The sequence below is a fragment of the Bacillus paranthracis genome (genome assembly GCF_001883995.1).
GTDB lineage: Bacteria > Bacillota > Bacilli > Bacillales > Bacillaceae_G > Bacillus_A > Bacillus_A paranthracis.
The window spans coordinates 1-57,671 of sequence record NZ_MACE01000013.1 but is presented as its reverse complement, the minus strand read 5'-3'; the positions used below and the strand labels follow the sequence as shown (position 1 = coordinate 57,671).

The 57,671-nt window shown below is 32.3% G+C and carries 64 protein-coding genes and 3 pseudogenes (1 of these 67 running past the window's edge); 28 read left to right on the top strand and 39 right to left on the bottom strand.

Annotated elements, in window-relative coordinates:
• On the bottom strand, nt 1-1,223 hold the 5' portion of the coding sequence (norG, locus tag BAQ46_RS04185; RefSeq protein WP_444551291.1) for an efflux pump transcription regulator NorG. Its footprint begins 214 nt before the window's first position; 1,223 of the gene's 1,437 nt are visible here — the first part of the coding sequence; its start codon is at nt 1,221-1,223; the stop codon falls past the left edge of the window.
• 145 nt (nt 1,224-1,368) lie between these two features.
• Between norG and BAQ46_RS04180 the strand changes: the two genes are divergently transcribed.
• From BAQ46_RS04180 to BAQ46_RS04115, 14 genes are all read left to right on the top strand, one after another.
• On the top strand, nt 1,369-2,280 hold the full coding sequence (locus BAQ46_RS04180; RefSeq protein ID WP_071741660.1) for a DMT family transporter: 912 nt from the start codon (nt 1,369-1,371) through the stop codon (nt 2,278-2,280).
• Between the two features lie 106 nt (nt 2,281-2,386).
• On the top strand, nt 2,387-2,845 hold the full coding sequence (locus BAQ46_RS04175) for a GNAT family N-acetyltransferase (protein ID WP_071741659.1): 459 nt from the start codon (nt 2,387-2,389) through the stop codon (nt 2,843-2,845).
• 30 nt (nt 2,846-2,875) lie between these two features.
• Entirely contained in the window at nt 2,876-3,214 is a 339-nt protein-coding gene (cutA, locus tag BAQ46_RS04170) for a divalent cation tolerance protein CutA (RefSeq protein WP_001160783.1), read from the top strand.
• 25 nt (nt 3,215-3,239) lie between these two features.
• Entirely contained in the window at nt 3,240-3,686 is a 447-nt protein-coding gene (locus BAQ46_RS04165; protein WP_000790756.1) for an NUDIX domain-containing protein, read from the top strand.
• A gap of 203 nt (nt 3,687-3,889) precedes the next feature.
• Nucleotides 3,890-4,156, top strand: a complete 267-nt coding sequence (locus BAQ46_RS04160) for a heterocycloanthracin/sonorensin family bacteriocin (protein ID WP_001071388.1) — start codon at nt 3,890-3,892, stop codon at nt 4,154-4,156.
• Between the two features lie 101 nt (nt 4,157-4,257).
• Nucleotides 4,258-5,274 carry a serine hydrolase domain-containing protein gene (locus BAQ46_RS04155; RefSeq protein ID WP_071741658.1) on the top strand — a complete coding sequence of 339 codons (1,017 nt, stop codon included), beginning with the start codon at nt 4,258-4,260 and terminating at the stop codon, nt 5,272-5,274.
• Nucleotides 5,275-5,305: 31 nt separating this feature from the next.
• Nucleotides 5,306-5,449, top strand: a complete 144-nt coding sequence (locus BAQ46_RS30575; protein WP_000653680.1) for a hypothetical protein — start codon at nt 5,306-5,308, stop codon at nt 5,447-5,449.
• Between the two features lie 284 nt (nt 5,450-5,733).
• The gene (locus tag BAQ46_RS04145; RefSeq protein WP_071741657.1) at nt 5,734-6,942 is read left to right on the top strand and encodes an L-lactate MFS transporter; all 1,209 of its coding nucleotides are present in this window, start codon (nt 5,734-5,736) and stop codon (nt 6,940-6,942) included.
• 270 nt (nt 6,943-7,212) lie between these two features.
• A complete protein-coding gene (locus tag BAQ46_RS04140; protein ID WP_000258891.1) occupies nt 7,213-7,839 on the top strand; it encodes a cadmium resistance transporter in 627 nt (208 codons plus the stop codon).
• Nucleotides 7,840-8,028: 189 nt separating this feature from the next.
• Nucleotides 8,029-8,454: a GNAT family N-acetyltransferase gene (locus BAQ46_RS04135; RefSeq protein ID WP_000706717.1), complete on the top strand. Its 426-nt coding sequence runs from the start codon at nt 8,029-8,031 to the stop codon at nt 8,452-8,454.
• A gap of 214 nt (nt 8,455-8,668) precedes the next feature.
• Nucleotides 8,669-9,112, top strand: coding sequence for an NUDIX hydrolase (locus BAQ46_RS04130; RefSeq protein ID WP_000757640.1), 444 nt, complete (start codon nt 8,669-8,671; stop codon nt 9,110-9,112).
• Nucleotides 9,113-9,142: 30 nt separating this feature from the next.
• Nucleotides 9,143-10,273, top strand: coding sequence for a DNA polymerase III subunit beta (gene dnaN, locus BAQ46_RS04125; protein ID WP_071741656.1), 1,131 nt, complete (start codon nt 9,143-9,145; stop codon nt 10,271-10,273).
• A 22-nt stretch (nt 10,274-10,295) separates the two neighbouring features.
• A complete protein-coding gene (locus tag BAQ46_RS04120) occupies nt 10,296-10,817 on the top strand; it encodes an NUDIX hydrolase (protein ID WP_071741655.1) in 522 nt (173 codons plus the stop codon).
• A gap of 45 nt (nt 10,818-10,862) precedes the next feature.
• Nucleotides 10,863-11,696, top strand: coding sequence for an alpha/beta fold hydrolase (locus BAQ46_RS04115; RefSeq protein WP_071741654.1), 834 nt, complete (start codon nt 10,863-10,865; stop codon nt 11,694-11,696).
• Nucleotides 11,697-11,749: 53 nt separating this feature from the next.
• Here BAQ46_RS04115 and BAQ46_RS04110 read toward each other — a convergent pair.
• A pseudogene (locus BAQ46_RS04110) lies at nt 11,750-12,151 on the bottom strand (MBL fold metallo-hydrolase); the annotation flags it as partial.
• A gap of 378 nt (nt 12,152-12,529) precedes the next feature.
• On the opposite strand from BAQ46_RS04110, the pseudogene BAQ46_RS04105 reads away from it, so the two are divergent.
• The 3 genes and pseudogenes from BAQ46_RS04105 (at nt 12,530) to BAQ46_RS04095 (ending at nt 15,104) form a co-directional block, all read left to right on the top strand.
• Nucleotides 12,530-13,378 (top strand): annotated as a pseudogene (locus tag BAQ46_RS04105) (LAGLIDADG family homing endonuclease).
• 135 nt (nt 13,379-13,513) lie between these two features.
• Nucleotides 13,514-14,599, top strand: a complete 1,086-nt coding sequence (locus BAQ46_RS04100; protein WP_071741652.1) for a hypothetical protein — start codon at nt 13,514-13,516, stop codon at nt 14,597-14,599.
• Nucleotides 14,600-14,708: 109 nt separating this feature from the next.
• Nucleotides 14,709-15,104 carry a RidA family protein gene (locus BAQ46_RS04095; protein ID WP_001169703.1) on the top strand — a complete coding sequence of 132 codons (396 nt, stop codon included), beginning with the start codon at nt 14,709-14,711 and terminating at the stop codon, nt 15,102-15,104.
• 723 nt (nt 15,105-15,827) lie between these two features.
• On the opposite strand, the gene BAQ46_RS04090 is transcribed toward BAQ46_RS04095, so the two are convergent.
• The 5 genes from BAQ46_RS04090 to BAQ46_RS04070 form a co-directional block, all read right to left on the bottom strand.
• On the bottom strand, nt 15,828-16,643 hold the full coding sequence (locus tag BAQ46_RS04090; RefSeq protein WP_000799819.1) for a YwqG family protein: 816 nt from the start codon (nt 16,641-16,643) through the stop codon (nt 15,828-15,830).
• Between the two features lie 78 nt (nt 16,644-16,721).
• The gene (locus BAQ46_RS04085) at nt 16,722-18,347 is read right to left on the bottom strand and encodes a DnaJ family domain-containing protein (RefSeq protein ID WP_071741651.1); all 1,626 of its coding nucleotides are present in this window, start codon (nt 18,345-18,347) and stop codon (nt 16,722-16,724) included.
• An 87-nt stretch (nt 18,348-18,434) separates the two neighbouring features.
• Nucleotides 18,435-18,800 carry a hypothetical protein gene (locus BAQ46_RS04080; RefSeq protein WP_000428034.1) on the bottom strand — a complete coding sequence of 122 codons (366 nt, stop codon included), beginning with the start codon at nt 18,798-18,800 and terminating at the stop codon, nt 18,435-18,437.
• A 253-nt stretch (nt 18,801-19,053) separates the two neighbouring features.
• A complete protein-coding gene (locus BAQ46_RS04075; protein ID WP_046199133.1) occupies nt 19,054-19,425 on the bottom strand; it encodes a YxiJ-like family protein in 372 nt (123 codons plus the stop codon).
• Nucleotides 19,426-19,437: 12 nt separating this feature from the next.
• Complete coding sequence (locus tag BAQ46_RS04070) at nt 19,438-20,289, bottom strand: patatin-like phospholipase family protein (protein ID WP_000789269.1); 852 nt, start codon at nt 20,287-20,289, stop codon at nt 19,438-19,440.
• 179 nt (nt 20,290-20,468) lie between these two features.
• Between BAQ46_RS04070 and BAQ46_RS04065 the strand changes: the two genes are divergently transcribed.
• Nucleotides 20,469-20,846 carry a PH domain-containing protein gene (locus BAQ46_RS04065; RefSeq protein WP_000522480.1) on the top strand — a complete coding sequence of 126 codons (378 nt, stop codon included), beginning with the start codon at nt 20,469-20,471 and terminating at the stop codon, nt 20,844-20,846.
• A 121-nt stretch (nt 20,847-20,967) separates the two neighbouring features.
• Here the strand turns inward: BAQ46_RS04065 and BAQ46_RS04060 are convergent.
• The 5 genes and pseudogenes from BAQ46_RS04060 to BAQ46_RS04040 all read right to left on the bottom strand — a co-directional run.
• Nucleotides 20,968-21,441 (bottom strand): annotated as a pseudogene (locus tag BAQ46_RS04060) (GNAT family N-acetyltransferase); the annotation flags it as partial.
• A complete protein-coding gene (locus tag BAQ46_RS04055; protein WP_000999076.1) occupies nt 21,442-21,963 on the bottom strand; it encodes a YfiT family bacillithiol transferase in 522 nt (173 codons plus the stop codon).
• Nucleotides 21,964-21,979: 16 nt separating this feature from the next.
• Complete coding sequence (locus BAQ46_RS04050) at nt 21,980-22,507, bottom strand: GNAT family N-acetyltransferase (protein ID WP_000708333.1); 528 nt, start codon at nt 22,505-22,507, stop codon at nt 21,980-21,982.
• 63 nt (nt 22,508-22,570) lie between these two features.
• The gene (locus BAQ46_RS04045; protein WP_071741650.1) at nt 22,571-23,893 is read right to left on the bottom strand and encodes an NAD(P)-binding protein; all 1,323 of its coding nucleotides are present in this window, start codon (nt 23,891-23,893) and stop codon (nt 22,571-22,573) included.
• Nucleotides 23,894-23,975: 82 nt separating this feature from the next.
• The gene (locus BAQ46_RS04040) at nt 23,976-24,755 is read right to left on the bottom strand and encodes an undecaprenyl-diphosphate phosphatase (protein ID WP_001104267.1); all 780 of its coding nucleotides are present in this window, start codon (nt 24,753-24,755) and stop codon (nt 23,976-23,978) included.
• A gap of 132 nt (nt 24,756-24,887) precedes the next feature.
• Here BAQ46_RS04040 and BAQ46_RS04035 point away from each other — a divergent pair, with 132 nt between their 5' ends.
• On the top strand, nt 24,888-25,094 hold the full coding sequence (locus tag BAQ46_RS04035) for a hypothetical protein (RefSeq protein ID WP_001225592.1): 207 nt from the start codon (nt 24,888-24,890) through the stop codon (nt 25,092-25,094).
• Between the two features lie 53 nt (nt 25,095-25,147).
• Here the strand turns inward: BAQ46_RS04035 and BAQ46_RS04030 are convergent, their stop codons facing one another.
• The 4 genes from BAQ46_RS04030 to BAQ46_RS04015 all read right to left on the bottom strand — a co-directional run bounded on the left by BAQ46_RS04030 (nt 25,148) and on the right by BAQ46_RS04015 (nt 28,381).
• Nucleotides 25,148-25,528, bottom strand: coding sequence for a nucleotide excision repair endonuclease (locus BAQ46_RS04030; protein WP_001048949.1), 381 nt, complete (start codon nt 25,526-25,528; stop codon nt 25,148-25,150).
• 77 nt (nt 25,529-25,605) lie between these two features.
• Nucleotides 25,606-26,169, bottom strand: a complete 564-nt coding sequence (locus tag BAQ46_RS04025; RefSeq protein WP_071741649.1) for a GNAT family N-acetyltransferase — start codon at nt 26,167-26,169, stop codon at nt 25,606-25,608.
• 27 nt (nt 26,170-26,196) lie between these two features.
• A complete protein-coding gene (locus BAQ46_RS04020; protein WP_001079219.1) occupies nt 26,197-26,769 on the bottom strand; it encodes a YybS family protein in 573 nt (190 codons plus the stop codon).
• Between the two features lie 181 nt (nt 26,770-26,950).
• Nucleotides 26,951-28,381: a PQQ-dependent sugar dehydrogenase gene (locus tag BAQ46_RS04015; protein WP_000169972.1), complete on the bottom strand. Its 1,431-nt coding sequence runs from the start codon at nt 28,379-28,381 to the stop codon at nt 26,951-26,953.
• A gap of 136 nt (nt 28,382-28,517) precedes the next feature.
• Between BAQ46_RS04015 and BAQ46_RS04010 the strand changes: the two genes are divergently transcribed.
• Together BAQ46_RS04010 and BAQ46_RS04005 are read left to right on the top strand one after the other, a co-directional pair.
• Nucleotides 28,518-28,775, top strand: a complete 258-nt coding sequence (locus BAQ46_RS04010; protein ID WP_071741648.1) for a hypothetical protein — start codon at nt 28,518-28,520, stop codon at nt 28,773-28,775.
• A gap of 49 nt (nt 28,776-28,824) precedes the next feature.
• On the top strand, nt 28,825-29,004 hold the full coding sequence (locus BAQ46_RS04005) for a hypothetical protein (protein ID WP_000026321.1): 180 nt from the start codon (nt 28,825-28,827) through the stop codon (nt 29,002-29,004).
• A gap of 102 nt (nt 29,005-29,106) precedes the next feature.
• Here BAQ46_RS04005 and BAQ46_RS04000 read toward each other — a convergent pair whose 3' ends face one another.
• From BAQ46_RS04000 to BAQ46_RS03960, 8 genes are all read right to left on the bottom strand, one after another.
• On the bottom strand, nt 29,107-29,769 hold the full coding sequence (locus BAQ46_RS04000; RefSeq protein WP_116777221.1) for a protein kinase family protein: 663 nt from the start codon (nt 29,767-29,769) through the stop codon (nt 29,107-29,109).
• Between the two features lie 486 nt (nt 29,770-30,255).
• On the bottom strand, nt 30,256-30,696 hold the full coding sequence (locus tag BAQ46_RS03990; RefSeq protein WP_001202608.1) for an NUDIX hydrolase: 441 nt from the start codon (nt 30,694-30,696) through the stop codon (nt 30,256-30,258).
• Nucleotides 30,697-30,898: 202 nt separating this feature from the next.
• Complete coding sequence (locus BAQ46_RS03985; RefSeq protein WP_071741725.1) at nt 30,899-32,014, bottom strand: NAD(P)/FAD-dependent oxidoreductase; 1,116 nt, start codon at nt 32,012-32,014, stop codon at nt 30,899-30,901.
• Nucleotides 32,015-32,139: 125 nt separating this feature from the next.
• Nucleotides 32,140-32,793: a YdeI/OmpD-associated family protein gene (locus tag BAQ46_RS03980; protein ID WP_000022240.1), complete on the bottom strand. Its 654-nt coding sequence runs from the start codon at nt 32,791-32,793 to the stop codon at nt 32,140-32,142.
• A gap of 156 nt (nt 32,794-32,949) precedes the next feature.
• Entirely contained in the window at nt 32,950-33,717 is a 768-nt protein-coding gene (locus BAQ46_RS03975; RefSeq protein WP_071741646.1) for an arylamine N-acetyltransferase family protein, read from the bottom strand.
• 138 nt (nt 33,718-33,855) lie between these two features.
• Nucleotides 33,856-34,359, bottom strand: coding sequence for a MepB family protein (locus BAQ46_RS03970; RefSeq protein ID WP_071741645.1), 504 nt, complete (start codon nt 34,357-34,359; stop codon nt 33,856-33,858).
• 108 nt (nt 34,360-34,467) lie between these two features.
• Nucleotides 34,468-34,836: a DUF4180 domain-containing protein gene (locus BAQ46_RS03965; RefSeq protein ID WP_071741644.1), complete on the bottom strand. Its 369-nt coding sequence runs from the start codon at nt 34,834-34,836 to the stop codon at nt 34,468-34,470.
• Between the two features lie 136 nt (nt 34,837-34,972).
• Nucleotides 34,973-35,665: an HAD family hydrolase gene (locus BAQ46_RS03960; protein WP_061130431.1), complete on the bottom strand. Its 693-nt coding sequence runs from the start codon at nt 35,663-35,665 to the stop codon at nt 34,973-34,975.
• 263 nt (nt 35,666-35,928) lie between these two features.
• Between BAQ46_RS03960 and BAQ46_RS03955 the strand changes: the two genes are divergently transcribed.
• A complete protein-coding gene (locus tag BAQ46_RS03955) occupies nt 35,929-36,465 on the top strand; it encodes a DinB family protein (RefSeq protein WP_071741643.1) in 537 nt (178 codons plus the stop codon).
• Between the two features lie 147 nt (nt 36,466-36,612).
• Entirely contained in the window at nt 36,613-36,795 is a 183-nt protein-coding gene (locus BAQ46_RS03950; RefSeq protein ID WP_000273226.1) for a hypothetical protein, read from the top strand.
• A gap of 169 nt (nt 36,796-36,964) precedes the next feature.
• On the opposite strand, the gene BAQ46_RS03945 is transcribed toward BAQ46_RS03950, so the two are convergent.
• The 4 genes from BAQ46_RS03945 to BAQ46_RS03930 form a co-directional block, all read right to left on the bottom strand.
• Nucleotides 36,965-37,564 (bottom strand): undecaprenyl-diphosphatase, encoded by a 600-nt coding sequence (locus tag BAQ46_RS03945; RefSeq protein WP_071741642.1) that lies wholly within the window; start codon nt 37,562-37,564, stop codon nt 36,965-36,967.
• Between the two features lie 371 nt (nt 37,565-37,935).
• The gene (pulA, locus tag BAQ46_RS03940; RefSeq protein WP_071741641.1) at nt 37,936-40,482 is read right to left on the bottom strand and encodes a type I pullulanase; all 2,547 of its coding nucleotides are present in this window, start codon (nt 40,480-40,482) and stop codon (nt 37,936-37,938) included.
• Between the two features lie 482 nt (nt 40,483-40,964).
• Nucleotides 40,965-42,668 (bottom strand): M4 family metallopeptidase, encoded by a 1,704-nt coding sequence (locus tag BAQ46_RS03935; protein WP_002193837.1) that lies wholly within the window; start codon nt 42,666-42,668, stop codon nt 40,965-40,967.
• Nucleotides 42,669-43,050: 382 nt separating this feature from the next.
• Nucleotides 43,051-43,551, bottom strand: a complete 501-nt coding sequence (locus tag BAQ46_RS03930) for an AraC family transcriptional regulator (RefSeq protein WP_000869972.1) — start codon at nt 43,549-43,551, stop codon at nt 43,051-43,053.
• Nucleotides 43,552-43,770: 219 nt separating this feature from the next.
• On the opposite strand from BAQ46_RS03930, the gene BAQ46_RS03925 reads away from it, so the two are divergent.
• A complete protein-coding gene (locus BAQ46_RS03925) occupies nt 43,771-44,238 on the top strand; it encodes a VOC family protein (protein WP_000589645.1) in 468 nt (155 codons plus the stop codon).
• 353 nt (nt 44,239-44,591) lie between these two features.
• Complete coding sequence (gene secY / locus BAQ46_RS03920) at nt 44,592-45,896, top strand: preprotein translocase subunit SecY (RefSeq protein ID WP_061130374.1); 1,305 nt, start codon at nt 44,592-44,594, stop codon at nt 45,894-45,896.
• Between the two features lie 19 nt (nt 45,897-45,915).
• Here secY and BAQ46_RS03915 read toward each other — a convergent pair whose 3' ends face one another.
• Nucleotides 45,916-46,947 (bottom strand): DnaA N-terminal domain-containing protein, encoded by a 1,032-nt coding sequence (locus BAQ46_RS03915; protein WP_071741640.1) that lies wholly within the window; start codon nt 46,945-46,947, stop codon nt 45,916-45,918.
• A 421-nt stretch (nt 46,948-47,368) separates the two neighbouring features.
• On the opposite strand from BAQ46_RS03915, the gene mleBCA reads away from it, so the two are divergent.
• Nucleotides 47,369-48,232: a BCA family alpha/beta fold macrolide esterase gene (gene mleBCA, locus BAQ46_RS03910; RefSeq protein WP_000136574.1), complete on the top strand. Its 864-nt coding sequence runs from the start codon at nt 47,369-47,371 to the stop codon at nt 48,230-48,232.
• A gap of 110 nt (nt 48,233-48,342) precedes the next feature.
• On the opposite strand, the gene BAQ46_RS03905 is transcribed toward mleBCA, so the two are convergent.
• The gene (locus BAQ46_RS03905; protein ID WP_001257755.1) at nt 48,343-48,678 is read right to left on the bottom strand and encodes a hypothetical protein; all 336 of its coding nucleotides are present in this window, start codon (nt 48,676-48,678) and stop codon (nt 48,343-48,345) included.
• An 11-nt stretch (nt 48,679-48,689) separates the two neighbouring features.
• On the bottom strand, nt 48,690-49,859 hold the full coding sequence (locus tag BAQ46_RS03900; protein ID WP_000025611.1) for a ParM/StbA family protein: 1,170 nt from the start codon (nt 49,857-49,859) through the stop codon (nt 48,690-48,692).
• Nucleotides 49,860-50,068: 209 nt separating this feature from the next.
• Here BAQ46_RS03900 and BAQ46_RS03895 point away from each other — a divergent pair, with 209 nt between their 5' ends.
• Entirely contained in the window at nt 50,069-50,473 is a 405-nt protein-coding gene (locus BAQ46_RS03895) for a DUF2178 domain-containing protein (RefSeq protein WP_071741639.1), read from the top strand.
• A gap of 44 nt (nt 50,474-50,517) precedes the next feature.
• Here BAQ46_RS03895 and BAQ46_RS03890 read toward each other — a convergent pair whose 3' ends face one another.
• From BAQ46_RS03890 to sleB, 7 genes are all read right to left on the bottom strand, one after another.
• Entirely contained in the window at nt 50,518-51,054 is a 537-nt protein-coding gene (locus BAQ46_RS03890; protein ID WP_048557909.1) for a DUF1697 domain-containing protein, read from the bottom strand.
• Nucleotides 51,055-51,070: 16 nt separating this feature from the next.
• Nucleotides 51,071-52,138 (bottom strand): aromatic acid exporter family protein, encoded by a 1,068-nt coding sequence (locus tag BAQ46_RS03885; protein ID WP_061130378.1) that lies wholly within the window; start codon nt 52,136-52,138, stop codon nt 51,071-51,073.
• Between the two features lie 108 nt (nt 52,139-52,246).
• A complete protein-coding gene (locus BAQ46_RS03880; RefSeq protein ID WP_001020868.1) occupies nt 52,247-52,744 on the bottom strand; it encodes a GNAT family N-acetyltransferase in 498 nt (165 codons plus the stop codon).
• 25 nt (nt 52,745-52,769) lie between these two features.
• Nucleotides 52,770-53,126, bottom strand: coding sequence for a hypothetical protein (locus BAQ46_RS03875; protein WP_071741638.1), 357 nt, complete (start codon nt 53,124-53,126; stop codon nt 52,770-52,772).
• 112 nt (nt 53,127-53,238) lie between these two features.
• Nucleotides 53,239-53,835 (bottom strand): YhcN/YlaJ family sporulation lipoprotein, encoded by a 597-nt coding sequence (locus BAQ46_RS03870; RefSeq protein WP_000698002.1) that lies wholly within the window; start codon nt 53,833-53,835, stop codon nt 53,239-53,241.
• Between the two features lie 26 nt (nt 53,836-53,861).
• Nucleotides 53,862-55,202 carry a germination protein YpeB gene (ypeB, locus tag BAQ46_RS03865; RefSeq protein WP_000943712.1) on the bottom strand — a complete coding sequence of 447 codons (1,341 nt, stop codon included), beginning with the start codon at nt 55,200-55,202 and terminating at the stop codon, nt 53,862-53,864.
• A gap of 15 nt (nt 55,203-55,217) precedes the next feature.
• Nucleotides 55,218-55,997, bottom strand: a complete 780-nt coding sequence (gene sleB, locus BAQ46_RS03860) for a spore cortex-lytic enzyme (RefSeq protein WP_001249248.1) — start codon at nt 55,995-55,997, stop codon at nt 55,218-55,220.
• A gap of 144 nt (nt 55,998-56,141) precedes the next feature.
• Here sleB and BAQ46_RS03855 point away from each other — a divergent pair, with 144 nt between their 5' ends.
• On the top strand, nt 56,142-56,474 hold the full coding sequence (locus BAQ46_RS03855) for a DUF3889 domain-containing protein (protein WP_000734897.1): 333 nt from the start codon (nt 56,142-56,144) through the stop codon (nt 56,472-56,474).
• Between the two features lie 112 nt (nt 56,475-56,586).
• On the opposite strand, the gene BAQ46_RS03850 is transcribed toward BAQ46_RS03855, so the two are convergent.
• Nucleotides 56,587-57,504, bottom strand: coding sequence for a serine hydrolase domain-containing protein (locus BAQ46_RS03850; protein WP_071741724.1), 918 nt, complete (start codon nt 57,502-57,504; stop codon nt 56,587-56,589).
• Nucleotides 57,505-57,671: the final 167 nt, after the last annotated feature.

Below are 57,671 nucleotides of genomic sequence, written 5' to 3'. Positions count from 1 at the left end.
CCAATAGGTATATCCCAGGTGGCAATATCTGCACAATGCTTATGTAAAGCTCGTATCATTATTTGTCTTCGTTCTTTTAGTTGAATTCTTACGTTTGCAACATGTTCCTCATAAAATCCTTTATTTATCCATTCAGCAGCAACTCTTTGGGATAAGGAGCTTGATCCATAATCTGTTTGCATTTTTATATCTGATAATCTATCAATAACCGGTTCTGGACCGATAATCCATCCAATTCTAAGTCCTGGGGTAAGTGTCTTAGAGAGACTACCAATATATAATACATGTCCATGTTTATCCCTTGATTTTAAAGGCACTGGTGGTGGTTCATCAATCCATAACTCGCGATAGATATCATCTTCAATAATAGGTAACTGTTCCTTTTCGCATATTTTTAATATTTCTTTTCTTCGCTCTTTAGACATTAATACCCCTGTTGGATTTTGAAAACAAGGGATTGAGTATAAAATATTTTTCTTCTGACTGTATTTAATTCGTTTTAATAACTCGTTAGGTAATATACCGTGAGGATCCATAGATATACCAGATAGATTTATATTTGCTGATTGAAATACATGAAGTGAATATAAGTAAGAAGGTTGTTCAAGTAAAACGGTAGACTCTCTATGTAAAAGACCAATTGATATTAATTGCAATGCTTGTAATGCACCCGAGACGATTAATATGGAACCCGGTGATGCATGTATTCCAAATGATTTTACGTATTTACTTATTGCTTCACGTAACGGATAAAACCCTTTTTGTTCCTCATATCCAAAATAATCTAATTCCTCACTTACTTTTTTCATAATGGACTGCATCGTTTCTAACGGAAAAAGATGAGGAGCAAGTTCGCCCTTACTAAGATGGATAAGCTTGTTATTTGCTTCTGCTTCATTTATTTCTCGTACCATTAACTTGCTTGGTTTATGAATACCGGCCTTTACATATTGACTCCAATCAGGTGGTGGATTTGTTGCTAATAATGACCATGTATTATTCGTTACAATTGTTCCTGCTCCAATTTTCCCTTGAATCAATCCATCAGCCATAAGTTCATCTAGTGCAGTTATTACAGTGCTACGATTTACTTGAAATAATTTTGCTAACTGCCTTTGACTAGGGATCTTACTTCCAATTGGCCATTCTCCATTTTCAATTTTTTCTTTCATATAATCTACTATCTGCCGATACTTAGGCAGTTTTTTACTAGTTGTCATCAAAAAACTCCTTCGTTCACTTGAAAAATACCAAGTGGTTGGTTTTTACGATAAAAAACTGGTTGAAGACATTGTATCAACTATTAAATATGATGGGAAGAAATAATTGGTAATTATAAAGTGGTTGGTTTGAAGGGGGAGAGAAAACATGAATTATAAAAAATGGGATTATCGAATTATATGTGCTCATTCTTTTACAATTTTAATTTGGGGAACGGCCTTTCCGGCAATTCGTATGGGTCTTGAATCTTACACACCTGAACATCTTACTTTACTTCGTTTGTTAATCGCTTCATTCATACTTCTTTTGTTTTCGTTTTTATACAAACTACGATTACCTGATCTAAAAGATATTCCAGCGATTTTTTTATTTGGTGCTTTAGGATTTACTTTTTATCACATCGCATTAAACTATGGTGAAAAAACAGTAAATGCTGGATCGGCAAGTTTAATCGTTTCCGTCACACCTATAGTAACGGCAGTTCTTGCTTTTGTTTTTTTTAATGAAAAAATGAAAGCAAATGGATGGATCGGTGGTGTAATTAGCTTTATAGGAATTGCTTTCATATCATTTAGTCAAGGGGGGTCTATTCAATTTAATAGCGGGGGATTATTTATATTATTAGCAGCCGTTTCAGAAAGTCTATTTTTCGTTTTTCAAACATCGTACTTAAAAAAGTACGGCTTCTTGCCATTTACCATATATACAATTTTATCTAGTACGGTATGTATGCTTATTTTCTTACCGGGAATGTATCAAGAAATACTGGTGGCTCCTCTTGAAGTGAATTTGAGCGTTATATATTTAGGTTTATTTCCAACAGTACTCCCGTATATTGCATTGGCCTATATTATATCTCATACTGGTGCTTCCGAGGCAACAAGCTCTCTATATTTAACGCCAGTAATTGCTTGTTTTATAGCTTGGGTATGGTTAGGTGAAGTACCTACTTTTATTTCGGTAGTTGGTGGAGTAATTACTATACTTGGAGTTTTAATAGCGCATGTATCATTAAAGAAAGATACTCGAAGTGAAAAGTACAGCGATATAACTGGATAGATTTTTTAGAAGTGATAATTCCCTGTTTCTTAAAATTAAGAAACAGGGAATTATTTTATTGCGTTGAATATATAAATACATTCTTTTTATAAAGGAGCTTACCATATTGAATATCCAGTTAAAGGTTGTTACGAGAGAGAATTGGGAAGATGCATTAAAGTTACAAGTTAAAGAAAATCAAAGAAAATTTGTTCCGGCTGTAGCAGTTTCACTTGCTAAAGTATATATAAAACCAGATGGGGACGCTGTAGAATACCAACCATTTGCGATATACAATGGCGATCTAATGGTTGGTTTTGTTATGCATGCTGTTGTAAAAGAAACAACTGATATGTATTGGATAAACGGATTTATTATCGATCAAAAGCAGCAAGGTAACGGTTATGGAAAAGCAGCATTACAAGAAAGTATATATTTAATAAAAAATACGTTTAAGGCGTGTAAAGAAATTAGATTAACAGTACATAAAGATAATATCTCTGCAAAGAAACTATATAAAAGTTACGGTTTTCAACCATTGGGACATGATTATGATGGTGAGGAAGTTTATCGTTTATTCGTTTAATTATTATGTAGCAAAGGTGTGAAATGAATTATGCAATTTACTGAAGTCAAAATTGAAGTATTTATCCCTGAAGAATACATTGAAATGTTGAGGAATGAGTTAAATAAAATTGGTGCTTGTAAAACGGGAGAATATGATCATTGTCTGTCCTATAGTTCTGTGAAAGGATACTGGAGACCGTTAAAAGGCGCATCACCTTTTAACGGGGAAATTGGTCAGATTTGTGAAGGGCAAGAATGTAAAATTGAAATAAAGTGCAAACGGGATCTTGTAAAGGATGCACTTGAAGTTATTAACGAAATTCATCCGTATGAAACACCTATGATTTATATTATCCCGATATTAAATGACTATTTTAATCAAATATAAAATAAATGAATGGGAGGAATAACAATTGAAAAATAAATTTCATCATATTGTACGAGCTGTTATGATTAAGGATAAAAAATTGTTAGTGGCTGAATATATTGGCCATCATTATTTTTTACCAGGTGGTCATGTTGAAGTTGGCGAATCAGCTGAGAATGCATTAATAAGAGAACTAAGGGAAGAGCTCGGAGTAAATTGTAGTATAAAACAATTTTTAGGAGTCATAGAAAACCGATGGCAAGATCGAGAAGTTCTTCACCATGAAATCAATCATATTTTTGAGATAGATTCACAAGAGCTACATATTGATTTCATACCAAAATCTAAAGAATCTCATTTGGCATTTCACTGGATAGATTATAATCAAGAAGCTTTACATACTTATAAAATCATGCCAGAACCTTTAGTTAAAGAGTTACTAGAAAGAAAATTAAGTGATGAACTACTAAACTGTTGGATTAGTAATTTTTAAAAACCTCTATTAATAATAAATTCGTCCAGCAAAAAGTGATTAAGAAAATAGGCTGAAAAACAAGGTACATCACCTAGTGTAAGTTCATATTTTGTTGATGTACGTATTCAAGTATATAGCCATTTGTTTCTACTTTGTTTATTAACATTTATTAACTTCAATATGTGGACGGAATTTATATTTATAAATGGAGGGGTTTCATAATGAATCAGTTTCAACAAGAACTACAATCATTAAACCTTAATGATTATCAAACTGGTAATGTTGTGTATTGGGATCAACAACAAAGTCAATATCCATACTACTACATTCAAGACGATGCACGTCGTTGCGGCGGATGCGGAGGTTGTGGTGGACGCTGTGGCGGATGTGGCGGCAGATGTGGTGGTTGTGCAGGTCGTTGCGGCGGATGCATAGGATGCGCTGGATGTTTCGGTTGCTTTAATTGCTGGAACTGGTGGATCATTTAAGTATAGAACATCAAAGATATTTTGCTTGAAGGAAAGGTGTGAAAACTATTTTGCACTTTTCTTTCAAGCTGTAATTTTTATGTGTATTAAGGGGGATTTATTTGTATACATATGATAAGTTGATTTCTTGGGTAGAAAATATAAAAGAACAAAACCATAGCTCTGCAGCAGCGCTTTGCATAATGAAAGATAACAAAATTGTACTGGAGCATTATAGTGGCTATCACTCAAATACATCTACAAGCAAGAAAGTAACAGCATCTTCACAATTTAACGTTGCTTCTGCTAGAAAAAGTTATTTAGGATTAATGATAGCGTATGCGCTTTACGAGGGGAAAATAAACTCTATTGATGATGAAGCGATAAAATATTTTAAAGACTTTGATCCTGTATTGCTTAGTAAAACGACGATAAGACATTTAGTAACACATTCGCACGGATTAGAAGAAACGAATGGCGGGATAATTTTTCGTGAATTTGAACCGGGGCAAGGATGGGCGTATAGAGATATTAATGTAAGAATGATGACACGTCTTATTTATCAGCTATATAACAAAAGTTTTCCTGAATTGTTAAAAGAGCGTGTGTTTAAACCTGCTAATTTCCAAGAAACAGGATGGAGAATACAGCAAGATGATAATTTAGTTGCAGTTGTTGATGATCCAAATAAAGACGCAATTAGTGAAATTGGTACAGTAGATGACGGTACTGAAAAAAATCTGTTTGTCTCCGCTAGAGAATTTGCACAGTGGGGCAACCTTCATTTAAATCAAGGTATGATAGATGATAAACAAATTGTTCCAAAAGAAGTTATAAAAATCGCTACGAGTTTGCAGAGTCCAATATATGCAAATAAAGAGCTACCACAAAATGGCTTGTTTTGGTTCGTTCAAAATGAACCTGCACAATTAAATGAACTTGGTGAACGCGTACCAAAAGGAGCGTATCAAATATTAGGAATTACGGGACCAACTATATTAGTAATACCTGAATATAATGTAGTTGTTGCGAAAATGTATAATAAAAGATACAACTACGGCGGTGATAATTATTTATATTATTTACGTGAATTTAGTAATTTAGTCGTTGATACATTTCGTAACAGTAATAGGGCATAATTACTCCTATAACAAAAAGGAGTGATTGAAAGTGAAAGATAAAGTGAACAAAAATAAAAAGCAAAATATAAAAGATGTAAATACAGAGCAAAATGCGATCTATAGCGATCCAAAAGATGCAGCTAATATGCAAACGGTACCGCAGCCGAAAGATTTTGATGAAATTGAATATTAATTTTTCGTTTATCCGACTATATGATGAATGAAAAATACATCTTAAGTCCCATCTCATGACAGAAATCTTTTGGTATTCTATATACATAAGCATTTGAAAATGTCTTATCTTAACAAAGCTTTCTTTAAGTAAATCTAATATAACCTGCAGAAAGACACTTCATAATGGAGTGTCTTTTTGTGTACATGAATTCAATTTCCATTTTTCATGCAGTATCTTGCTTTTTATGATGGTTATACTAACTGTGAAAATTCATGTCACGATAAAAGAAGGGGACAGTTAGTATGAAACAAACTTCTATAAATCCGTTACTAATTGTTCTAGGTACAATCATTGTTCAAATTGGCCTTGGAACAATTTATACATGGAGTTTATTTAATCAGCCCCTTGTAAGTAAGTTTGGATGGAACCTTAATTCAGTTGCTATAACTTTCTCCATTACAAGCTTCTCTTTATCATTTTCAACATTATTTGCAGGAAAGTTACAGCAAAAATTAGGGCTTCGAAAACTCATTGCTACTGCAGGGATTGTGCTGGGACTCGGTTTAATACTAAGTTCACAAGTTTCCTCCTTACCATTACTATATTTATTAGCTGGTGTAGTAGTTGGTTATGCCGATGGAACTGCTTATATCACATCATTATCTAATTTAATTAAATGGTTTCCGAATCGGAAAGGGCTTATTTCAGGTATATCTGTATCAGCATATGGAATGGGCAGCTTAATCTTTAGATATATAAACGGAAATCTGATCGACAGCCTTGGTGTATCACAAGCCTTTTTATATTGGGGGATTATCGTCTTACTTTTAGTATTAATCGGATCGTTCTTCTTACGTGAAGCAATAGTAAGTAACACTGTAGCTGAGACTTTACACAATGATTATACACCTCGTGAAATGATGCGAACGAAACAAGTATACCTTTTGTTTTTTATGCTATTCACATCGTGTATGGGCGGTCTATATTTAATCGGTATGGTCAAAGATATCGGAGTGCAGCTCGTTGAACTTAGCGCAGCAACTGCCGCTAACGCCGTTGCAATGATTGCAATTTTTAATACAGTAGGTCGTATTGTTCTTGGAACGTTATCAGATAAAATAGGTCGAATGAAAATCGTTTCTGCAACGTTTATTATCATTGGATTGTCAGTCTTTACATTAAGTTTCATTCCGCTAAATTACGGCATATATTTCGCATGTGTAGCAAGTGTTGCCTTTTGCTTTGGCGGTAATATCACTATATTCCCAGCTATTGTTGGAGATTTCTTCGGATTAAAAAACCATAGTACAAATTATGGGATTGTATACCAAGGTTTCGGATTTGGTGCACTTGCAGGATCATTCATCGGGGCGCTTCTTGGAGGATTTGAACCAACCTTTATTATAATCGGCGTTCTTTCTGTTATCTCTTTCATTATATCTATTTTAATTCGTCCACCAAAAGCAGAAAAGAAAAAAGAAACACAACATTTATATCGAAAAGTAGCTTAAGTTTAAAAAGAGTCCTCATAAAGGGCTCTTTTTATATTACACAACATTTAATTTTCCCTTTTTAGCCATTGTGTAGGAAGAATACACTTACTTAATTTAAAATGAAATGATTTGAGAAGCAATAAAGTGGTTTATTTATTAACGAATCAAGTAGCAGATAAGTAAAATATTCATATTGTTTTATAAAAGAATCAAAATATTGATAAAAAACTACAGTTAATCCGCTTCGCTAGTAGGCATACATTTCATTATAAAGGTAGTTGGCTTATTTTGGTTACAACTATAATTTCTTCTTTTATTGCATTTACTTCAACAAATATTGATGATATTTTTATACTCCTTGTTTTATTTTCACAAGTAAAGACAGGAGTATGTAAGGAAGAAGATAGAACTTTCCAGGGGAAAACTAAGATAAAAGAACTTTATATTGTTATTGGACAATATTTGGGGTTTAGTGTAATTATTTTTCTAAGTATTATTGGTTTCTTAAGCTCTTTTTTCATTCCTATATCGTGGATCGGATTATTAGGATTCGTGCCAATTTATATGGGGATTAAAGGACTATTCTCGCTTCGTTCTAACAAAAGTAATGAAGTCATTGATAACACTTCTGGCTCATTATTTAAAGTAGCTGCGATTACATTAGCTAATGGAGCTGATAATATCTCAATTTATATACCAATGTTCACTAGTCAATCCTTGGAAGCAAATTTCGTTACATTAATTATCTTTTTTTGCATGATAGCAATATGGTGTTTTATTAGCTACACATTGTTAAGAGCTCCTATTTTAGCTAAAGTACTTGAGAGAAATTGTCATATTATCGTTCCAATTGTTCTAATTGGTTTAGGAATGTTCATTCTTTTTCGCAGTAATACAATTGAATTATTGTACTAATACGTTCAAACTAACGGAAGTTTTAAGTAAAAAGAATCAAACGCGGTAAAAAGCTGTACTACAAATAAAATGTAGTACGGCTTTTTTAAATTTTAGTGAAATGAAACATTGCACTACGACAATTAAGTTAGACAGGATATTACGATTATTAAATTGAATAGATACTTTAAAAGGAGCGTGATAATTAAAATGAAAATAGTAAAACAATGGGTCCAAGAAGATAGTGATTACATAAGAGAAAAAGTAATTGAATATAATCAAAAACATATTTCAGATGAAGAGAAAAAGCCTTCAGAAAAAATTAGTTTTATAGTGAAAAATGAAAATGAAGAAATAGTAGGCGGAATAACTGGAATTACATTTTGGCACCACGTACATGTTGATTTCTTATGGGTTTCTGAAGAATATAGACACGAAGGTTATGGAACCAAGTTAATAAAACTTATTGAAGAATTTGCAATTGAAAAAGAGTGTAGCCTAATCAATTTAGATACTTTTAGCTTTCAGGCACCTGCTTTTTATAAAAAACATGGATATAAAGTAATTGGAGTAAGTGAAGATCACCCTAAAGGACATAATCGATACTATTTGGAAAAAAGGTTAGAAAATATATAGAATCCCAAAATGAATCAATCAAATCATAAAGAGCGTACGTTGAATAATTACTTTCAAAATACGTTCTTTTTATTTAGAAATGAAGGGGGATCAATTATTACCTTTACTAAGGATAGATAAATGAAATACTCTATTAATTTTTTTATATTTTAAAACGATTAAATGGTAGAATGTAACAAAGACAGAAAATTCTCGTTATTGAAGGTGGACTTAGATGAAAAAAGTAAATGTTACATATGCGCTTTTATACGATAAAACAAATGAAAAGATCTTAATGGTAAAAAACAAAGGGAAGAATGGTTCTTATTACACACTACCAGGTGGTGCAGTTAAATTAGGAGAAACGTTAGAGGAGGCAGTCATTCGAGAAGTGAAAGAAGAAACCGGTCTACATATAACTGTAAATGGTATTTGTTACATTAGCGAAGCTTTTTTTGAAGAGAGAGGACATCATGCAATATTCTTTAATTTTTTAGGTGAAATAATTGGAGGGGAAACAAATATAACAAGGCCAAAAGAAATTGAAGAGATTACTTGGATGGAATTACATAGAGCAGAACCGCATTTACGTATACCAGAACACTTATTAAATATATTACAAAGGAAAGAAACAGTACCTTACTTTTTTAACGGAACAATCATTCATCAATCTTCATAAAACTATCATTTCATGTAAGGCGGGGAAAAAATGGAGTTTATCGTTAATCATAAACATTTCACTCAAGCACTTTCAGAAGTAAGTAAAGCAATATCTACCAAAGCTATAATTCCTATACTATCCGGTATAAAAATAACTGCAGATCAATCTGGAATTACTTTAATCGCAAGTAATTCAAATATTTTCATCGAAAAATTCATCCCTAGTTCCATGGATGACGAACAAATTACGACTACCTTAAAAGCAGGAACAATTGTTGTACCTGCAAAATACTTCATTGAAATTATAAAGAAAATGCCAAGTGATATAGTAATAAAAAGTAAGAATGAGCAAACAATTACCATACAATCAGAAGAAATCACATTAAACTTAAATGGCTTTCCAGCGAATGAATTTCCTAACGTACCACAAATAGACGATCATGCAGAAATACAAATAGAAACAAAACAATTGATTGATGCGTTTAAACAAACAGTCTTTGCAGTAGCGAAAAATGAATCTAGACCCGTTCTTACTGGAGTACATATCAAGTTAGACCACAACAAATTAATATGCGCTGCAACTGACTCTCATAGACTAGCTATACGTGAAACATTAATTTCTACTAATGTGAAAGCGAATTGTATTGTACCAAGTGCAACCATTAATGAACTTTTAAAATTAATGAACAGCAATTTAGAATTCGTTTCTATTTATCTATCAGAAAGCCACATTATTTTTACATTCGGCACAACTACATTATATTCAAGATTAATTGAAGGGAAATATCCTAATATATCTAGTTTAATTCCAAATGAATTTCAAACAGTCATTAACATAGATAGACAAAGAATGTTACAAGGGGTAGATCGATCAAGCTTATTAGCAAGTGAATGGGCAAATAACAATGTTAACTTAGAAATTGTAAATGAATCTACAATTAAAGTTTCTTCTAATGCTTCTCAGATTGGAAAAATATCTGAGACACAACAGATAGATGCAATTCAAGGTGAAAAACAATTCAATATATCTTTCGATGGACGATTTATGTTGGATGCTTTAAGGGCAATAAAAGAAGAAACGGTTACTTTAAGTTTCAGCGGTTCTATGAGACCGATATTAGTTGAAGCAGGGACACACTCTGCAGCAATCCATCTTATATCTCCAGTAAGAGCTTATTAAAAACGGAGGAAGGAATCACGTTATGTACAAGCACACTTTATGTTTTATAAAAAGAAATGAAGAGATACTTATGTTAAATAGAGAATATGATTCGGTAAAAGGATTATGGAATGGTGTAGGAGGAAAGATAGAAAAGGGCGAAACACCTTTAGAAAATGCGATTCGTGAAATAAAAGAAGAGACTAATATAAAAGTTACGCATGATCAAATTCAATTTAAAGGCATTATTAAATGGGAGGATTCTTCATATTCTGGCGGAATGTATGTTTATCTAGTAGAGTTACTTCATGAATTTATATATCACACTCCAAAAAAAGTCTCAGAAGGAATTCTAGATTGGAAAGAGATTTCTTGGATTCTTAGTGATTATAATTACGGCGTAGGAGAGATGATACCTAAATTTTTAGTTGAAGTGCTCCACAATGAATTCATATTAGAGCATAATTTTATTTTATCTAATCATAAATTAATAAATTATAGGAATCAGAAATTGGTTAAGCAGGATAGGTTACTTACTTCTTTATATAATACTATTCGCTTATAAATAACAAACTAAGAGAAAATGAAAATTTCGGATAGGAGATTCGATATGTGGACAACAAATATTATCAAAACTCCAAGAGGAAAATTTGAATATTTTCAAAAGGGAGAAGGACCTCCACTTTGCGTTACTCATTTGTATAGTGAGTATAATGATAATGGAAATACTTTTGCAAACCCATTTACTGACCATTATAGCGTATATTTAGTTAACTTAAAGGGATGTGGCAATTCAGATTTGGCTAAAACTGATTCTGAATATAGTATGACCGAAACGATTAAAGATTTAGAAGCGATTCGAGAAGCTTTATATATTAATAAGTGGGGGTTTGCTGGTCATTCGACGGGAGGGATGTTAGCTCTTGTATATGCGACTGAAGCACAAGAAAGTTTAACGAAAATAATTGTTGGTGGCGCAGCGGCGAGCAAGGAATATGCATCTCATAAAGATAGTATATATTGTAGTGAAAATGTAAAATTTAATAGAATCGTATCAATTATGAATGCATTAAATGATGATAGTACAGTACAAGAAGAAAGAAAAGCATTAAGTAGAGAGTGGGCACTTATGTCTTTTTATTCTGAAGAAAAGCTTGAAGAGGCATTAAAATTGCCGAATAGCGGAAAGACAGTTGGCAATCGGTTAAATTATTTTAGACAAGTTGAATATAAAGATTATGATGTTCGTCAGAAACTTAAATTCGTAAAAATCCCAAGTTTTATATACTGTGGTAAGCATGATGCACAATGTCCCTACATATTTTCTCGTGAAATAGCAAATTTAATCCCGAACGCAACATTAACTAAATTTGAAGAAAGTAATCATAATCCATTCGTTGAAGAAATAGACAAGTTTAATCAGTTTGTCAACGATACATTATAATCAATAAGTAAAAAGCGAATCTTTTATATAAGACGATTCGCTTTTTATTATAATTAGACTTTTTGCCACCAAGCATACCTAGGATAGTCTGTAGATTTTAACGTAATAGATTCGCCAATTTGAGGCGTTGTAATTTTAACTCCTAAACGGTTAACTTCTTTCGTAACACGTTCTATCGGGTCACTCCATTCGTGTAATGCTAATGTAAAAGCACCCCAATGAATCGGAAGAAGTAATTCTCCTTGTACATCAATATGAGCTTGTACTGTTTCTTCAGGCAACATATGAATTGCAGACCACCTTGGATCATATTGCCCGCATTCCATTAACGTAAGATCGAATGGACCGTATTTTGCATCAATCTCTTGAAGATCTTCATGCTCTAAAGAAAAAGCACCACTATAACGTTTACTATTAAACAGAGGAAACGGGGAAGAGGCATCTCCAAACTGTGGCTATTTGTAGTTTAAACGAAATCATTTTACCTTTCACCGTAATTGCAGTGCATTTCATAAATTTGTCAAATTCATTATTCCTATATACAAAATAAAAACCATGCAGCAGCAGATAAAACGAATACTAAGTAAATGTAAATTGTTTTAATTTAGTAAATTTCTTCTTACAAGTAACAAAGAACATACGTTTTGTTATATGTTAAAGAAGAAAATATGTCTCTAATTAGTAAAAGAAAGGAGAGGATGTAAGTGTAAATAGAGAGAAAAAAGAAATCAAAATGTAAACTATCGAAATCTGAAATAACGCAGCTATATACAGAAGGGAAGAGTACCTCAGAAATAGCTACGCTTGCTAATGTGTCTGCGAGGTATATTCGGATGGTTCCATCAGATAGCAACGTACCAAGGCGCGCTATAGGCAGTTGGAAGAGAAAATATGACATAACAGAAAATCATTTTAAAATGTGGTCAAATAATATGGCTTATATTTTAGGATTTATAGCAGCGGATGGTGTTATACAAAAAGAAAATCAATGTGTCAGTGTATCACAAAAAGAAAGTTATATTTTAGAAGATATAAAAAAAGAACTAAAAACAAATCAACCGCTATACCAAAACAAAAAAACAGGTGTATATATGCTAAATATTAATAGCAAAACAATAAAATATGACCTTATGAACATACATGGAATTATGCCATGTAAATCTTTTAACATTGAATTCCCTTTCGTACCAGAAGAATATTTACATCATTTTGTTCGTGGATATTTTGATGGGGATGGTTACGTCAAGTATGAAACTTATACAGTAAGCTTTGTAGGAGGATCATATAGCTTTATGAATTCTTTAAATCAGGTACTACAAAATCATAATTTACCAGCCGAATTACTAAATCAAAATAAACATTATCGCGTCATTTTAACCGGAAGAAAACCAATACAACTATTTCCAAAGTGGATTTATAAAGACAAAGATATTTATCTGCATAGAAAATATAAAGAATTTCAGAAAGAAAGTCTAAGTCTAGATCAATTAAAAGATCGAAAGCTAAAAAGAACTTAAGCTGCTGTTAAGCAGAGAAAACAAAATTTCCTTAAGGAATATATGAAAAATAAATGTATCGCTAAAATTTGTTCCATTTTAGAAATAAAAGAACCAACTTTTAAAAGTTGGTTAAAAAATGATAATCAATTTAAAAAAGACTATGAAAGAATTCATTCATTATAAAAATGTAAGGAACCTTAGTATATCTATGCTAAGGTTTTTAATTTGAGATTATTAGAGGACACTCATTTTCGTTTATAGAACTTAATAAATACATAGATTTTATAATGAATTTATTAGTAAGGGAGAGAATATGAAATGTTCACTAATAATAGTCCGGAGAATATATTACATACAGCTTATGAAGCAAAAATGATTTCGTCTGGAGATAATTCGCCATCTATAAAAATAAAAGGAACGAAACTTCAATATTTACTTGTATTGATTCATCTTGGTTTTGAGTCAAATGCTATAAAAATGATGTTAAATTGGACGAATGATGAATTTGAAAAGCGCGTTAATTTATTAGAAGCAGAGGGGCTATTGAAACAAATAGGAGGGAGGTACTATCCAACGTGTATGATTATAACAGTTTGTGAAGGAGAAAAGCTTTATAATCTTTGTGAACCTCTAATTAAACCAACACTTAAGATTTTTGAAAACTATTCAAGCCGTATTGAAGATATTTCAAAAAGAATCGACACGTTTAATCATTTATCTAGAGAATCTTATAGTCTTTTATTGTATAGTGGTGTGTTATTAGATTTTGGACAAATAAATTACATTGAAGAAAACTATTTAAAAAAGAAACGACCTTTAAGAAATAAGAAACGATATTATTATGCTATTCAAGAACAAGAACTAACAGATATAGAGGCTTTCGGGATGTATGGTAATACGTATTTAGATTTAGGAGAAGTTCAAATTGGTCTTTATGGAAATTCTCGATATTCAACATTAAATTTAATAACAGCAGATAACGAGACATTTAAAGAATATTTTCAAAACAATAGTACCGATATTAATTATAAGAAAAAACAATTAGTAAAAGGTTTCGTAGCAGCAGATAGACAAAAAGACTTACATTTAAACGTAGTTTACGAAAAATTAGGCTTATATCAAAATTCACAACCTGTTATCCCTGTATTTAAATCAACAGACTTATTTATACTTAACGAAATTGCAAACACAATCAGTGAAGATTTAGTCTTATTGTTCAACGAAAACGATAAACCTTTAAAACAATACTTTGCCAGCAGCAGATACTCAAAAGAAATTACTTATGAAGAGTTTTTTATCTGGTGGTATCACTTTTTCTATACAAAAGTAACTGAAGAATTAATAAAACAAGGTGTAATTATAACAAGCACACAAAAAAATCAAACGTACATAATCCATCAATAACTTTAAATTAAAGTGTTAATATACTTTTACAAATGTAGCAGCTGAACGGTAAAATCTGAATTTAAAATCTAATATAAAGAAAATAAGATATTCAAAGAGGAGAAGAGCCATGCAAAAGAAATTTATCAATCCAGAAACGATGCCACCAACTTTTGGATACTCACATGTAGTGGAAGTTAGTAACGCTAAACGAACGATTTACATATCTGGACAAGTAGCAATTAATATAGACGGTCAAATTGTTGGAATTAATGATTTAGCTACACAAACACGACAAGTATTTGAAAATATTAAAATCGCATTAGAAGCGTCAGGCTTAAATTTCAATGATGTAGTAAAATTAACATTTTTCTTAACAGACATTTCTCAAATGGCCGTTGTTAGAGATATTCGAGATCAATACATTGATACTAATAATCCACCGGCAAGTTCAGCTGTCGAAGTTAGAAAGTTAATTAACGATAACTTATTAATTGAAGTCGAAGCAATTGCTGTAGCAAACTAATTTTAAAAACTTATTATGAATCATATCCATGCAATTCGTTTAATGTGTTCATTTAAAACGAATTGCATTTTTTATTGTCTTAAATATAATTTATATCTGGAGACATTATCATCAACAACTCATAAAACAACAACAAATAAGCACACAATCGATTACACAGAATGAATCTGATGAAAAGGGAAGCGTAACAATGCAAACTAACATATAATAAGTTTATTACTTTTATCCAGTTAACATAATATATATTATAGGCAGTTATAGAACCAAAGTAATATCAGGTATCAAAATACAAGTAAACTATACTTAATGAGACGAAACAGAGATTTTTAGTGAGATTCACATAAAATCTTCTTTAAACGAATTTATACAGTTTTTGTCGTTTTTTAGTTATAAATTCATCACAGCAAATCTTAATCGATTATTGATTAAGATTTAACGAATCAAAAACATTTTTTGATCAGTAACAATTTTTTTATGCAGAAAAATCTTTTTACAAAATATAAATTAATAATTTTATTTTATGTTGTACTTTATAAATTTATTGCTATTTACACACGTTTTACAACTTTACATTATTTCTTGTTATTTCTGTTATTTACGCTTGACTTTTATTATTCGTATTATCTTACACTCTAGTTAACATAACGTTTATTTTTAACATAAAAAAATCTCCCTCACCTTCAGGAAGATTTTTTAGCTTGCTAGTATTTCATTTATATCTTTTTAGTAGCAATCCCAGTTGTAAATAACATTGGAAAAATCTAGATTTAACAAATCTTCTTTTTTAATAAAGAAATTAGCAACACCAGAATCTCCCCACATAATATTTAATGAGTCGTCTGTATCGATTTGTAGTAATAATATATCATGTTGTTGGTATTTTTCTTCCCATTCCCTTGGATCTGTCTGTGTAAAAAATGGATAACCACCAATTTTATGTCCGAAATCTTTACATAAATCATCATACAGTTCGCCTAATTCTGTATTATTTTCTTCATCAACAATTTCTTCCCAATCAATATCCTCACTAAACATCTTTTCAAATCGATAATCTCTAGATGTTATGGGTTGATAATCTAATTCAAATTGTAATTTTGCTGCTTCAGGTATGATAAAGTCTTCTATTTCTAAAATGTTTAAATAACTAAAATCAGTAATTACCTTATTTAAATCTTCAGTAATTGTAGAATGATAAATAATTCGAAAGTCTTTTTGGATTGTTGGGTGATCAAAATCTGCTCCATAAAGCTCATCATCAGTACTTACGAAAAACTGCAATATTCCTTTTTGGGGCATATATTCAACATGCGGAATTTCTTCAAAGTTTAATTGCGCAAGTAACATCATAGGTTGTCCATTTGAATCTTTAGGATGCTCTTGATCTATAGGTAAATACGGATAACCACCAAACTTACTCTCAAAAAGAGTTGTCTCTGCTTTCGTTCCAGTCACTTTAATATACGGTTTTACACTTTCTTCTAAAATAGTACGATACTGCTCTAGTTCTTTCGGAATTTGAAGTTGATACGTATTTTTCATCACATTTGCCTCCCTTTCATAATGAATTGAAAATGCCTTACTTAATTATATAGCAAGAGATAGCTTCATGAAAAATTGTTAAAAGTCCGTTTTCACCCTCGTTTTTTGCGCACTTGCTGGACAAAGTAAATTATGTTCTAAAACCTTTTTATTAATAGTTCGAATTAAATTCGCTGCTTCTGCAGTATTTGTATTTTCTTTTAGTTTTTCTTTTAAGTCATCAATTTCCTTTGAAATCTCAATCCATCTAGGTAAAACATGATTATTTTTCAAAGTTCTATACAGTTGTTTTTCAGGATTGTACGAAAGATCTTTATCAAGATTCAGTGGTTTCCCTTTACCAGGTAAATTATCAAAAGACCCTTTCTTTTCTGCTTCTTTAACGATAGAACTAATATGATCCTCATACGTATAGGACCAAACTTTCTCATCTTTTACTAAAATCTCTTGCTTTTTTAGTTTTTTATCTAGTTCTTCTTGATTCATAGATTCTCTCTCCTTTTTATTTTTTAGTGTCGTTTTTGTAAGTTCTAATGCCCTTAATCCATCGAATAGCTTTTCTCGCCACCACACGCTATCATGTCCGCCTTGAAACTCTTCATAAGTGGTTTGGTATTTCTTTTCTTCTAAAGCTCTATATAGCCGTTTATTAGCCGTTAAAAGAGGTTCGTTTTCAAGTTCACCTACTGCTATGTAAGAATTGAGATGAGTCGTATTAAAATCTATTGATGAAATTTGATTTTCAATCCAAGGAATTGTATTTTCGTAATTATCCTTTTCCCAATGTACGGATCCAGACATTGACAACACATTTCCGAAAATATATGGATTTTGAAGTGCTGCATAAAAAGCTGCTAGGCCACCAAGACTGAAACCTGCAATTGTTGTATGTTTCGCTTCTTTATGCACACGATACTTAGCCTGAATCCACAGAAGTAATTCCTTCGTTAAAAATGTATTCATTTTATCGTTATAAGTTAGCTCTTCTAATCGATCAACAGGATCTATAGCAACAGCAATACACGATGGGATTTCTTTTTCGTAAATTAAATAATTAAGTGTTTTTGTGATTGAAAGGTCATTAATGAATGAATTCCCATCAAATACAATGAGAAGTTCTTGAAGATGTGAAGTGTGAGAATAATCATGAGGCGTATAAATATGAATTTTACGTGTGTTATTTAAAATCGAACTATAAAAAGAATATGTTTCAATCTTTCCGGATGGATAATCATTTGAAGGAAAACGACTGCTATACTGCACTTCCATATCTATTTTTAACACAGACGCTTTATTGGCACCTTCTCCAAATACATTTTCATTGAATGGGTCTAGTCGGTACTGTTCACTACGCTTTCTCCAATCATTTTTGAAAAAATCATTTACTGTAAAATAATAAGTTGAAATGAACCTTTTATTCGTCCTAAACGTAATATACCAAATATCTGTCTGTAACAATCGTTGTAATTGATTTACAGACAGATCCCAACCAGGAAAACTACCGACTACATAAACATTTTCAGTATTTTGATCACCTAACCATATATACGTTATAAGTTTATACTGATTATCTATAGGACATTGTTCTACTAGTGGTGTATGATTTGACTTGATTTCATCCAAAAAAGTATAAAGAGCTTTTTCGTTTCCATTCTTTAATTGATTTTTAAGCTTCTCTAACTTAGGACTGATTATTGTAGTCACCTCTCTTCCTCCTTTGTAGTATTCTATATGTAGTTTTTCATTAGAATCCCTATATAAAAGTAGTCGTAAGTTATGTGTTTAGAGAAGTTATTGATTAGAAAAATGATCAATTGCTTGAATAGAAAGTTCCAATGATTTTATTCTTCTTTCTAAAAGAGTTCTTTGAGGACTCCCGAGCTTTGACTTAACATAAATCTTTTCAATTGATGGAAGCAAACCAATTAGAACATTTCGAGCGTCTGCTAAATCCTCTTGCGTGTAATGATGGGTTTCTTGATTCCAAATACTTTCTAACATAGCTAAGCCGATACTAGCTGCTTTGAGTCTTTTTTTCACTAAAGTAGTGTTTGAGCCTTTTTGAGTCATTTGAGATAGCGCATTTTCAAGTTTACGGATTGTTGACTGTAAAGATTTAATTGATTCTACTTTATCTACATTTGATATGTTTTCCATATTAAACCTGTCCCTTCTTCGTTTCTAAATTAGTTTTCTTGATATTTGATAATACCATTTAGAAGCGAATTTTACTCGAAATATTTGAGTTGGACATGAATTGAAAGGAAAACAGCTAACAAACTTCTATCTCCTCCCTCACACATTCTCTATATGTACTTCTTTTTTCTCGTTAAAATACCTACATGGACAAGTTGTTAATATTGAATATTTTATGAACAAAAAACGTACAAGTAGCACCGCTTGTACGTTTTTAATCAGTAAGGTAATAAAGTAATAACTTTCGAGTCTTTTCATAATTCATGAAATCTCTATACAAAATGGGATACTTCATAATCTCTGTTTCTAAAAAACGATATTGTGGAAACCACTCAAAAAACGATTTTCTTAACCACTTTATTTGTTGAAACGTAATGTTCTGTATGTTTCCATTTAGTATAGAATTTAAAGTAGCTGCTGTATGCATCCAATAATGATTAAAATCAGCGTTTATACAATCATCTTCGGTAAATTTACTTTTTAAGTCTCGCTGCAATTTTGCTGTAGCACGATAAGGAAACGGTTTATGCAGTGGACTATGCATTTTCTGCAATTCATTAAAAATAACCCTTTTTCCTAACTTCAACTTTCCACCCCTTTAGTTTTCTATCCAATTTAATAAGTTTTCATAATGATATTGAGCATCTGTATAGCCAAGATTATATAAATTAACGAGCTTTTCTTTACTTCTTTCTATTCCGCTTATTGGAAGCTGTACGCTAGGCTGAATAATATAAAAGTTGTCTTTTTGTTCTATTTGATTCATATAAGATATCGTCTCATTATAAAAACGATAATGTTCTACTAAAGATTGTGCGATATTCGGATATTTCCTATATAAAATTTTAGCTAGGCCAGAAAATTTATTTCGTTGCTTCTCATATCCTTCTGGTTTTGTCATAATTACAACGTTCTTTTCATAACCATCAGTTTGCGCTTTTAAAACCGGAATAGGATCTATAATTCCTCCATCTAGTAATTTTCGATTATCATATTCTACAGCAGGCGCTATAAACGGCACTGAGCTAGATGCACGAATGATTTTTAAAATATCATTTCCGTGTTCTGCTTTATTATAATAAATAGCTTGTCCTGATTCGCAGTCAGTCGTTCCTATAACAAACTGTTCATTTGAGTTTAAGAAAGTTTGAAAATCAAATGGTACAATTTTATTAGGTACTTCATCAAATAAAAAATCCATTCCGAATAATTCACGTTTTCGAATTAAATTTCGATAAGATATATAACGATGATCTGCTACTAACTCTGTATTTACTTTTTTATTTCTCCCTTTTTGACGTGATAAATAAGTTGCTCCCATACAAGCTCCAGCGGATACGCCCACTACATAAGGGAAAAATAAGTTCTTTTCCATAAAATATTCGAGTACGCCTGCAGTATATAAACCTTTCATTCCTCCGCCTTCTAATACTAAACCGATATTTTTCATGCTATATCCCTCTGCTTCTTTTTTCTTACTTACATATTAGCATAAGATATTAAGATGAGGTTATATAAAAGGATTACAACAATAGCCAGAAACTACTAATGTAATATCATAACTTCACACCGAGTTGCATGGTACAATATAAGTAACACATTCCACAAATAATGGAGGAGGAATTTCCTATGGGTTTATTTAGCGGTATTTTAGGAAATGCATCAAATACGAGTACAGAAAGTGTAGAACGTGATTTAGAGAAGATTATGTTAGACGATGAGAAAGTTGAACATGCTTATAAATTAATTCGTGATTTAATTGTATTCACAAATCGTCGTCTTATTTTAGTAGATAAACAAGGAATATCAGGTAAAAAAACTGAGTATCATTCAATCCCTTATAAAAGCATTACACAATTTAGCATTGAAACAGCTGGGCATTTTGATTTAGACGCTGAACTTAAAATTTGGGTATCTAGTTTGAGCACGCCAATTACGAAAGAATTTAAAGGTGACGATAGTGTTTTAAGCATTCAAAAAGCGTTGGTAACATATACGACGAAATAGTGTATTTTTGCATGTTTATTCATTTAAAAAATTACTAATCCGATTATTTTGGAAGAATATACATTAAAATTGTATATTTAATCTAAAATAACATAAAAAGGTAAAGCGTATTTTAAACGCTTTACCTTTCTTTTTTGTAATAAATAAGTGTAGTTTTATCATTTAATTTCTTAGTTACTTCTGTTCTTTTATATCCCATCTTTTCGTATAGAAAACAATTTCTTTCTTCTTCTAAAATCGTAGCAAGTTCAAAACTTCGTGCTTCTGGAAACATCTCTTCAATTAAAATAAGTACCTTCTGAGCAATTCCTTTCCCTTGATAGATTGGATGAATAAACATTGGACTGATCCAAAATTTATAAGGTAGTTCTTTTTGGGATATACATATCGCTCCAACAAGTTTCGAATCTATTATCATCTTATAAAAATTACTGCTAGGATTATTTATTCTAAAAATAGTTTTTTCAATAGGTTCATTTGCTGGGTTTGTTTCGTAGTCTTTATATTTATGTAATAAAGGGCTAAATGAGTCTATTTGCATTTGAAATAAAACTGCTGCATCACTTTCTGTTGCCTTCTCTAATGTAATCTCCATCTACCAATTTAGTCGTTTTCTTAATGAAGTTATATGAGCTGTATGATGACGACCATGCCATGCATATAGTCCAATTGCAACAGCAAGTTTTGTTTCACCAGTATCTGGATGGTTAAATGTCTTTTCTAGATCTTCAAGTTCTAAAGAATATAAAAGGTTAACCCATCTTTTATGTAATGACTCTAACATTACTAATGAAACATCTACTGGTAATTTAGAATCAGGTAATTCTGCCCACTTTTCTTCTTTATATGGTTTAATCGTTGGATTCTTTTCTGTTAGTGCTAATTTAAAGCGTATATAGCTATTCATGTGGCTGTCAACAACGTGATGGACTACTTGACGAACTGTCCATCCACCAACGCGGTACGGTGTGTCTAACTGCTTCTGATCTAAATCTTTAATAGCTTTCGTTAGTTCATTAGGTAAATCTTCAATTTCTTGAATCCATGTATCTATCATTTCTTCCGTTATAGGACGTTTGTATGTAAATTGCCCAATTGGATATCGTAAATCATTCATGAATAAGTCCCCCTTCTTATAAGCGCGAATTATTTCTCCAAATATAATGTACAAAATTCACCTGTTCCCCATTTAATTGTACAGATGTTGTATCTGCTTCGTTTTGATAAGAAGAAAATCCGCTTTTTTCTAGTACAATTTGTGATGCAAGATTATTAGAAGTTGTTTTAGCATGAACCTCATTAATTTCATTATTTTTTGCTACGTCTAAAATTAATTTTACGGCTGCAGTTGCAACTCCTTTTTTAGTAAATTTTTCTCCGACCCGATAACCTAACGAACTGATTCGAGTCTCCGAATCTATATCTACTAAATTTATTCTCCCTACAATTTCATTTTCTTCGTTACGAATTAAATAAAAATAAGATTCTCCATCCGCCTGTTCTATTAATAAATTATCTAGTAGTTTTTGGAAATATTCAAAATCAAAATATTGCGAGCCACGATTAGGTACCATTGTTTCAAAAAAAGACTTATTCGTAAGTTCAAACGTAAATAAATCCTTAGCATCGTGTTTCTTTAATTGTTCTATGTATATTTTCATCTCGATTACCCCTCCTATATCTACTAACTGCTATATATTCGTTTTTAATCAACTACTTTCCTGCTATTTCTTTCGTTTCAGTAACACAGCAAGTAGCACTTTCGGATGAAAAAGATGAAATGGACTACGAATTAAATTCATTACTTTTACTAATCGAATATAAACATCAGAATCAGTTGCAGATAGTTGATATATTTGTTTCGTATACCATAGCTGAAATTTTTGTTTTATCGTTAATTCTCTTTTTAACTGTGGATGACGTGATATTTCCGTTGTTGTCATTTCCCAAGGAGTTTGTATGATATGAGCGGTCTCTTTATAAAACTGCTGTGTAAATGCATGATCGAGCTTTTGTCTCCTTTGTAAAAGTAACTGCAATTGGTGAGCTTCCATAGCTGCAACTGAAACACCTTGCCCGAAAACAGGATCAAAACGACAATGTGCATCTCCAACTACTAACAATCTTTCGGGTAGATTATTCACTAAATCAAATCGCCGACGTACTTGATACGGAATTTTGTACGTTTTGATATCTGAAATTGCCTCCGCTTTATTTAGGAAATCTGTAACATTGGAGATTGATAGATTTTCAGCAAAATTATAAAATTCCTCATCTGTTTGTGGTGCTTTCTCACTTGCATACCCGCTGAAAGTAACAAAATAACGATTATCCTCAATCGTTTGAATAAGAACACCATGCGGATTGTCAGGGAAACTTGGAGACATTAGCATATTACAACAGTCTAACTCCTCATTTTCTTTAAGTTTAAACATTTTCGTTGCGTAAAATAAATCAATACGAACTTTCTCTTCTTGTACTTCAATTTCGTATTCTCGTAGCCACTCTATACTTTTTGAACTAAATCCACTTGCATCAACAACAATATCTGCATGTATTTCTTCTTGTGTGTCTGTCTCTAAACATTTAACTTTTACACCACATACTTTGTTAGCTTTTCTGTCTACTATTAACCTTTCCACTAGTGTTTTAAATTTACTGGTGATATTTGAAATTTGATATATTCGTTTTTGAATATGCCATTCAAGCAAAAACCTACTTTGTTGAATCATATGTACTTCCCCTATGAACGGCTGTTTCCATAGACCAAATTGATGCCATTTTAAATCGCGAGTAAAGTTATTTACGATACTACCTGCTTTTATTAATTCATTCATAATATTAGGAAACAATTCTTCAATTGCGTTTTCTCCACCTTTTAATAACACATGAGGATGATTACTTTGTGGAACTCTTTTTCTCGAAGACTTTCCATCCCATCTTTCACCAGCTTCTATAATGATTACTTCTTTAAAAGAAGTTGATAATGCTTTTGCTGCGAACTTTCCTGCCATACTTCCACCAATAACGATAGCCTTATTAAACATGTTTTCCCCCTTAATAAAAAGAGATCCTGCCTTGTATGAATGAAACAGGATCTTAAACAAATTAACTTCTTTATCATTATACTTAAAATACATCAGTAAATTGCAACGTTAAAATTAAAATACCTAATCCCCATACGTAATACGCGAATACTTTTAAAGAGTGACGTTTTAAATATTGAATCATCCATGAAACGGCTATGTATCCAAAAAACGCTGCTGATAACGTTCCGACAATTAAAGATGTACTAGAAATAGATTCTGCTTTCCCTTGAAAAACATCTGCAAATTGCAAAATGATAGCTCCGACAATGGCTGGCGTTGATAATAAAAAAGAAAAGTAAGCAGCAGTTTCGCGGTCTAACTTCCTCCATAATGCAGCGACGATTGTCATACCAGAACGAGAAATTGCCGGAAAAATAGCTGCCGCTTGAAATGAACCGATGATAAATGCGTCTTTATATGTAATGTCGTCCATTTTTTTACGACCATTCTTTTGTTTATCTGCCATGTAGAGGAAGAATCCTGTCACTAAAAACTCCCAACCAATCGTAATACCTGTTTTTGAAATATCCTCAAAAAAGTCTTTAAATAACAACCCGATTACAACTGCGGGTATCGTTCCGACAATAAGTAGTAGCATCAGCTTTGAAAACGGATTTTTGATTAAATATATAAATTCTTTTTTGTAATAAATAAAGACTGCAAGTAAAGTGCCGATATGCAGCATCGTATCTAAAAACAATCCTGCTTCATCTAATTGAAACAAATGCCTTCCTAAATAAAGATGACCTGTACTACTTATCGGTAAAAACTCTGTTAAACCTTGTATGATCCCTAATATAAAAGCTTCTAACCAATTCATGATGGGCCCCTTTCTTGTTTGCTTGTACCAATATATGAAGGTTAAATTTTCGATATGAAAAAAACTATATTTCTCTATGAATTTACTTTCAATCCATGGATATATATGTAAAAAGGGATGAGGAGGCTTACTATGCGGAAACATACAAAATTCGGCAATGTATTACTGTGGATAGGACCTATCCTTGTATTTGTAGGGTTATGTATGACAAATGTTATTTCTGATATTCCTTTCTTTTTTGGAAAACATAAAACAATTGGAATTGTACTTATATGTATAGGTGTAGTTTGTTTTATTGTTGCTAATCATTTAAAAAAAGGAGAAAAATATGAGGGCTAAATCTAAATAAAAAAACAATCCCAGTATATGTGCTAGGATTGTTTTTTTATTGCTTATTTATAGAATACTTTATCAACGTTATATTTTGCTTTGTATTCGTTAATGATATATGTTTCGTAAATTTCTCTTTCAGTTGGATCTTCTACGATACATGCATCAATGCGGTATACTTCATCACGGTGATTTTTGATTGGAGAAACATTATCTTCAAAATGCTTCTTAATACGTTGTCTAATTTTACGAGCTTTACCTACGAAAAGTAGTTCGTCATTAATATTGTAAAACATAAAAATGCCGCCTTTATCTCTAGGGAACAAGTGGAAATCGATAAAACCATTGATTGGCGTAATTCTTGGCTCGTCTCCTCTAATAACTTGTTTACGTTCAGTAATTGTAACATCAACTTCAGGGATACTAATTTTAATCAAGTTCATTCACGTCCTCTTTTATTATAAAGATAAATAATAGCATACATATGTAAGAAAAGCTACGTTCATAGGCATATTTCATTTTATAATTCAAATATTATAGGTGTATCATGTAAACTCTTCTTCCAAATCATATGATCACTTGATTCTCCCCAATAATCTTTCAGTACATAACTAGGCTCTCCAAACTTCTTCGTCCATATACTTTGTGCTTTTTTGTAGCCACTATCTAAACAGAATTCTGTTATTCCTCTGCTAAGTAACGTAAGAAACATTGTGTTTAGTAGCAAACTTCCAATACCCTTTCTTTGATACTCTGGCAGTATAAAAACAGTTCCTATTTCATACAAATCCTTAAGTACACCGCCTGTACAACTATTAATCAACGTACTTGCTGGACCAACTTCAATTGTTCCGATGATTTTATCGTTATTTGTATCAATTGCTAATAAAAAGTAACGTTTTTCTCCATTACTATCAAAATCTGTTTTCAAATATTGCTTTTTCATGTTAATTTCATTTTCTATGTCATCCAATAGTTGTGATAATCCTTCGTCTTTATATGTATTCGTAATAACTATACAGAAAAATAAGTGTAGTTCCTCTAAATCATCCGAATTTGGTCTCCTAATTGCAACGTTATACATGTTTTAAGTCTCCATTCTATACAAGTGTTAAAACCATACTCTATATACTCTATTCAACAATATTCTACAAAGCCCTGCATAGATCCAGCAGTATAGAAAACTCAGTATAAATATTGATAAAATAATTTTTATATCCATAGTTGTATGAATAGTAGGACCAAGTACTGGAAAACGGAAAATATCGAGAACTATCATAATTCCTATAAGTAGACAAATTGCAGAAAAGGAAACAACCCAAATTCTCCTCTTGAATTGTATAAAGGAAAGCCCTAAGGCTATACCTAATAAACCTGTAGTAAAAGGAAAAACAATTAGTTCACTTGGCTCAATAATAAATAATAGGAGAATAGTAAGGAAATAAGAAAGTACTCCCTCACGAATAGAGTAGCAAATCGCCAAAAAAATTGGTAACGTCGCAAAAGGGCTAATAAATAACCCTATACCAGGAATTAAGTTACCTGCTGCTTGAAACATGGTGGCCAAAGCACTCATTAAAGCTGTAATGACTACTTTATTTGCTAGGGATAATTTTCTTTTATGAACAAAGTCCCCATTATTCTTTATCATAAGTTGACACCAATAACGTACAAATCGATTCATCAAAATACCCCCTAAAGATATCTCATCCATCACTTTCTATCTTATTCATACACTAGTGGTTTATGAGCTGTGTTCTACTTGTAATGAGTTACTATACAATAAAAGGCTTTTAGGGGGAGAACTTGTACGTTTTAAAACAAAGGGAATTCCTTGTACGATTAAACTACGAGTGTATATCGTATTAAGGGATAATTTCAAAAATGGTACCTTTGTTAAAATCAGTTACTTTCATAGAACCGTAAACTCCTAAATATAACCTAGTTTGATCCAAATTTGTTCCTAAACTCATATAATAAGCTGATTGCGTACCAAAATCATAATCAGTTTCAATAACATGAAAATCAGTATGTTTACCATCTGTACCTGCTCTAGTATATGCTAATACACCTTTAACTGGCGGCCGAGACTCTTCTTTTCTAGCAAGGTCAGTAAACACAACACTACCATGTAAATTCGGGATTGCAGTTCCCATATATGGTTGAACGCCTGTTAGTGAAGTTCCTCCAAACTTATCCGGTCTTGGATCTTTATGAAAATAACTAATGAGTGGCTGAATTCGCTTCACTGATGTTTCTATTGTTTCATTATAATAAGCCATTGTTCTCTCATCAAAAGTAGGATTTTCAGAACAGTGTTTTATAAAAGAAGTAGGCAATTCTCCTTCCCATCCTCTCCAACCAAAATTAATAAATCCATCTTGATTGGGGGTGAGTCTCATTACATGCATTTGAACAAGTTCGGTAACCCGGATTGGTTTATATTGAACAAATGAAAAAATAGACTCTACAATATCCTGTCCGACATTACCTGCATATTTAATATACTGATTATAAAACCTTTGGAATGAAATACCGGTTATATTACGAACACCTTTCGCAATTACTGTAAGTGTTTCTTGTATAGATAGAGGAAGTTCATTAAAGCGTGTAACGACTGGAGGATTATTTATGAATGTATTTTTACTTACATCGATTTCAATAATTTTACCTGCTATTTCTAAATCATCTTGGCTTAAATTGAACGGATCATAACCCGAGCCACCATCTCCATTTGTAAAAACAAGTTTCCCCGTCTCTGGAGAAAAGTTTAAAGTATTTACTCCATTATGATTAAAAAATGGGCGTTTTATATTAAGTAATGTTCTACGTTTTTGAGGGTGACCGTTTGATTGTAAAATCCATTCTTCAATTGTATCGATATGATCATATTGCGTATCTCTATTTAGCCATTTTAAATTTAAAGTTTTCGGGTCACAAGGATTCGGTTTAAATTGTTCAGAAAGTGCACTAGGTCCTTGAGTGCCAGCGACAGAATAATGAAGATAAAATAAACCGTTTTGATAAAATTGTGGATGAAATGCTAGTCCTAGCAATCCTCGTTCATCATAACCACTACTAGAGACACCTTCTTCAGATGTGCCTAATTTTATAATTCGCGGACGAATATTTAAAAATGTTTTTATGACGCCATCTCCTATGTAGAAAACCTCTCCTAATTGCGTTGCAATAAATAGCCTTTCAGCCGATTCACCTGGAAGAATTGCTGTTTTTATTACAGTGGGTAAATTGATGTTATGAACAATGGGTCGTAAACGAACTTTAACTTTTGTCAATTAACTTTACACCCCTTTATATTCTTTTTAATAGGAGAGTATGATTAGAGGGATCTTATTAGTATCAAAAAGAGAAATTCCTTTTTATTACAATTTTGTATATAATATAATTATAAATAAACTAGGAGGGCTACTTATGACACTTTTACTACAAATCATCTTACCGCTTATATTTGCACTATATTTATTTACCCTCTATCGTAATACAACTATTGGAAAAGCTGCTTTTCTTTTAGCGGTCATTATTGGGATTTTTGGATTAGAGAACATTTTTCAGCATGCTAATCTAACAGATCATGCTATTTATCCATATTGGGGCAGTTTGAAGGCTGTTGTTATTATTTTATCAGTCGTATTTCTATTTAAAAAAGATGGTTTAACAAGAAAATATTGATTTATAATAAAGAAATGTTTATGTAAAAACAAGAAGGGATGTGTTACATATGTCTATAAATATTATTTCTATAGTTTCTATAATAATATGGATTGTGTTGATTACAGAACTTATAAAACCTTCAAAAGAACAGAATGGACGAAAAATAGTAATGTTATTAACTGCTGGTTCCGCATCAACACTTATTTTGACGATTTCATTTATTCAAAATATCTCGTTTTGGGATTGATAGTGATATAACTAGCAAAAATATGTATGCATAAAAAAGATTAGGACCGTACATCTCTAATATGTACGGTCCTTTTGTTTACTAGCGGTTCACTTATAAGTATTACAACTTGAATTTCTTTTTAAGATTCTTATATTTTCTATACGAACGTCTAACAATGTTTAACATAAAATACGGAATTTTAACAGGGAAAGGCAATTTATAAATGAAAGGCAAATAAAATGTAAAATATGCCTTTTCTAGATCTCTCCACTTACTATCTTCATTTGTTTTTAAGAAATCAGATACATCGACTACATATCCCCTTCCTTTTTCCATCATCACATTTTTTCCGTGAACATCGCAGGGGGTTAATCCTTGTTCTCTTGCATACTCTAAAGCTTTATTGATATCAAGGATCACCTGCTTAGGGATTTTAATCCCTTTATGAACAGCATCGTATAAGGTAATTTCTTTTAACCGTTTCAATACTATGAAATTTTCTCCTTTATAAATAAGCTTTGAATAAGAAGGATGATTTCCGATTTTGCGGTATACTTCTGATTCTTTTTCAATGCCTTCTCCTTCTCGTGCGTAAACTTTCACTACCCAATCTTTGTATTCTTTGTGCATGAATACTGCGGCATAATTACCTTTCCCTAAACACTTCCAAAGTCTGGGAATATCTTTAACTACTACAGGCTCGGATTCATCCTCGCTTCTTATGCTTATCTCTTTTAATAATTCATTCTTTATCAATCCCACAAAACAATTTATACTCATCATTTCCACTCCGGTTTTGCTAAAAGTGGGCCTGCCCACATTTTAACGAAAATATACACTAAGCGAATTTTAGCATAAAACTGGTCCTCTTTCTTCTTCAAATAAAAAGATGACTCGTTTTATTTGAACTGTTGAATACTTAATATGTATTCCGCTATTCAGAGCCAAAAACCATACAACAAAAAAATATTTCTAACTATTTTCATTTTTTCAGAGGCAACTGTATAGAGCTTTTCTTAGTGCAAGTTCTCTTGGTTCATTGACCCTGCCAAATCCATGTTTGATTTTTAGTAGTGTTCAATTCTTGTTCCGCTAATATCTTTGTTAGCTAACACTTTTATCTCGCTTTAATGGGCAGTAAGACCCCCCACCTCAAAATTCAGAAAAAGTAAAGAAGTTAGGTGAGGGATTAACTGCCCATAAAAGTCCGATTGGTTCAACTAATAATCAGTGGGGATGAAGAAAACCCCCACTGATTAAAGTTTCACTTTATTGTTTTAATAGTCTTTTGTTTAATTCCCACAATGCTGTTTTGTTGCTATCCCACTTCAAATACGTTACGGCTTCCTCAAAGCATAACCATTTATAATGTAAGTGTTCTTTAGATAATGAGATGTTTTTTGTAGGTACTTTAACTCCAAACGAAAATTCTTTTATTACATAAACGTCATCTCCCCAAAGGAATTCTCCAACTACATCCTCTACTGGTAGTGAAGACACAGAATCTAATTGTATATATGAACATTCTCTTGTAATACCAGCCTCTTCAAACGCTTCACGTTTTGCTGATTCAATAGGAATCTCACCGTCTTCTCCACCACCAGCTATTCCTTGCCAATAACCATAATCACTTCGGTTGAAAATCGCATATTGAATAGAATCGTCAGTTTTTATATAAGGAAATATTAATACTTGATATGGTGCTCTCATTACTTAACCTCCTCTCAAAAAAAGCTTTAAATAAATAGAAATAAAGAGCAAACATCACAATTCTACATTAATAATGCACGTTCATGGTGTCGGCTCTTTATTTTTAAAGAATTTCATTTTTCGTAAACAGTCTTACTCTGAACGGAGAAAAAACTACTTATTTCCTATCGAATTTGCTTAGTGTATTTTTTCATACCCGATGTTATTCAATTGCGCCCGCAACGTCATAATCATTTAAATCTAACTCAATTGGTTGTCCCAGCGCTAACTTAGCAAGTTCTGATCCTAAATATGGACCTGCAGTTAAACCTGAGGCACCTAATCCGTTTGCAACGAGAATACCTTCAAAGTTAGGAAGCGGGCCAATTACAGGTAAGAACCCTGGTGTGAATGGTCTAAATCCAACTCTCGTTTCAAGCATAGTAGCATTTTCTAAGCCAGGTGCAACTGTTAATGCTTTATGGAATACTTCATTTAAACCACCAGCCGTTACACGGTGATCGAAACCAATATCATTCTCATGTGTTGCACCAATTACGACATGGCCATTGTCAAATGTTAAAATGTATTGATCATTTGGCGGCATAACAACTGGCATATTTTCTGTTGCTATATTTTCCATTTGCAGGTGAACAATTTGTCCTTTTTGGAATGTAACTAAGAAGTTAATTCCTAATGGGTTTAAGATTTCGTTCGCCCATGCACCAGCCGTTACAATAACCTTCTCTGCTAAAATTGTTTCATCGTTTACTTTAACTCCCGTAATTTGACTACCTTCACGGACTAATACTGCATTGCCTTTTATAAAAGTTGCACCATGTTTTTTCGCAGCACTTATTAATGCATTACGTAATAACCTTCCATTTACTCGTGCAGCACCACTAATATGAACAGAACTAAATTCTTCTGATAATGCTGGGAATAATTTTTTTGTTTCTTCAGCTGATAAGCGATTGATTTCACCAATCTCTGGGGCATCTTCACGACGTTTATACGCTCGCTCTTCCATTTGATCTAGTTTTTTCTCATCAGTATGTAAACTAATTGCACCTACACGGTTGTAACCTGTATCCGTTTCACCGTCGTCTTCTAATTGCTGAATTAACGAAGAATAGTAACGTGCACCGCCTTTAACGATTTTATACCATGCTTTATTACGACGTTGCGAAAGCCATGGACAGACAATACCTGCTGCTGCATCTGTTGCTTGACCTACTTGTTGGCGATCCACGATAGTAACGTTCGCGCCAACCTTAGCAAGATGGTAAGCAGTAGACGCACCTAAAATTCCCGCTCCAACTACAATATACGATTTCATTTCAAACACCTTTTCTCTTTTACTAATTATATAAATATAAGAACATCCCTTAGTATAATGGAAGGAATACTTTTTTCAATGTACTCATCGCAATTAATTGTTGCATCATTGTGACTTTCCTAATCTTATTTTTTCTTTTTGCGGAATAAATCAATTGTTTTATAGCCTTGTGATAGAACCTCAATCATCTTTTCAAAACGTTTTTCACGTGTTTTTTCTTGTTTGACAGAAAACAGATTACGTGCCCAATCTTTTTTGTATCCAGGTGTTAAACTTTGATAAAACTTAAGTTCATTTGGATGATTAGCTAATAAAGCTTCAACATCTTGAATTCGATCTGCATAATCAGCTACACATTGGCTCATTGCAGGCGTTTTCGTCGCTTTTTTCTTCTCACGCTTTAAACCTACAACAGTAAAGATGTCATCCATACTTACCATTCGCGCAAATTTAATATCGCTTTCTCCCACATATCCATCTTCTCCAACGTTTAATGCTGGAAACATCTCATCACGGTGAATAAACGTACTGTAGCGAGAATTACCTTTTTTCGGATATGCGAAGAATATGTATCCTTTTTCAATTAATAATTCTTTATTACTAATAATATAATTCGTTTGTTTCACCATTTCATCCAGTGTTTCTACAAAAATAAAAATGGCATCGTGTTCTTTTGAAAATACAGTTTCTTTTCCTGTAAAAACTTCGTAATCACTTGGTTCATTAATAACAACCATATTCGTATACTTATTAAGTTTCAATTTATCGATAATTGACATGAAGATCTTCCTTTACATTCAAAATTCATTGTTTATACTTTTTCATACTGTTCTAGTGTATTATATCTATTAAGAAAATCAAACTTTAATAGTTGTTTTAAATTAAATTAATAAAATAGCCGGTTCTTATTCAGAACCGGCTAGCTATTCGCGTTATCATAACTCAATAGCAAATAAAGTATATAAAAGCTCTCTATATTGCTCTTCTGTAATTTCACGTTTCGCTTTTTCGCCATGAACTATTTCAGTGAAACTAGTATTGGTTAAAGAGACATGACCAGATTCCGTCAATTTCACTGCAATTGGTCCTTTATTGAAAATAGATTTCTCATCTTCTACTACTCTTTTTTGAACATCATTCACTACTGCCTCATCAATGATACGATTATAAAAAGCATGACATACTTTCCACTCACCGTTTGTATCTTTTCTTTCTAGAACGTAATTCCCTTTACTCGTATCTTTTCGTCTCACTCGATACGTACCATTTTTAGAAGAAACAGCCTCACCAGTAAAAGGTACAGGGACTAGAGGTACTAATGAAGCAATACCTACATCAATTACGTATCGTACGTTATCATAATTTAGAATAATCGTTATATGCCCATCCTCGAGTGCCCAAGTGTTTATATCATTTTTATATACGGTACCTAATGCGAGTTGTACATCATAACCACAATCTTTTAAAAAGTAGTACAAAAGAGTATTTAATTCATAACAAAGTCCGCCGCGGGATGTACTTAAAATTTTATTCTGTAAATTTTCCATAGTAATTGTATTCGTGTTACTTGCTATAACATCTAAATTCTCAAATGGTATAGTGTGTGCAAATGCAAAAAGAATTGTATTTAATTCTTCAAACTTCACTTTAGTACGCTTTGCAAGATTCAATCTTGTAAAAAGCTTATGTTGTAGACTTGTCATAGTCAGCACCCCTTAAAATATATAAGTTAAAATAGTATATGCTGATTGTAAATTCGATGGGGTACTAAAACAATGTACATTTCATTTAACTGTACCGGTACAAAAAGTCTAACCAACAAGATTACTTAAGATAAGAAGCTACGAATACAAATGTAATAGTTTGTCTATAGGTAAATTATTATGATCGCTTAAATCAACAAAATACTGAAGCTGCCACATTTGGCTCTTTTTAGCTTGGTTGCTAACAGGGGTATCCCAGATCGGATAAATCCTCATAGCCATCTTGCCTTTTTGATTTTGTGTTCTCAAGATTTTTTCTTTAAGAAGAATTTCTTTAGGGAAAATAAATTGTCCTAGTTTATTATCATCTATACAAGTGATAACTAATAAGTCGGTAGCAGCGTCATAAGAAAACGCTCGATTCTGCATATTGTCATCTTTCTCCCAAAAAGAAACAAATTGACCAATTTTATTAGGAGTAATTTTTGATTTTCTAAAACGAATGGTTTTGTTATTTAAGTGAAATATACATCCTGCATATTCTGCGTTTTGCTTTTCTTCTTTTAGATTCGTAATTATTAAATTGTTAGGTTTGTAAATTATGTTGTTTAAGTTTTGTATCGTATCAATATAACTGTTCAAGAAAACTCCCCCTTTATTCATTTCTTAGTTTAACACAAACATCAGTTCTTATATGTTATAAATAATAAGTGATGTGAAAAAGAAGGTAATTTTACTGGGGTATTGTTATTACTTTAATGTACTTAGTTTTTCAATTGCTTGTTGTTCAGTTGCTAAGTAAAAAATATCTTTACCTTTATTACATTCATAAATAAAATCCTTTAAGCTTTTACTAGTATACATAGAGAAATCTCCAACAATAGCAAATTTCACCTTGTAGTTTATAAACTTTTGAAGGATATCGCCCGCAAGACGTGTTTTTAGATCAAAGAAATCTTCACTTATTAAAGATTTATGGATAATAATATGCTTCGCATCTATCTCATATTGAACAGTTGCCATAGTATCTAATGCAGATTGAACATCGGATATTAATACCTTATCATTTCTAATGACCGCAATATTGATTCCATCGATTACTACTTTCTTTATTTCCATAGTCCCACCCCTTTATAATTTACACAATATGAGTAAAATTGTTTTACAAAACTTCGTATGAATCATAGATTAAATTAGCTGTAGCTTTTAAAATTGCCTCTATTTTTTATTACTAATACGGTCAATGAAATTAATTTTACTTGTTAAAAAAATATTGTGGCGTAACATAACTTAACAAGCTATCCAAAGTGTTAATCTCGGCATATGGTTGTATTTTGGTAGTATTCTTGATTTTCTGAGGGTTAAACCACACACCTTTTATATTTGCATTTTGAGGACCAGCAATATCCTTTTCTAAGTCATCTCCAATAAATAATACATCTTCTGGTTGCACATTAAGCTTATTTAATGCTAGTTCAAATATACGTTTATCCGGTTTACTAAATCCCACTTCTTCAGAAATAATGATCGTATCAAAGTAATTGTTTAAATTCGTGTTAATTATTTTAGCCCTTTGCCTCTGACTTGAGCCATTTGTTATAATTCCAATTTCAAAGTGCTTCTTTATATGATGTAAGAAATGAATAGTATTTTTGTCTATTGAAAAACATTTAGGGAAATTATTATTCCAAAAATCTTGGATATAATTGCGTGGCAATCTATACTTCGGCGGGAATTCATCAAACAACGATTCTAAAACTATTGTTTTATCACTCATGCCGTATTCCCTTTTATCATATTCTTTAAATTTCCGTAGCATATTGTTTTTAACTGTATCACTAACATCCTCATAACAATTTTCTAAAACAAATAAAAACAATTTATCTACTGCCATATCCCTATTAAGTAACGTATCATCTAAATCAAACAGCATAGCTTTATAACCCATCAAATAAATTCACAACCTTTCTATATTTCTTAGTTATCATCAAAAGTAATCAAAAAACAATTCATATCAAAGAACTCCTAATAGAACGCTATTCTAAGAGTTAAATCAAAAATCCTTTTTCTGTTTGTTAATTGATGTGAAAGTACATAATTTCAACTAAGGTAGTAGGTGAATTTTTTAATTATAATTTATAACTTTCAGATTAATTTGAAAGTATTTTGTGATAAGCTGTACGTAAAGATTAAATATAAAGGATGATTCGTATGCAAATTAGACCAAAGGCAAGTGAATATAACTCTTATTATGCTACGTATGTTAACTTAGTATCAGACGGAAATATCATACAAATTTTAGAACAACAAATAGAGGAAACGAATCTTTTATTAAAAGACATTTCTGATAGTGAGGGACTTTTTCGATATGCTCCTACTAAATGGAGTATAAAAGAAGTAATCGGCCATATTGCGGATACAGAACGTGTTATGGCGTATCGCTTGTTATCTATCGCTCGAGGCGAGACAGCAGAACTTCCAGGCTATAACGATGATATGTATGTTCTTAAAGCTGCTTTTGATAAGCAATCTATGCAAGATCTTCTTGAGAATTTAATAGTTGTTCGCCAATCTACCTTGCATTTACTGAAAAGCTTAGATAAAGACACTTGGTTACAAAAAGGATATGCGAACAAATCTGAAGTTACAGTTCGTGCATTAGCATACATCATAGCTGGACATGAGCTTCATCATCTACAAATTATAAAAGAACGTTATCTTGGTTCTAATGCATATCCAGTAAGTTAATACTTGAAGAAAAAGAGTCCCATTTATATAGGACTCTTTTTTGCTATTTATAAAATTCACCACGCAAGATGCAAACGAGCCCTTATACATAATTTTCTTCAGACTGATATACTATAAACACAATAGTTCTAGAAAGGTGATGATATTATGTATGAACAACAAAATAATAGGGATAGAGATCAAAAAATGATGTTTTTTATGCAAGGAGTTCCCACAAATAGAGTTAACATGAATCAATTGCCAAAATGGATTAGAATCTTCGGCTATTGTGCGTTTGGTTGGATGATACTATTTAGTTTCATTATGATTGTAGGTTTAATTCTGCAATAACGATACATTCAAAATGTTAACGGAACAGCATTTAGATTATACATCTAGGTAACAAGCTATTTTATTACCTAGATGTACTACCCATTCCTTTTCATCTTCATGAATGTCAATAAGTGCATTGAACATTCAGCTTGTGAAGAATAGTAATGAGGATGATATAGGATTGTACTCACAATCCTTTTGATTTGTTTTTGGATGATAAAACATGTTTCTCTACTCTTTCATATTGAGTAAGTAATTGCCTAATAAAAGATAATTTTGGTACTAACCAATGCGAAAATACCGCTGAAATACATCCTATTAAAGCCCCTACTGCAACATCAAAAGGATAATGAACCCCTACCCAAATACGAGAGATCGCTACACAAAGTGCAAGTATAAGCCATAGCCATCCAGTTTTTTTACGAACAAGCCAAAACGAAAAACAAATCGAAAAAAAGAGAATCGTATGGTCACTAGGAAATGAATTATCTACAGCATGGTCGACAAGTTTATTAACATCAGGCAATACTGCAAACGGTTGATAATTCAGATGGAATTTCCCTGCTATTTTTCCAATCACCTCAGCAATTACAAAAGCAACCATCGCTTGAATAACCATCATCCTACTTTTTCTAGATCCAATAAACCAATAAGTTAAAATAATTAAAGCTAAAATATATACCATATATTCTGCCAAAAATACTATGGCCGGGTTTAGGAATGAATATTGTTTACCTAAATCATTAATGGCTCGAAAAATATCGATATTGAATTGAGAAAAAGACATTTCAAATCCCTCCTTATTAGTAAGGTGTCTTACTGATTGCCATATACTTTTATTACATGGATAGTGTTGGTTATTGTACCCACCTAAAAATACCAACCTCTTATGACACCGCTTTCTTCTTTTTCACTTTAATAAAAAAAGAAAAAGGAAAACATCGAACTTTCTTACAATCATTCATGCATTCTTACAGTTTTGTCATTTTCTCGTCACTTTGAAAATAGATTCATCGTCTTGCCTTTTGCTATATTCATAAACCCGTATATCTACAATTACGGAAACCCTAATCACACATAAAAAAGAGAAGAACCTTGGCGAGTTCTTCTCTTTTTGATTGATTAAATTGTAATACAATTACAGTATGTGAAATTATACTATTTTAACTTTAAAACAAATGAACTTAACGCAGGAACTTTAATTTTATTGTCATGGACAACAGAAAGTGGTTTACTTCCCGCCTGCTTCCCGTCTACTAGTACTTTCCAAGGACCTTTCGATGGAAGTGTTATTTCAACAGCTTCTCTATTTGCATTGTGAGCCACCGTAAAGTATTCATTTTTATTCCCCTCTATTGTATAAGCTACAGTATTTTTCGGAGCATCAATAAATGATACGTGTGTTTTTATTTGCTCTGCAGATGTCATTCGAAAAGCTGGGTACTTTTTGCGTAATTCTATTAAACCCTTCATATAATCTACTTCATTATTAAACGTTGCACGGCGCAGCCAATCCATCTGGTTAATCGAATCTGGAGATTTGTAACTATTATGATCACTGTATTTCGTCCGCATAAACTCTTGCCCTGCATGTAAAAACGGAATACCTTGTGATGTTAATAAAATCGAAGAAGATAATTTATGCATTTGTTTTCGCACTTCTTCACTGTCACCTGGATTAGTCAACTCAAGTTTATCCCATAATGTATGATTATCATGCGCTTCCACATACGTTAGTACCTGCTCTGGATCGTGATAAGTCGACGTATTTCTATCATAGTCAATGCCTGCCGTAATGCCTTTTTTAATACGGTCTTCCATGTTTTCCTTTCCATTTACAAAGCCATTTTCTTTCTCCTCAAACACACTACCTTTCAATCCATCACGTATATTATCGTTAAAATGGGCAATTCCTTTCATTTTCTCTGCATTTTTTTGATTTGCTTTCAACTCTGCTGCAAGAGGTGTATTTAAATCCCAACCTTCTCCATGCAGTATAATAGAAGGGTCAATTTGATTAATAGCTTTACGTATTTCATTCATCGTTTCATAATCATGAATACCCATTAAATCAAAACGGAATCCGTCTAAATTGTATTCTTTTGCCCAATATGTGACGGAATCTATCATAAATTTCCTCATCATTTTTCTTTCTGAAGCCGTATCATTTCCTACACCGGTTCCATTTGCAAATATTCCATCTTCATTGTAACGATAATAATAACCGGGAACTAACTTATGAAAATTAGATTCAGCAGCATTATACATATGGTTATAAACTACATCCATAACAACACGAAGATTATTATCGTGTAGTGTTTGAATCATTTGTTTTAATTCAGTTATTCGAACAGTTGGCTCGTATGGATTTGTAGAATAGGACCCCTCTGGTACGTTAAAGTTTTTTGGATCATATCCCCAGTTATATTGTGGTTCGTTTACATTCTCTTCATTTACTGAAGCATAATCAAATATCGGCAAAAGCTGAACGTGTGTAACACCAAGATCTTTTATATGATCAAGTCCTGTTTTCACATCTTCAGGCCCTCTTGTTCCTTTTTCTGTTACACCTAAATATTTTCCTTTCTGTTTAATGCCACTTTCGGGCTGAATAGAAAGATCACGTACATGCAATTCATAAATAATAGCATCTTCCGGATTTTTTAATTTAGGCTTTTTGTTAGTGTTCCATTTTTTCGGATTTGTTTCTTCTAAATCAATAACCGCACCTTTATCTCCATTTACAGAAGCAGCACGTGCATACGGATCAACTGCTTCTGTCCACTTATCACCAATTTTTACCTTATACGTATAATAGAGACCTTTTTGATTCCCTTTAAGTTCTGCTTTCCAGGTGCCCTTTTCACCTTGTTGCATATTTATTTCAGTACCTATTTTATCGTTCCATTTTTTATATGTAACTAACTTCGCTTCACTCGCAGTAGGAGCCCATACACGGAACTTTGTATGTTGCGCGGTATATGTATTTCCTAAATCGTTACCACCATAATAAAATAAATGATCAAATTCCTCACTACGAATGACTTTACCAATTTCAGTATTCGTATCAGCTAAGTTTTCTATTTTAACTTTGTATGTTTGTTTTAAATCAATTTTCTGTTCCGTAATTATTTTCACCTTATTCGTAATATCTCCACTGTTTATATCATAAGGACTAATATTCTTAATTTTAATACCTTCAATTTCAATTTTCTGTTCCTTAATATGAAATGGAACATTCGTCGTTACAGTGATTTCATTGAAACTATCAATAGTTGCTTTTTGAATTGATAGATCCGAAGAAGGCTTAGCGTTATATACCTTTTCATCACCAGAAAGAATCCATACTTCAGCACGACCGTCCTTTATATTTTCAATCCAACGATCCCCACCATCTTTTTCCCACTCATTTGTACGAATGATGAATCCTACACGATTATAGTCACCATCTATATTAATCTTAGCGTACTTTCCAAATTCATCTTCACCAGTAAATTCATAAGATGTACCATTTGCATTTTCTCCCCATAACCAAAGATTCCAGTCTTTTGTATTTCCAAGCTGCTCTTTGTAATGAATGATAACTTCAGTTGTTTTCGAATTTGAAACTGCCTTTACACTTTGAAAAGAGAAAACAGATGATAACATAACGATTATAGTAAGCAATAAAACTGATTTGTTAATTAATCTTTTTGTCATTTGCACTACATACATCCTTTCTTTAAATAGTACGGACGATTTATTATGCCCGTACTACATTACACAATTTAAATTAATCTAGAAATCTCTTTTGCTTCCCCCCGTATTGGTTATTTTCACATATGTATTTCAATGATCTTTCCAATACGAAAACGTTTGCATTGATTGTTAAAAAAATAGTTTATTTATGTCTTCATATATCTGTAAATACGAAAAGATCAGGGAAATTATTTTAAAGCAATCGTTTGTTATCGCTTTCATTTTATAGCACTTTCCGTTAAGAGGTCAATATATTATTAATTTTCTGTTTTTATATACTATAAACCTAAAATCTTTGTCGCAACTTCTTAAAGGTAGAGTACCTAATTATTGCTTAGTAAGTTTATTTTTCAAATACATTGGTATGAAAAAAACAGCTAATATCCTTAAAACGACATTAGCTGTTTTTCATAATGTAATAATATATGAATAAGAACTATATTTCTAACTTACTTAATTTTTGCTGCATCAAATGCCTTTTGTACTGCTTGAACTTCAGCTGAATTTGCACCATATTTGTTAGTTGCCACTCGAATACATGCTGATCTTAATTCTTTGAAATTAGAAGTCATGTTTAACTCATCTGTATTTGCGTAATAGAAAATATCAAACATTTTATCTTCACCAATTCCTTTAACAGTTACACCGTTATGAGTTCCGCCTTTTGCGATGAGATACGCAACTTTATTAATAATGCTTGAATTAAAATGAACGCCACCTTGATCCCATCCATTAAAATCATTAAATTCGCTGTAATCATCTGGATAAGGTACTCCAAGTGAAGATGGAACAGAAGCTGGGTTTTCCATATCACGGAAGACAGATCCAGTTTGTTCTCCCATCGTCCAGTTAAAGCTTCCATTATTTACGTATTTCTCAATAGATGTTCCCATAATATCAGATAGTGCCTCATTAATCGCACCAGATTCACCGTAATATTCAAGATTAGATTCACTAGAAGTAACAGCATGTGTAAATTCATGGCCAGCTACGTCATATGCTTTGACGATAGGATCACCATATACAAGCATACTTCCATTATTAGCACTCAATGCATTCTGCCAATTTTTCGGATCATTCGTCTCTTCAGAATCCCAAGCGTGTACAACTGAAACTACCTTTTGTCCCTTATTATCAAAGCTATTACGGTTGTATTTATCTTTATAAAAATCAAACACTTTTGTTGCTAAGTAATGAGCACTTACTGCTTTTGGATCGTTAAATGTTGTCGAAGTACTAGTTGCTAATGTACCAGGATAATAGCTTTCTTCTTTCGTAATATCTCTGTAATTCACATCATATGTTTCAATTCCTTGCCCTCTTGTATAATCAGCCAGAGCATATTTGCCATTACTTTGTTTAGAAATACCAAATGAACGAGAGATCCCTAAATCATCTTTTCCAGTGCCCGTTAATGATGTAAGACTGCTTTTTTTACTTTTCTTTAAGGCTCCAACTAGTTTTTCACTTGCTTTCAAGTTAGACTCTTGCACCATATTTTTTAACATATCACCATTTTGTGCATTTACTAAATATGTACCAGAAACATATTTTGGTGTGGCAGCTTCAAATGTAACCTGGTACGCATTGCTAGCTTGGCCATTATTTTCATCAACAAAAATAACTTCCTTAACTTCTGGCTCCGAAATAAAATTGATATCGTTCCCGTATTTCGTATAAATATATTGTTTCGCTTCATCTTTTGATAGATTGATAGGCTTTTTCAATTCTTCTTGTTTTAAATTTTGCGCGCTATCGCCTGAAACACTTTTAATAACACCGTTATGATCTACGTGTGCAGTTAATTGATGGCCATATACTTCTTTTCCTTCATATGTTTGCTGTATACGTACAAGTGTAGTCCCATCATATGAACCACGTTTTTGAAGAACTTTATAATCTACTCCAGTTTCTCCATTGACTTGCTTTGGAGAAAGAGCTTGTTCTGTTTTCTCCTTCAGAGCATCTTTTACTACATTCTCTGGTGCCTTTTGTGACGGTTGTGTAAGTTCACCTGAACGGAATGATTCCTCCTGAATTTGAACTTGTAGTTGATCTGTTTCCTCTGCATGACCTACTCCGTATGGTGCTACTGCTGTTAAAGCTAAACCTGTTGTTAATGCTACCTTAGTTAACGTCTTTTTGTTTTTCATTTTTTCACCTCGTATAATTTTGAAATAGAAAGCTTGTACAAAGTATACTTGCTGTTCCTGTCGAAAAAAAGGGAAAATACACAATTTATGTAACATTATGCAAAATTACATAATATAAGGACGATGATTCAAATTAAGAACAACTTATATAAGTGCATGAATTTCAATAAAAAAAGAGCACTTTAAGGTGCTCTTCAAATACGATTATAAATTATGCATTGTGTCATTTATTAGTATATGCTCGTCTCATTTAATTGTTTATTTAATGTTTTCTCTACCCAATAATCTTTTAAAAATATATCATCCAATACACCGGTATCCTCCGTTACTATTTGATTAGCAAATAAAAAATATAGTAAAGATAGTGCTAGATAGAAACATACTACTTATTTGCATTCATATTTATTGGTACTTTTTTAATTGGCACAAATAAATCAACCTTTAACTTTCCTTCTAAATCTTCTGCAACATTATTTAAGCAAAACTCTAAATTATCTCTATCATAATCTGCATCATATTCACTATTTGGTAGCCACTCTGCGTACATGTATTGATACGCTACACTTAATTTATGAGGTTCATCATAGAATTCGTATAGAGCGTATAGACCTCCATCTACACTTTTAAATTGCACACCCTCATGTTGTTCTTTCTCAAAGTTTTCAGGTATGGTCACGCAAGCATCATGGCGGCACATATGGCTTGCAACAAGTTCAGGATTATCTAATGAGATTCCGATAAATGATTGCTCCGGTGGATAAAGCTTATTTTCAATAGACCAGTTCAATAACTTTCCCCAATGATCTTGTGGTTCAAAGTAACTACCAGTTCTTCTTATGAATGCCACTTCTAATGGTCGTAATTCTTTTACAACTACTTTCATCTATATCATCCCCTTATTAAGTATCTATTCAATTTATTTATCTTTCAATTTGATAAATCCCTTTTAAATAAACAAATTTCTTAATTGCATAAATCTTAATTGAAATAAGATTATTTACTACTAAAGTTGTATGTACTTTCATACTTTTACTCGATTCTATATTCTTTTTTAACAGCTATAGTAATGATAAGAAATTGTAAGAATAAAGGAGGATTTAAATTGATTAAAGGAATATACGAAGCACACTTACCGGTTAGCAATTTAAGAAACTCAATTGAATTTTATGAAAAACTAGGGTTGAAATTAGCTTGGAGCGATGAATCAACAGCATTCTTTTGGATTGAAGAAGGAATGAGTTGGCTGGGGTTATGGGAAGGTTCTGAATGTGAAACGAAATATCATCCTTCTTTACGTCATATTGCATTTAGAGTTTCATATGAGGATTTAAAAGAATCATTAAATTGGTTACACTCACTTCAAATTAAAGCTGTTCCGTTTGGGAGTAATGAATCTATTGCACCTTTCGTCCGTCCACATCAAGGTAATGCATCTGTTTATTTTATTGATCCAGATGGTAATAGCTTAGAACTTATTTGTCATATTATTGTACCTAATGCACTAAAACATATAACTAATAAATTATCCTTTAAAGATTGGGAGAAACTATTAGCTGACACATTCGAATGAATATTAGCTATAAATCATAATGTCTCACCTTTATTTTTATAACATGTATAATAATCCCTAATAATAATGTCCTATCAATTTATCATTAAATAAATGTAAAAAATGACCCTATTTATTCATTTTTCATGCGTATGTATGTACATTTGTTAATTTATTCGATATATTATGTGTATTGAATGATTACGAAAAACTTATAGCTCGCTAAAAACACCTTATATTTTTATATCCGTGAAAACTACAAAATGTATAAAATTCCATTTGTCAAATGAATTTAATGCGGAAGGAGGTTTGTGGTTACTTCATCGGGATATAATAATCAGTTTTAAACTGATAAAAATATAGGAGGCGATATAATGTTTCGTACGATTTCAAATTTCATGAGAGTGGCTGAGATAAGAAGGAAAATCCTTTTTACATTAGCGATGTTAATCGTTTTTCGAATTGGCACGTTTATTCCAGTTCCTCATACTAACGCAGAGGTATTAAAAGTACAAGATCAAGCTAACGTTTTAGGTATGCTAAACGTATTTGGCGGAGGAGCATTGCAACACTTCTCAATCTTTGCTGTAGGTATTACACCATATATTACAGCTTCCATTATAGTACAATTACTACAAATGGACGTCATACCAAAATTTTCGGAATGGGCAAAGCAAGGAGAAATGGGCCGTAAGAAATCAGCTCAATTTACTCGATACTTTACAATCATTCTCGCATTCATACAAGCCATTGGGATGTCTTATGGCTTTAATAATATAGCAGGTGGACAATTAATAACAGATCAAAGCTGGACTACATACTTATTTATTGCAACAGTTTTAACTGCAGGTACTGCATTTTTACTTTGGTTAGGTGAACAAATTACCGCTAATGGAGTAGGTAATGGTATTTCGATGCTTATCTTCGCAGGACTTGTAGCAGCGATTCCAAATGTTGCGAATCAAATTTATTTACAACAATTTCAAAATGCAGGCGATCAATTATTCATGCACATCATAAAAATGGTCTTAATTGGTCTTATAATTTTAGCGATAGTTGTTGGCGTTATTTACATACAACAAGCGGTGCGTAAAATACCGATTCAATATGCAAAAGCTGTTTCAGGAAACAATCAATATCAAGGAGCAAAAAACACTCATTTACCTCTAAAAGTAAATAGTGCTGGTGTAATTCCAGTCATCTTTGCTTCCGCATTTTTAATGACGCCGCGTACAATTGCGCAGCTCTTCCCTGATTCAAGCGTATCAAAATGGTTAGTTGCAAACCTTGATTTCGCACATCCAATTGGAATGACACTTTATGTCGGTCTTATCGTTGCTTTCACATACTTCTATGCATTTATTCAAGTAAATCCTGAACAAATGGCAGAGAATTTGAAAAAGCAAAATGGATATGTACCTGGTATTCGTCCTGGTAAATCAACAGAACAATATGTAACGAAAATTTTATACCGTTTAACATTTATCGGTGCAATTTTCTTAGGTGCAATTTCAATTTTACCGCTTGTATTCACAAAGATTGCTACATTACCACCTTCTGCACAAATTGGTGGTACAAGCTTACTGATCATTGTCGGTGTGGCACTTGAAACAATGAAAACGTTAGAAAGTCAGCTTGTAAAACGTCATTATAAAGGGTTTATAAAAAAAGCGAATTAAGTAAAAAAAACACAGTTGGTTATTTTTCCAACTGTATTTTTAATTCTACTGCATCTAATTTTTCTACTAATGTACCAATGATCTTTTCCAAGTTCATTATTTTTTCTTCTAGGGCTCGAATGCGTTTATTGCTCTCGTCTACATCATTATATTTTAAACTGTTATTGGATACTTTGAACTGCTCCCCTAATTCGGAAGTGATATCTTTAATATTTGATTTTCCAGCATTATCTAGTGCATTTGTATTTGATTTTAATTCAAATTGAAGCTCATATGTATTTCCAGTTAACTCTTTAGCTATTTGCGAAATTAAATCTTTATAAGACTTTTTAACCCACTCTTGTTGGAATTCGTTTTCAAAATAAATGATTAATGAATCTTCATTTATTCTAGCTGTCGTTTCTTTGACCCATGTTTCATATGATGGTCTCGAAATTGTTAATTGCATTTTTTCTTTTATTTTATTCCAAATTGTACTGGATTCCTCTTGTTCCGAAGTAAGTTGATTCTTTTGCACATGATGAATCTGAGCTATTGAAGTAGCATTTGATTTTATTTCAAACCAAATTTGATATTCTTCATTAGAAAGTTTCTGTACGGTACTTGAAATTATATTTTTATACTCACCTTCAAGCAAATCACGATGAAACGCATCTTCACAAAAGATTATTACTTTATTATCTTTTATCGTAGCGTTTGTATTTCTAATCCATGTCATAAATGTTTTCTCTGCTATTTTAGGTCTTAATGCTTTCTTTACTTCATCCCAGCTACTAAGCTTTTCTTTTTGGACATCTTTCAAGTTAGATGGTTCGCCATTACATAGATCAAACTGAATTTCAAAAGTCGTATTAAACATTTCTCTTAATGTATTAAATACTAATTCTTTATAATGAGATTCTAACCAGTCACGTGCAAATTCATTTGGACAATAAATTGTTAATATATCATCCTCTAAATAAACAGTAGTATTCGTAAACCAAGTTTCATATGATGGTTTTGAAATTTGCGGTCGAATTTTTTCCTTTACTTCAGTCCAATTTATTTTCATAATAACTCCCCTCTTCTTACAGATCTCTTTCATATAGCTTAATAATATTACGGCTTTCCAATAAATAAAGTCAATCCGTATCATGAATAAAATGAAACATGTTTATATTCACTCAAAATATAAGCTTCTCTAACGCCTTCTTCATTTTAATACCTCGTTATTCTTAACAACTGGTTTTAAAACTGGTCTGTCTTTTCATTCTTCAACACTACTATATTGATCTATAACAATTGCTTTCATGTCCTCTCCCTTGCTGTTTATTTTAATAACATACAATTATTTCTCAAAATTTTTCCCCTTAAATTATCATAAACTTATTTTTGGGGGTAATTACGCAAAAAACAAAGCAAATCTAACACACAACTTAGAGTCATTCAAAATTTTATGTTTAATTACATTCAAAAGAAATGGAGAGAACTCTATGACTGAAAAGATATTTAAAATAAACGAGATTGATATATGTACAGAAAGCTTTGGAAACCCTAAAAATCCAGCTATTTTATTAATTATGGGTGCTACGTGTTCAATGGTTTATTGGGATGAAGAATTTTGTGAACAGTTGGCTAACACGGGGAAATTTGTTATTCGTTTTGATAACCGTGATGTGGGACGCTCTGTCGCATATGAACCTGGAACTTCTAATTATTCCGTTACGGATATGGCTGAAGATGCAATTGGGGTACTAGATGCTTATCATATTGACAAAGCGCATCTATTTGGTATGTCTTTAGGCGGTATGATCGCTCAAATTGCTGCTGTAAAACATCCCGAAAGAATATTAACATTAACATTACTAGCTACAAGTGTGATAGGCTCTGACAATAACACACGTGACTTACCCCCGATGGATGAAAGAATTTTAACACATCACGCAAATGGCACGCATTTAGATTGGACAAATGAAAATATTGTAGCAGAATATTTAGTTTCAGGGTCCCGTCTATTATGCGGGTCCAAACGCACATTTGATGAAAAAAGAGTCTATAATCAAGTAAAACAAGAAATTGAACGAGCTAACAATTTATTAAGCATGTTTAATCACGCTTTACTTCAAGGCGATGATGCATATGAAGGGGTGCTTCACTCCATACAAGCACCTACATTAGTCATTCACGGAACAGACGATACCGCACTCCCTTTTGAACATGGTCTAGCACTTATCGATGAGATTCCTAACTCAGCTCTATTAACTCTTGAAGGCGCTGGACATGAGATTCATCCTGATGACTGGGAAGACATCATTCATACTGTTACTGAACATACAGCCAAAATAATAGAAAAATAATGAATAGGAGGGGCACGCCGCAATTTGTGTCCCCCCTATCTTTACATGTAAAAACGCCCATCACTGTATCCGTATGTATAGTGATGGGCAATATTTATATTTTTCTATGTTTAAAAAAACGGACAATCTAATTGATCAACAGCTTCCCATGTTTTTTTTTTTATATTATCGGTGGATTTATTTGCTTCTAGTGGTAAGCTTTTAAAAGGATTAACTTCTACTTTTAATAAAGATGATGGCTCAACGTATAACGAGAAAACATGGCTACTTGGTATAGCTTTTGACACATCAATATCTCCTACTTGTTTAAAAAGTTGCTGCGCTGCAAAGAAAAAGAAGTTGGTTGGATTTGATTGTTTATTCAGCCATGCAAGCATTTCAGGTGATACTGACTTATGAATATTAATTTTTACTCGGTCACCACGTTTATATCGCCTAGATCGCATACTTCCACCAACTAACTTATTGTTAAGTTTGTAAATCCTAACTCTTTTTGCTTATGCTCTCTATATTTTGGCGAACAAGTGTAGACTAATAATCCACGTGCATTTGTAAATAATGGATTATCTACAAAGATTACATTTGTTAAACGCCCTTTTTGTTTTAAAATCATTTTCAGGCTATTTTTTATGATAACTGCGCCCCCGCCATAAATAAAAACATATGGATCGTCTTTCATATCATCAATTTTGTTAATAATATCCGTTGCAACGCGCGCTGCTAAACCTAATAGTGCTGGTTGTGATTCCTCAACTAATAATGCATTTCTAGGGTGTTTATCGTTTAAATAAATTTGATTGAATTCTGTAATACTATCAATTGTCTTTGTTGGATACTTCCGGTTCCATCTCGTAATAATTTGTAGTAACGTTTCTTTCACACCGTACGATAAACCCTTACTTAGTTGTGGTCTAAAGTTTACACCTAGTGAAACGACTTCTTCTGTCGTTCCTGCACCAATATCAAAAGATAATAATGTTTTATCAACAAAATCAATTTCTGACACTTTATTTTGTTCACATTCTATTTTATGTTTTACAACATTTCCTTCTTCATCATATACAATGCCCCACGTCCCAGAAGCACCCTCAGGTAGGCATTTGCAATATTCGATGGAAATATTAATTGTAACATCACGTCCGTTTGGATAATGGAACACAACCTTATGATTCCCCATATAACGTTTCGCATTTTCCGCCGCTATTTCTTGTGTAATAAGCTGCATAGGGAGAGCAACAGATAAATCATATCGAATGTTAATGTGGCTAGAAGTTGGACTTTGACGCATAGCACTTACCGCTAAACCAGATAGAATCGTAATAACCATTAACTCATCAGTTGACTTATTCGATTTCTTCTCAACCTCAGTACCTTTTAATTGATCTTGAATGACTTTTTCTCCAACGATATACCGCACATTATTTAACATTAACGATGGAGAACTAATGGTCACGTCAATGTGATTTTCTAATTCAGATAATGAAACATCTCCCTCATCTAACAATCCTGTAGGCTCTCCTATATATAAAGCATATATACTCGGAATAAAAATAGGATCTTGCCCTTTCACCATTAACTTCAAACCGTTATTTCCTGCATCAGCACCAGCTTTTAAAAGAATAGACATAACTACCCCCTAAATTAATCTGACATCCCTTCCAAATATATGCGAGCCCATTCTTTTACATTCAAATGTAATGTAATTTTTTATTAATCATAAAAACAAAATATCATATTCTCGGCTCTATATGTAAAAAGTATTTGACATGAAACTTTTCCAATTTTATACTATAATTGTAAAGAGTTTTTTACAACAGTGGAGGTGCCATTTTTCATATGAATCGCAAAAAATTCATTTTAATAACAATCGTTTTATCATTACTTGGAGTGCTTATACACGGGGCTTATAAATACATCGCTGAAGGTGCGATTTTAGGTGGAACAATTTTCACAAGCGCTTTAATACTTAGCTACCTTATCAATCATATTACATGGGGAGATCCTCACGGTGTATCAGAAGAAAGTCAAGATGAAATGGGACAGCAAATTACATATAAAAGCTCTAAAATTGCATATTTTACGCTCGTAGTTGTAATGTTCCTTATATTACTCTTCTCTGAAGGGTTTTCTATGGGAGCTAATTTAGATGGGGTTAAAAACTTCCCTCTTTTTATTGCACTGTGCTCTTCATTCTTTATTTATCCTATCATTGAACTCATTGTAGCGAAACAATATAAATAAAAAGAAGAGGTTTTCTATAGACAGAAAACCTCTTCTTTTTATAGTTATATACTCTCTACAATCGCTTTTAATTTATTCACAGTCCGCCAATTTCTTACTGTAGCTGGTGTATGCAACTTCTGAAACTGGTTCATTAATTTAGAGTTTCGAATGCTATTTTTGAAAAATAAATACACAACTTTTTCATGAATACAACAATCTTCAATCTCATTTTTTTGCATAAGTAGCTGATCTTTTTCTGTTTTAGAAAGTTCATGTGCTAAGAAGGCAATATGTATACTTTCGCCTTCTCGCAATGAATTGACTTCATAGGGGCATCTTTTTGTAATGTTTATAAATTCCTCATGTGTTCTTAACATAACCGGAACATCAAAACCAAAAACGTTTTTAATTTCAGATTGTATTCGTTTGTTTAGAAAATCAATATCTTTTTCAGATTCGAACACGATATTCCCACTTTGAATATATGTTTTCACTTGTTTCAACCCTATTGATTCAAACGCTTGTTTTAAATCAGCCATTTTGATTATCTTATGCCCGCCTACATTGATTCCTCTTAGTAATGCAATATAAATTGTCATATCAATCCTCCGCATTTTAATGAACTGAGCAATTAAGTTGATTTTCACTCTCATATTTCTCGAATATTTGTTTTAATTCCTCTAACATATCATGTATAGATAATATCTCAAATAAAATGATAGATTCACTTGAAAAATGATGATGATATTGATTCGGTTTACAATGTGCTAAATCATTTTTATTAATCCAAAATTGCTTATCTAATTCATCAATCAGTTTAAAATGTTCCTCATCTATTTTTTCACAATGATTTCTTAATATAGAAATTATAGAATGAATTGTTCGTCGTAAAATTTCTTTTTCATTTTGTGACCAATCACATGTTTCAATTGGTGCTCGAGCTAAATTATCTATATGATAAATAATTTGCTGTAATAAATGAAGTTGCTTTTGTACAAGTAAAAAGCTTCTCATTTCTTTTTTTGTATGTCGATGGTATTTCCAATCTTTTTGCTCATATTGAACAAATTGTACTGCTTTATGTAATAATACAGTTAATTTAGAAAGAGTATAGGTTGTCTCCTTTTTTATAACTTTCCCATCCATTAACGCAGTAAGCCATTCCTCCATAACATTTGCCGTTTTAACAAATAGCTCTTCTGTACATCCCGAAATTGTTTTAACATAGTGTGGTGGTAAGATGAAAAAATTCACTAAAGTAGACACTATAATACCAGTAGATGTAGTAGCTAATCGAATTAAAAATGCAGTAAAATAATGATCTGCCGTAATGGGAATCATTGCAACAGCAGTTAAAGTTGCGACTAACGTTCCTGCGTGTAGCCTTAGTTTTTGACATGTAACGATTGTAAACATTGCCGCTAACGCATAAGAAAGCGCCTGATGACCTAGGAAAAATGTGAAAGTCATTGCATACGCTGATCCAATTGTTGAAGCTGGAAAACGAACTAGTCCTTTTTTTATAGAATCCGTTGCGGTTGGCTCAATTGTTACAATTGCTGTAATAACAGCAAAAATAGTTGGTATATTGAAAAATTCGCAAACTAGAACTGTAAGAAAAACCGCAATTCCTGTTTTTATCACCCTTCCACCAATAATATTCCATTTTCTAACTTGATTCATTTGTATTTCCTTCATTTCTATTTCGTTTATTTATATATTTTACAACATATATTGTTCCAAATAAAAAAACTTACTACTTTACTATGCAAGAGTAAGTTTTTCTTCTCATTATTTTATGATAGGTAAATGCATTATAATTTGTTGACCAATTGGTCCCATTCTTCTAAGTCCTTTATCTTGGAAACCAACTTTTTCATATAAATTTTGTGCTGGAATATTTTTTTCATTCACAGCAAGTACAACTTCATTTTTCATCGAAAAATAACGTTGTACAAACTCTTGTAATAGTGCCAGTGATTTTTTAGCGTATCCCTTCCTTTGTCTATTGTGATTTATAGAAAATGAAGTTAAAAGTAAAGCGTTCTCATTTTCTGTGAATTCCTGTACTCTATCTCCTGTTTGCAATGCAAAAAGACCAACAGGTACCCCATTGTAATCTAAAATAACAATGACATTTTTTGTACGATCATTTTTTGCTTTTTTCAATAATTCAGCTGGGTCCGACGTAAATTGAACTTGTTCACTTGGTAAAGTAAATGTTTCTATAACTTCTTTATATTCCTCTTTATACGGAACTAATTGAATCTCCCCTGTATGTATGTTCATGATAAACTCTCCCATTTTTTACTTATTAACTTAAACCTTGCTGCACTTTAGAATGTACTTTGCCATCTAAAAATGTAATTTCAACTAATGCAGTTGGATTGCTTCCCTTCCAAGCAAAAATTTGCTTAATTTGTGTAGAATGTTCCACCCCTCCTTCTATGAGTAAATCCCCTTCAAAACCAATTAAATCTTTCACTTCTTTATAAGTCATTCCTTCATTTATATTGGAGAAATGATTTATATTGATAGATTTTTTCTTTTGATTTTCCATCACAGTAGAAGAAGTCGCTGTGTGCTTTTTTACTTCTTTCTTCTGTTCACACGCTGTCATACTGAAACCTAAGCATAAACTACATAATATTAATGTGCTTTTTTTCATCATAACAGTTGTCCCTCCCATCATAATTAAACCATATATTCCCTTAAAAATAAACTGAATATTTAATATTATATTGAAAAACCCTGTACAATTTAGTACAGGGTTACTGTTAAATTTATTTATTTAAATGATTATTTGATTGGTCATTCTGTTCTTTTCTCAGTTCTTGCTCTTCATCTTTTGGTAATTGTTTATCATTATCTTGAATTGGATTCGTTTCTTTATTTTCAATCATGTCATTTGGAACTTGTGGCATTACACGGCCAACAATTGCTGCTAACTCATCCAGTATACCTTCGCCTGTTTTTCCTTTTTTAATTTGCTTTCCAATTTGTTTCAGTCGTTCATACGTATCAACATCTGCTACAACAACTGCATTAGCACCATCAGGATCGTTTTTCAAACTTTCTGCAACAGAGTATTTAATGGATTCAACACGTGTTCGATCTAGTTTCGCTTTTACATCAATTCCTACGATAGCATATTTCCCAACTACTACCGCTGTCGCATCATTCACACCTGGCACACTTGCCGCTAAAGACGCTAAATGGTCCGCTGCTTTTTCATTTGGCTTATTTGACTTATTTGTATAATTAACATTTTTCATTGAAACATTTTTTTGCTCGGGCTTTTCGTTTGGATTATCCTTTTTTCCAATACTGCATCCAGTTATTAAAAAACAAACCATCAACATATATATTAAAATCTTCATTATTCTCACCACTTTACCATTAAAGTTTAATCATAAATTTTTTCAACAGCTTGCATTTTCTTCACTTTTTCTTCTGCTCCGCTATTTGCATTGATGAAAATTTGGTACGTATCTTTCCCTAAAGTACCTACAAATTCATAGCAAAGTACTTCGTTATGCAAATCGTTTACTACCATTGCTTTTCGCTCTTCCATTACCTTTACATCAGGGTTTATTTTCTTTCTTGCTTCTGCTGCAGTTAGCTTTGCCGAAGGGATTGTTCGTTTTTGATGTGATGCTAAATATTCTTTCGCCGAAAATCCGACGATAGAACCGTCATCTAAAGCAATTTTCATTTGAATTGCCTCTGGATAAATTCGTACGCCATTCTCATTTACTACATACGTAAATACTCCAACATTATCATATTGTGAGCTATCATAAAGCTCCATATTATGAAACTTATGGTCCTTTAAGAATTTCAAACCTTTACTTCCTGCATCGTTTAAACTAATTTTCTGTTCTTTAATTTCTCGATTATTCATAACCCAAATTGGATATCCGCCTTTTCCGGTAATATCCATATAAAACTCATTATTCGTTGCCTCGTCTTTAATTTTCACACTATAGAAAGATTCTTTCGCACCTTTTCCGCTTTTCTCGACTTCTACTTTTTCATTTCCTTTTAAATTTAAAAACGATTTTGCAATTTTCGCCGCTTCATCTTTTGAAATTGCTTTTCCTTCTGCTGCAAATCCACCTTTTTTATTTTTTTGTGCACTTGTAAAGGTCGGTCCGAAGTTTGTAGATGAATACGATGTTACATTTTTTTCTACTGTCTTTAATCCGTCAATAATTGTATTGTCTGCAGGATCACGATTTGATGCGAGTGCCATCTCAACATCCATCCAGCGTAAATTGTTTTTCAAAACAAGATGTTGCACTTTTCTTAGTTCATCTTGTATATTCCCTGCATTGGAATATAAAGTTTGCAACGTTTTGTATTCTTGATCATTTAACGGTTCTTTTTCTAAATCACGAATGGCTGCACGGTAACTAAAATCACCGATATTCGCTAAAAATTCTTCCGTTTTATTAAAAGGCATTAATGTTAAAGGAAGTTGTCCTACATCCGAACGAGCTTCCGATGTTAATCTCCATACATCTGCTAATGCAGGCGATAAAGATGCGCGCGAATTCATCGCAAGCGTTGTTCCAATTTTATCGTGCAATAAATCAACCTCATACGCTAAATCATGAAACGCACGTTGATAGCTATTTTCTGCTCGAATTAATACTGCATTCTTTTCTTGGTGCTCTTTATAGCCCCAGTATCCAGTTCCAACTACACCAACTGTTAATAATACGATTATAATACCTCGTAACATAGTTCCACCTCCGCTCTATTTACAGAAAATATGTTTCCCGATCTTTTTAATTTGTGGACGAGTCCAAATCCATTTACTTGTTGCAGTATCTGGATTGAAATAATACAATGCGTTTCCTGTTGGATCCCATCCATTAATTGCATCTAATACAGCTTTTTTCGCTGTTTCATTTGGTGTTAAATATATTTGTCCGTCTGCTACCGCTGTAAATGCTCTTGGCTCAAAGATTACACCTGAAACGGTATTTGGGAATGATGCACTTGTAACACGATTTAAAATAACTGCAGCGACTGCAACTTGTCCTAAATACGGCTCACCACGTGATTCTCCGTATACTGCGTTTGCCATGAGCTGAATATCATTTTGAGAATAGCCATTTGGAACATTTGTCCCTTTATTTTGAGGTGGTTTATTCTCTTGTGCAGTGCCACCACTATTTCCTTTATTCGTTGTCGTTCCTTTATTAGCAGTTGACTTATCATACTTCGTTGCCTTCACGAGCATTTGCTTCGTTTTAGCTCCAGCTAAACCATCAACCGGTAAACCAAATTTCTCTTGAAAATTCCGAAGTGCCCAGTATGTACCCCATCCGAAAACACCATCTACTTTTCCCGTATAAAATCCGTTATATTTCAAACGAGATTGCAGTTCAATGACATCTTCACCAGATGCTCCCCTTTGAATGACTTGATTAGAAAAGGCTTCTACATTTTTTAGTTGTATACTACTGACCATGAAAGACAGTCCTATGAACGCAAGCAAAACTGCTATTTTAAAAACAGGTTTTTGGCGCATAATTTTCCCTCCTTAATTATGTAAATGATTTCTTGGTTATGTTTTGTAAAAGGCTCGCTTTTATGTAATGAAGACAAAAAAATCCAAACTAATATCGTTGAAAAAGTATGTAAACAATATAAAAAAAGGTAAAAGGAGTTCATTATGAAAAAATTGTTAAAGCGTGTCGCACTCGTTATTCTGTTCCTAACAATATGTTCAAATGTATATACAGGCTCAGCAATTGTTCATGCACAGCCGCCGTATGCGAAATGGGGTAAGCTTGCTGTAGAAAAGACGAAAGAACAATACCCGAAAGCTGATATAATTGATTATCTTCATATAGGTAGAAAACCGAAAACCGTTCAAATAACAGTTGAAAAATTTAAATTATGGTTACGTGAAGATGGAAAAGAATACGGTGTTTTTGTTGATGTAGAATTTGAAACGAAGACGGAGAAATTTATTAAGGTGTCATTTCAGAAGACGAGTAGATAAAATGAAAACCTCACTGTTTATAATATAAACAGTGAGGTTTTCATTTCTAAATTACTTTCAATTGTGAAGAAATGAAACAATTGAACTGGATTAAATGGATTTACTTGTGCCCTTACTGAAAATTACAATTCTCTTGTATATGTTCAATAAATAATTTTAATGGAACAAGTCCACGTTTAGGCATATGACTACTTATTACAGCAGCTACCTCTAACTGCGGAATGATAACGATATATTGCCCGCCATATCCCATAGCAAAGTACATACAGTACGGTATGTGAAATCTTTCGTTATTCAATACCCACCAGTGATATCCATACGCCCCGACATGTTCATACGTTTCAAATAGAGGTGTACTTGATTCTTCTAACCATTTCGATGATACAATTTCATTCCCCTGCCAATATCCATTTTGTAAACATAATATTCCTAGCTTTAATAAGTCTTTTGACTTCATTTTCATACCGAAGCCGCCGACATGTATTCCTTGTGGGTCTTGTTGCCACTCATATTCGGTAATTTCTAATAGATCAAATACATATTTTTTCGCAAACTGTTCTGTCGGCATTCCAGTAGCTTTTTTGATAATGTAACTAAGTAAATGCGAAGAGCCTGAGTTATAATTCATTTTTGTAGCGGGTTCTTCAATTATTGGTTTTTCTAATATATATTGCACCCAGTTCGCTGATTCTACAAAGTCATTCGGGAATACTACTCCATTTCCAAACTCTTTCCACTCCTCACCAGTAGTCATTGTTAATAAGTGATAAAGCGTCAAATCATGTTTTCCCTCAGGTACATTTTCAATCCACTCTGTAATGGGTGTATGTATATCATTTATATAGCCTTTATCAATTGCAATACCTATTAATATAGATACAATGCTTTTTGTAATCGAATTTATTTTATATAAATTACTTGCACATTCAGGTGTTTTATAATACTCAGTTGTTAATTCCCCTTTTTGATAAACAAGAAATGTATTTACTTTTTTCTTTTCAAATTTATTTTCTAGCTGCCTGAAATCCAATACTTTACCTCCAATTAAATCATTACCTAATTTATTATATCTTGTAGCTTTAATTAAAACATACTTGTGTTCAAATAAAAAACAAACCTGCCAGTAATGAAGTGAACCCTGAAAACGGGACACCAATCAAAACACCTAAACCACTTGTTCCCTAAATTCTTTAGGGG

Coding starts and splice junctions, on each gene's coding strand:
- BAQ46_RS04100 (WP_071741652.1), top strand. CDS start 13,514: ATGTTCACTAATAATAGTCCGGAGAATATATTACATACAGCTTATGAA.
- BAQ46_RS03905 (WP_001257755.1), bottom strand. CDS start 48,678: ATGCGATCTAGGCGATATAAACGTGGTGACCGAGTAAAAATTAATATT.
- BAQ46_RS04005 (WP_000026321.1), top strand. CDS start 28,825: ATGTCTATAAATATTATTTCTATAGTTTCTATAATAATATGGATTGTG.
- BAQ46_RS03980 (WP_000022240.1), bottom strand. CDS start 32,793: ATGTCAATTATCGATAAATTGAAACTTAATAAGTATACGAATATGGTT.
- BAQ46_RS04030 (WP_001048949.1), bottom strand. CDS start 25,528: ATGAACTTGATTAAAATTAGTATCCCTGAAGTTGATGTTACAATTACT.
- BAQ46_RS03960 (WP_061130431.1), bottom strand. CDS start 35,665: ATGGGTTATAAAGCTATGCTGTTTGATTTAGATGATACGTTACTTAAT.
- BAQ46_RS03975 (WP_071741646.1), bottom strand. CDS start 33,717: ATGACAAGTCTACAACATAAGCTTTTTACAAGATTGAATCTTGCAAAG.
- BAQ46_RS04000 (WP_116777221.1), bottom strand. CDS start 29,769: ATGATGAGTATAAATTGTTTTGTGGGATTGATAAAGAATGAATTATTA.
- BAQ46_RS04025 (WP_071741649.1), bottom strand. CDS start 26,169: ATGTATAACGTTGCAATTAGGAGACCAAATTCGGATGATTTAGAGGAA.
- BAQ46_RS04010 (WP_071741648.1), top strand. CDS start 28,518: ATGACACTTTTACTACAAATCATCTTACCGCTTATATTTGCACTATAT.
- BAQ46_RS03895 (WP_071741639.1), top strand. CDS start 50,069: ATGAATCGCAAAAAATTCATTTTAATAACAATCGTTTTATCATTACTT.
- ypeB (WP_000943712.1), bottom strand. CDS start 55,202: ATGTTACGAGGTATTATAATCGTATTATTAACAGTTGGTGTAGTTGGA.
- BAQ46_RS04135 (WP_000706717.1), top strand. CDS start 8,029: ATGAAAATAGTAAAACAATGGGTCCAAGAAGATAGTGATTACATAAGA.
- BAQ46_RS03880 (WP_001020868.1), bottom strand. CDS start 52,744: ATGAACATACATACAGGGGAGATTCAATTAGTTCCGTATAAAGAGGAA.
- BAQ46_RS03935 (WP_002193837.1), bottom strand. CDS start 42,668: ATGAAAAACAAAAAGACGTTAACTAAGGTAGCATTAACAACAGGTTTA.
- BAQ46_RS04070 (WP_000789269.1), bottom strand. CDS start 20,289: ATGAAAAATATCGGTTTAGTATTAGAAGGCGGAGGAATGAAAGGTTTA.
- BAQ46_RS03990 (WP_001202608.1), bottom strand. CDS start 30,696: ATGAGAGCACCATATCAAGTATTAATATTTCCTTATATAAAAACTGAC.
- BAQ46_RS04040 (WP_001104267.1), bottom strand. CDS start 24,755: ATGAATTGGTTAGAAGCTTTTATATTAGGGATCATACAAGGTTTAACA.
- BAQ46_RS04130 (WP_000757640.1), top strand. CDS start 8,669: ATGAAAAAAGTAAATGTTACATATGCGCTTTTATACGATAAAACAAAT.
- BAQ46_RS04120 (WP_071741655.1), top strand. CDS start 10,296: ATGTACAAGCACACTTTATGTTTTATAAAAAGAAATGAAGAGATACTT.
- BAQ46_RS04160 (WP_001071388.1), top strand. CDS start 3,890: ATGAATCAGTTTCAACAAGAACTACAATCATTAAACCTTAATGATTAT.
- BAQ46_RS03855 (WP_000734897.1), top strand. CDS start 56,142: ATGAAAAAATTGTTAAAGCGTGTCGCACTCGTTATTCTGTTCCTAACA.
- BAQ46_RS03930 (WP_000869972.1), bottom strand. CDS start 43,551: ATGAAAGTAGTTGTAAAAGAATTACGACCATTAGAAGTGGCATTCATA.
- BAQ46_RS03890 (WP_048557909.1), bottom strand. CDS start 51,054: ATGACAATTTATATTGCATTACTAAGAGGAATCAATGTAGGCGGGCAT.
- BAQ46_RS04180 (WP_071741660.1), top strand. CDS start 1,369: ATGAATTATAAAAAATGGGATTATCGAATTATATGTGCTCATTCTTTT.
- secY (WP_061130374.1), top strand. CDS start 44,592: ATGTTTCGTACGATTTCAAATTTCATGAGAGTGGCTGAGATAAGAAGG.
- mleBCA (WP_000136574.1), top strand. CDS start 47,369: ATGACTGAAAAGATATTTAAAATAAACGAGATTGATATATGTACAGAA.
- BAQ46_RS04115 (WP_071741654.1), top strand. CDS start 10,863: ATGTGGACAACAAATATTATCAAAACTCCAAGAGGAAAATTTGAATAT.
- BAQ46_RS04020 (WP_001079219.1), bottom strand. CDS start 26,769: ATGAATCGATTTGTACGTTATTGGTGTCAACTTATGATAAAGAATAAT.
- BAQ46_RS03870 (WP_000698002.1), bottom strand. CDS start 53,835: ATGAAGATTTTAATATATATGTTGATGGTTTGTTTTTTAATAACTGGA.
- dnaN (WP_071741656.1), top strand. CDS start 9,143: ATGGAGTTTATCGTTAATCATAAACATTTCACTCAAGCACTTTCAGAA.
- BAQ46_RS04055 (WP_000999076.1), bottom strand. CDS start 21,963: ATGAATGATTTACGATATCCAATTGGGCAATTTACATACAAACGTCCT.
- BAQ46_RS04045 (WP_071741650.1), bottom strand. CDS start 23,893: ATGTTTAATAAGGCTATCGTTATTGGTGGAAGTATGGCAGGAAAGTTC.
- BAQ46_RS04090 (WP_000799819.1), bottom strand. CDS start 16,643: ATGAAAAATACGTATCAACTTCAAATTCCGAAAGAACTAGAGCAGTAT.
- BAQ46_RS03945 (WP_071741642.1), bottom strand. CDS start 37,564: ATGTCTTTTTCTCAATTCAATATCGATATTTTTCGAGCCATTAATGAT.
- BAQ46_RS03985 (WP_071741725.1), bottom strand. CDS start 32,014: ATGAAATCGTATATTGTAGTTGGAGCGGGAATTTTAGGTGCGTCTACT.
- BAQ46_RS03915 (WP_071741640.1), bottom strand. CDS start 46,947: ATGAAAATAAATTGGACTGAAGTAAAGGAAAAAATTCGACCGCAAATT.
- BAQ46_RS03965 (WP_071741644.1), bottom strand. CDS start 34,836: ATGGAAATAAAGAAAGTAGTAATCGATGGAATCAATATTGCGGTCATT.
- BAQ46_RS03955 (WP_071741643.1), top strand. CDS start 35,929: ATGCAAATTAGACCAAAGGCAAGTGAATATAACTCTTATTATGCTACG.
- BAQ46_RS03875 (WP_071741638.1), bottom strand. CDS start 53,126: ATGATGAAAAAAAGCACATTAATATTATGTAGTTTATGCTTAGGTTTC.
- BAQ46_RS04095 (WP_001169703.1), top strand. CDS start 14,709: ATGCAAAAGAAATTTATCAATCCAGAAACGATGCCACCAACTTTTGGA.
- BAQ46_RS03900 (WP_000025611.1), bottom strand. CDS start 49,859: ATGTCTATTCTTTTAAAAGCTGGTGCTGATGCAGGAAATAACGGTTTG.
- BAQ46_RS04050 (WP_000708333.1), bottom strand. CDS start 22,507: ATGAAAATATACATAGAACAATTAAAGAAACACGATGCTAAGGATTTA.
- BAQ46_RS04080 (WP_000428034.1), bottom strand. CDS start 18,800: ATGGAAAACATATCAAATGTAGATAAAGTAGAATCAATTAAATCTTTA.
- BAQ46_RS04035 (WP_001225592.1), top strand. CDS start 24,888: ATGCGGAAACATACAAAATTCGGCAATGTATTACTGTGGATAGGACCT.
- sleB (WP_001249248.1), bottom strand. CDS start 55,997: ATGCGCCAAAAACCTGTTTTTAAAATAGCAGTTTTGCTTGCGTTCATA.
- BAQ46_RS03885 (WP_061130378.1), bottom strand. CDS start 52,138: ATGAATCAAGTTAGAAAATGGAATATTATTGGTGGAAGGGTGATAAAA.
- cutA (WP_001160783.1), top strand. CDS start 2,876: ATGCAATTTACTGAAGTCAAAATTGAAGTATTTATCCCTGAAGAATAC.
- BAQ46_RS04065 (WP_000522480.1), top strand. CDS start 20,469: ATGGGTTTATTTAGCGGTATTTTAGGAAATGCATCAAATACGAGTACA.
- BAQ46_RS03950 (WP_000273226.1), top strand. CDS start 36,613: ATGTATGAACAACAAAATAATAGGGATAGAGATCAAAAAATGATGTTT.
- BAQ46_RS04145 (WP_071741657.1), top strand. CDS start 5,734: ATGAAACAAACTTCTATAAATCCGTTACTAATTGTTCTAGGTACAATC.